Below are 47,080 nucleotides of genomic sequence, written 5' to 3'. Positions count from 1 at the left end.
CGGGTGGGGGAGTCGGCGGAAATAATTGCAAATTATTCCATAATCTCGGCCAATATCAAAGGCTCATAAATCACACATTTACGCAGCCACGGAGACACTGTTATTGAATGACTCTCCGGAACTGTAAAAATTTCTTTGCCTGTCTCGTCGTAAAAGTCAGCTATCTCGTCATCCTGTGAGTCCTCGCTGTCATAAGGACATGCAAGCCAGGTTAATTTTGCCCCCGTCGGAGCTTTCTCGCTTAATTCGACGTTAAAATCAAATTGTCCTGATTCTAGTGATTTAACAGGCGCAATAACAGCCGCAATAATGTATTTCTTTCCGTCAATTTCTGCAAGATCTCCTGCGGTAAAGTCTTTATTGTTTCCTGCAAAATTTTCGAGAAATGATAATTTTTGCGCGTTACTTTCTTGATTATCTGGAAAAATTGAGCTTAATGACTCTGACTCAGACTCAAACTCTGACTCTGATAAAACTTTTTGCGCACTCTCGACTTCTGTAATTTGCGCAGCGTTTAATTTTATCTTGAAAGTTTTTGATTTTGTCCCGGCTGAATTCTTAGCAATGACTTTGACTCTATAAGTCCCCGGCGCGTTGAAATTCTTTCCTGAAGTCTCAGCGGGAGTCCCTGTTATTGACGCGTCAGAATTATCAAGAGTGAATCCGCCAATATTTTTGCCCGACCATGAAAGAGTAAAGCTCAAATTATCGCCCTTTGCTGCTCCTGTAGCCTGAATATTTGCCGAGTAAGACTGCCCGATAATTGCATCAGGTAAGCTCAAAGAAGTAAATGACGGCTTTATATTATTTATTACAAGATTGAACGTTCTTGATGTCGTATTAGTCTCGTTTGAGGCCGTTAATTTCACGCTGAAATTTCCGCATTCAGTCGGAGTTCCTGTAATTGTGCCTTGTCCTGTTTCAGAGTCATAGTTCAGTGAGAGTCCTTCAGGGAGTCCGCTGATTTCCAGATTCATGGGTGTAGATCCTGTAGTCTTGATTGCTGCTGAATAATCTTTATTAATCGTGCCTTTCTTGAGACTCGACGTATTAATTTTAGGAGCTATTCCCGTTATCTTTATCGTGTATGACTGCTCATCGTAAAGGGCGGGCGTTACATTCTCGACTTCAGCACGGACTGTAAAATTATATTCGCCTGAACTTGTCGGCTTCCCTGAAATTTTGCCGGTTGACTCGTTGAGCTTTAACCCTTCAGGCAATGAACCCGAGACGACTTGCCAAATTATATTAGACTTTGACCCCTGAACACTCAAAGCGGCACTATATGATTTATTGAATATTCCAGAGTTTAATTTGCTTGTGATTATAACGGGCGTTATTCTCAAAGTATAAGATTTCGTATCATTGCCGTATTTGTTAGCTGCTTTGATAGTAAAATCAAATTCGCCTGACTGTTTAGGAGTCCCGGCAAGCAAGCCCGATTTATTGAGCTTCAAACCTGAAGGAATTTGCCCCGCTATTTTCGTCCATGTGATAGGATTTATTCCGGCCGCTGTAAATTGATGAGAGTAATATTTGCCTGCTTCAGGATTTATTAACGAGTCATCGTTTATGACTGGGACGGCGTTATCAGGTAAAGAAATTTCTATAGTGAAAGACTTTGAGTCATTGCCTCCTGAGTTCTTAACTTTTGCAGTAAATGTAAATGTCCCTGCTTTTGTCGGAGTTCCTGTAATTTGCCCCGTGCTTGCGTTGAGTTTTAAGCCCTTAGGAAATTGTCCGCTGATTGACCACTTTAAAGGAGTCGAGCCTGTAGCCTGTAATTCAGAATTATAATACTCGCCGATTTTGCCGTCTGAAAGAGTCTCGCTTGTTATGACTGGTGCAGCTGCTTTTATTGTGAGTGTGAAATTTTGCGAGTCGCTCCCATAAGAGTTATTTACTTGAATTATAAAATTAAATTTGCCCGTTTGTGTCGGAATTCCTGAAATTATACCAGTTGAGTCAAGCTCTAAACCTTCAGGCAATGAACCGGATTTCAATTCCCACGTGAAAGACTCCGCGCCCGATGCCTTTAACTCATAATTATATGACTCGCCGTCTGTGCCGGGATCAAGTTTTGAGTTAGACTCTATAACTGGAGCAGCACTTGAGATTACGATCTTGAAATTTTTTGATACGCTTATATCATCGTCAAATAAGGCACTCACAGTAAAATTAAATTCTCCAGTTTCAGCCGGCCGTCCTGAAAGAATCCCATATTTATAGAAAGTCATTCCGTCGGGTATATTTCCGTCTGTATGAGTCCATGTCGCGCCCTCGTCAGCAGAAAAAGTGAAAGCATAATAGCTGCCTTGTGAATAAGTGCCTAAATCTGAATCCGTCAAAATTTCGTGATTCGCATAATTCGGGACATCGTTAATTTTTATAGTTAATAATTGAGAAGCAGAACCGGCCGAATTTTCCGCGTAAATATTGAATGTATAAGTGCCTGCCTGCGTGGGAATTCCTGAAATCAAATCGCCGTCTCCAGCCAGATAAAGTCCCGGCGGCAGCGAGTCATAATCACAAGTCCAGCTAATATCATGAGTGCCCGAATATTTAAGCCCGGTATTATAAATTAGTCCGTTAGTCCCGTCGGGTAAATTTTTGCTAGTTATTGAGGGCTTTTTTTCGTTATCTCGTATAGTGATCGTGAATGTCTTGATATCATAGAGTCCCCAGCCGCTATATTGACAAGTCCCGCGAATTGTAAATGTATAACTTCCTGATTTTGTCGGAGTCCCTGTTATGTAGCCTTCACTGTTCAAAATTAATCCGGGCGGTAATGTGCCTTCTTTCACGTCAAAATAAAATGGGCTGTAACCTATCATGTATAAATATTGATTGTATTCGCTGCCCTTTATGCCGTCGGGAAGAGACTCGCGCACGAACTCCTGAGGGGTCTGCAAAGCTGTATATCTCACTGTTAAATTTTTCGTGATTGAGCCTTTAGAGTTTGACGCTTGGACTTTAATTTCCGTGAAGCCCTCACCGTATGAGCCTAAACCCGTGAGTGTGCCGTCTGACTCTAAAGTTATTCCATCCGGTAAAGAGCCTTCTATGATTGACCATGTTATGGGCTTAGTTCCCGTTGCTTCGAGTTTTGCAGAATAGGGCTGATTATAGAACACATAGGGCAGAGTCTCCGTTTTTATATTTATTCCTGATTTAGTGCTCATATCATCGACATACATAGAGAATTCTACATAGTCATAGCCTTCTGCATTTGACGCGGTAATAACAAAATTGTAGCTTGAATCGCTTGATTCTCTAGGAGTGCCGCTGATTACTCCGGTTGAAGAGTTTAATTTTAACCCGTTCGGAAGACTCCCGCTGTAAAGATTCCATGTAACTGGGCCTGTTCCTATTGCCTCAAGTTTTTCGCTGTAATATTGTCCGAGTACTGCATTTCTTAGCGACATAAGAGTCAAAATTTGCGGCGCAATTCCCTCTATTGTGAGTGAATAATTTTTTGTGTCTGAGCCTGTATTATTGCTTGCTTTAACTGCGAATTCAAACGTACCTGCTTTTGACGGTGCACCGCTGATTATTCCCGTCGATGAGTCAAGATTTAACCCAGTTGGAAGACTCCCGCTTGAAATTTTCCATGTAATAGGACTCGTTCCTGAAGCATAAAGACTCGCGCTGTAGAATTCCTGAATAGATCCGTCCGGTAATTCGCTATTTTGAATAATAGGAGCTTTGTCAATATCCTTAACAGTAAGAGTTAATGTTTTCTTTGCGCTCCCGTATAAATTACTAGCTTTTACCGTAAAAGTATAAGTCCCTGCTGTTGTCGGAGTCCCTGAAATTATACCCATTGAAGAAAAGTTCATACCATCGGGCAAATCTTTATAGCTGCTTTCAAGAGACCATGTAATATATTTTGCTCCTGACGCAGAAAGAGTCGCGCTGTAATAATTATCGATTGTAGCGTCATCTAGTGAATCAGTCTCAATAACCGGCGCAAGACTTGAAGGTGTATTATTTTTTGAGAGAATATCAAACGCGGATTTTACATCAAGAAAGCCGTATTTTGTGTAACTTGTCGCGTAATTCTTATTAGCACCGTTAATAATTGCAGATTTTATCTCGCTCGCTGTAGTATTCGGGAAGATTGAACGCAGCAAGGCCGCCGCTCCTGTAACATGAGGTGTAGCCATTGAAGTCCCGCTGAGATTTCCATATGAATTATTCAGGAGTGAGCTATAAATCCCCCTGCCCGGTGCTGCAACGTCTACATATTGAGTGCTGTAATTGCTGAATGACGAGCGCGAATAACTCGAATTATTATCAGACGCAGCTACAACTATCATATTATCAATGTCAATTAATGACGCAGGATAACAATAACCTTTAGAAGTATTTGCGCCGACCTGAATCTTTTCATTTCCTGCAGCTACACAAATTACAGCTTTATTCTTATCGCTGATTGCCTTAAAAGCTACCCAAGTCGGATTATTAGAGCTTTTCATTTCCTGCGGAGAAGTGCTCATATAGCCGCCCAGTGATAAATTTATTGACGCTAGATTTATTTCCGGGTGATTGTCGAGAAGCTCACAAAGATAATTTAACCCGTTAAGAATCCAGCTGAAATAACCGTTTCCGTTATTGTCAAGAACTTTTACAGCGATTAATTTTGCCTTCCAGTTTACACCGGCGACTCCGATTGAATTATTGCCCACGCCTGCTATTGTGCCTGATACGTGAGTCCCGTGTCCGTCCCCGTCAGAATAATTTGATGTTGAACTAAAATTTTTGCTGAAACCTGAAGACTCAAAATTTGCCGCTAAATCTTCATGATTGTACGAAATTCCCGAGTCAAGGACTGCAACATAAATATCGCTTGCTCCTGTGTAGCCTTGATCCCATAATTTATCGGCTTTAATTGCGCTCATTCCCCAGAGCTGGCTATAATATTTATCGTTCGGAGTCGTTAAAGCATGAGTCTTATAATTCAGACTTACACCTAAGACATTTGGATTTGCCTGTAATTCTTCGAGCATTTCACTTTCTGATTTAGAATCCGCATGAACTAGCGCAAAAACTTGTCCGGCCTGTTTAGATAATGCGGGATAAGTGCTTATAATTTCGACTCCTAGTGCTTGAACAAAATTTTTAACTCGTGAGTCATGAGAGTCTCCGCTGCCCTCTAAAATATTCTCCCTGAACATTACAATAAATTCGCCCGGCTTGTGATCTGACTCTGCTGAAGATTTCACGTTTTCAATCTGAACAGGTAAATTAACTTGTACAGGCTCAAGCAGTGAAATTTTTTCGTCGCCCGATATTGCTTTCAGTTCACCGGCCAAGACAGGACAAGCAAACGAACAAAGAATCATGACAAGAATAAATATTTTCATTCTCATAGCCATAAACTTATTTAACATGAAAGATTTATACCTCCTTAAATATCAAAATATAAATACTTGTTAAATATTCAGTGAATATCATGTAATTTTCGGTTAAATTGTAGCACATAATAAGCAGGGCAAATTAATATAAAATATTACGTGATAAATTTTTGAATGATATATTATGATAGTCCATCATAAAAGAAAGATTGTATAAAGTTTATTTTTCCTGATTCACACAATAAAATAATCCCTCGTGAAAAATTATTCTTTGTATATAATAAAATTTGCAAAAAAATATATTCATGCTAAAATATCGCGCAAGTTAAGCAAAAAAATTCGTGAAAAAATTGCTTAATAGTGGGAGGTAATTTGCATAATGAGTGAAAAATATAAATCTATCCGCGAAATCTACGGGACATTAATATTTAACCGCCGGGTCATGAAGGAACGCCTAAACCCTGACATTTATGATCAAGTCATAGCAGCAATAGAAGGCCGAAGCAGACTCGACAGTCAGGCAGCTGACATCGTAGCAAACGCATTAAAGGACTGGGCAATCTCAAACGGGGCTACACACTGGGCGCACTGGTTCCAACCTATGAGCGAACTTACAGCAGAAAAGCATGCAGCTTTTACACTCGGAGATTCTGAAGGCCGGCCTATAGAAATTTTCAGAGGTCATAATCTTTCACAGGGCGAACCTGACGCGTCGAGCTTCCCAAGTGCCGGGACTCGTTCTACATTTGAGGCACGTGGATATTCTGCGTGGGATATTTCAAGCCCTGCATTTATCGTGAAAAGCGAAAAGGGCGGCACACTCTGCATTCCGTCTGTATTTCTCTCGTTTGATGGGACTCCTTTGGATTTAAAGACTCCATTATTGAGGGCATTAGACGCAGTTGAGTCAAGAGCCTTAAAACTTTTAAGAATGTTAGGCCAGCGCGGAGTCAAATCCGTTAAATTAACAGTCGGAGCTGAACAGGAATATTTCTTACTTGATAGGCCGCGAGCTCAGAAACGACCTGACATAAGATTTTGCGGGAGGACTCTAATCGGTGCACAGCCTGCCAAAGATCAGAAATTAGATCATCACTATATGGGAGCGATTCCCGGGCGCGTCCTGCGTTACATGGAAGACGTAGAACGTGATTTAGCGAGACTCGGAATCTCTCTTACTGCAAGACATAACGAGGTCGCGAGGTGTCAATTTGAATTCGCACATTTATTTAATGAAGCAAATATAGCATGTGATCAGAATCAAATTTTGATGGAGACTATGAGAAAATTAGCCCGCACTCATGAGTTAAGATTATTATTTCACGAGAAACCTTTTAACGGCATGAACGGATCAGGAAAGCACACGAATATATCATTAATGGACAGTGAGGGCAGAAACCTTTTAAAGCCTTCTCATAATAATAGACGTAATGTAATATTTCTTGCTTTCATGGCTGCTGCTGTGCTGGGACTTAGCAAATTTCACAGCTTATTACAGGCAAGTATCGCGACTTATGGAAATTTATTCAGGCTCGGAGGTCATGAGGCTCCACCTTCAATTATGAGCGTTTATTTAGGCTCGGCACTGACTGATTTAATAAATAAGGGCGATGCTGAATTACCTGATAAGGGCATAATTGATATAGGACTCACAAAATTGCCTGATATTATACCGTTCGACAGTGATAGAAATCGCACGAGTCCTATAGCTTTCACCGGTGATAAATTTGAGTTCAGGGCTCCGGGTTCGAGTCAAAGTATTGCGCTCCCTGTTACAATGTTCGCAAGCATATGGGCATGGGGTATCGAGCAATTAACGGGGAAGATCGCCGCGAAAAATTCAGATGATCCCATCGAGTCAGCATTAATAGCAAGCACTGAGGCATTCAAAGAGGGCAATAAAATTTTATTTGAGGGTGATGCTTATAGTTCGCAGTGGCAGGACGAGGCAAGAAAGCGCGGATTAATTGAGGCTGAAGACATGCCCGGACGTATAGATTTATTGCTTAAGCCTGAAAATAAAGAGATGTTATCAGAACTGGGAGTATTTAAGGCTCACGAACTTGAGAATCTGCACAGCGTTAGACTTGAAAATTTCTGCACCGGTCTTGAAGTTGAAGCAGCCGTGTTATATGACATGTTATTTGAAGGAGTTTTACCGGCTTTATCAAAACAATTAGTGCTTGAGAGAAATTCTCTTTATGCATTTGACGGTGTAGACTTCGGCGATGACAGGCCGTGGCGCGATTACATTAAGGGACTGGGAACTGCAAAGAATGCTTTAATAGCCGACGCTGAAATTTTGAGCGAGTACAAAGCCCATTTATCGGACTTGAACGCAAGAGAACGCGCGGATTTCTTGACACAAAAGATTTTGCCTTTGATGGATTCAATCAGGAGTAAATGCGACGCTGCCGAACTCGTTACAAGTGCAGAAATTTGGCCATATCCGATTTATAGAAATTTGCTTAGTTTGTCGGCATAAAAATATATCGTACTCATAAAAATTTTTGGTGAATAAATAAATCTCTCGGCTTGATAGCTTTATCGGTCGGGAGAATTTTTTTATAGCAATAAAATAAATAATTCAGGTTTATAATTTTGACGATAATATATATATATTACATAAAAGGGGACTCAAAAATTTATGGCATCACAAAATAATTTAGGCTATATCGTAATAGAAGGCTCAGAGGGACAAATGCGGGGTGCTGCTCTTGCTTGTGATACGCGGGGGATTCCTGTTGACTTCAGATATACGGATCTCGTAAAGCCTACCAGACTCGAAAGAATATTATACGGCTCTTCACTAGATACTTACTTGAAAGAAGAGTTAATGCTTGAAAGTTTGCTAGACTCTATAGAAGTTGACCCGTTATTATGGCTGTGCAGTGATAGCGATTTGCTTAACCCTTTAAAAATTGTCGGTCAAGTTAAAGCCGCGTTAATTTCCGAATCAAGTCATGCGCCTTTAGATGCTGCCGGACATGTTGAGACGACTTCAGAAAAAGGAGTCTTCTTATTGCAGGCGTCAGAGAACGGGGCACCGTTGAGACTCGAATTTCCTGATAATGTCAGACCTGAGGAGATAAAGCAGGCCGCAGAAATTTTGACAGAAGCAGCTAAATCTATGGACGTTCTTGAGCCGTTCACGAGAATCCAGAAGGCTTTATTATCACTGTCAACCGGAGCAAATTAATATAATGCTTGATTCAATAAGAAGGACTCTAGCAGAAAATTTTTTCAGGCGCGTTAACGTTCATAGGCTCGACGAGGGATTTTTTACGGAAATTCCCGAAATTCATTCATTGCGCAGGGTAATAGAGACTCATAAATTCGAATCTCACATAAAAATAAACGTGTTAAGAGTGCCCATTTTTGCGCGGAAAATACAGTGCAATATCAAAAAAGTTACTTTTACGGTTACTAAGCAAATCACAGTCAGGAAATTCAAGATTAAGCATTTCACAAAGCAGGATATACGAGTCAATAAATTAACAAAGCGGGGCATGAATAGTTATAAAGCGATCAAGTTAATTCAATCAATGCCGCAGGAACGCCCGAATCTGCTAAAATTTTTGAAGGTTAAGCCTGTACTTGCAAAAAATGAAATGCTGCTAGCTTTGTACTCTCCTATAGTTGATAGTGCCGTGATAAAATTAGCGTTAAACAAGAGCCGGGGGACATTGCTTGTCTGGTACAATACAACAAGCCGCCACTCTAAGGCAAAAAGCGTGTATTTAGTGCGCAGGCTGGGACTTGGCGAGAAACCCGAATGGCGTTGGGTATAATAAAATTTTTTCGAGGGAGAATTTTTCTAAATGGCCGATAATGCTTTAAACATTGGCGACATAGTTGACTGCACCGTTGAGCAAATCATGCCGTACGGAGCTTTTGTCAGGATCTCAAAATTAGGACGCAAAGGAATGGTACATATTTCTGAGCTCTCATATAATTTTGTGAAAGATATTAACGAGGTGTTAAAGCCTCAGCAGGAAGTAAAAGCAAAAGTTATCAGAATTGACGATAAAGGCCGCATAGACTTGTCAATCAAGCAAGCGACAGAACAGCCGCAAATTCAAGCAAGACCGCCGAGACAAAATCATCAATTTATGAATAATAATAATTTCGCAAATCACGAGTTAAGGCCGCCGCGTGAGACTCCGAGAATATTTCATGATTTTAGGGAGTTGGCAGGGGATGAGAATAATTCTTCACTTGATGATGTTGACAGTTTCGAGAAAAAAATGGCATCATTCCTTAAGACCAGCGAGGCAAAAATTACGGACTTAAACACTCGGAATTCAGCACGAACCGGCCGCAGTAAGAGAAGACCTGACAGACGCGAATATTAAAGCCGTGAATCATAAAATTTTTAAGGGGGGACTCCTGTCTCCCATTTTTGTGCGTGAAGTTAAAGCTATCGAGTCAAATTTTTCGGACAAAAAAAGAAAGTTTGACTCGTCTATTATCATGGGAGCTGCTAAGAAATGCAGATATAATCATGTTCAAGTTATAACATGTTCGCCGATTGCTAAAAATTTAAGGCCTTTTCCTACAAGTTTTTGGCTGACTTGTCCATATTTAATAAAGCTCGCCGGCAAAATTGAATCTAATGGCGGAGTCTTACAACTTGAGAAATTTTTACGAGACAATAATTTATTTCATGACTGGAATAATTATAATTTACTGCATCAATTAATACGCGTGAATTTGCTTGATAGGAATTTGCGGGATTTCATGCGAAAATATAAATCTTCACTCTATAAATCACTAATGCGGGGCGGAGTCGGAGGCACAAAATATCTTTTCAGCTCGATTAATATTAAGTGCCTTCACCTGCAAACGGCCTCGTTTCTTGCGTTAAATTATCACCCGGGCGGCGAGTGGCTCAAGAGTCAAGGACTTAACACAAATTGTAAAGGGAGCTGCAAATCATGTTTTACTCTGAATTAATTAATCAAGCTATAGACATTGCATATAAAGCACATCACGGACAAACTGACAAAGCAGGGCGGCCTTATTTCTTACATCCTGTGATAGTCGCTCAAAGTATGAACACCGAGTCAGAAATTTGCGCGGCACTTCTTCATGACGTTATAGAGGACTCAAATATAACTCTCTCGGAACTTGAAAAAATATTCCCCCCTGAAATCACACAAGCTGTGAATCTTTTGACTCATAAACAGGGAGTCGAATATGAAGACTATATACGCGCAATAAAATCTAATCCCATCGCAAAAAAAGTAAAACTCGCTGATATTGCCCATAATTTAGACAAAACTAGACTTACAACTCCCGAATTACTCGCAAATTATGAGAAAAGAAAAGCAAAATATAATCGAGCTCTTGAAATTCTTAATAATAACTCTTGAAATTAACGCACTCTATTTTACAATTAAGGCATAAATCATAAATTTTTATATTTTAACAGGAGGCAAATTTTTCAAAATGGATATTCGTTATTCATGCAGCCCGAATGATGTCAAGCGTTACACAACTGAAGAGCTGCGAAAAGAATTCTTAATTGAGAATCTCTACACGCCCGACAAAGTCAACGCAATTTACAGCCATGTTGATAGAATGGTAACACTCGGATGTATGCCGGTTAGTAAAAAACTTTCAATTGATGACGGCATTGACGTATGGAAAAATTTCGGGACTCATTATTTTCTTGAGAGACGCGAAATAGGCATATTCAATTTAGGCGGAGCAGGCAAGATTGAAGCTGACTCGAAAATTTACGAACTCGGCTATAAAGATTGCTTGTATATTACCAAAGGCACCGAAAAAGTTTACTTCTCAAGCGATGACGCAAATAACCCCGCAAAATTTTATATGGTCTCTGCTCCTGCTCATACAAGTTACGAGACTAAATTAATAAAGATTGCCGATGCCGCAAAACGTCCGCTCGGAGATTCTGCAACGTCAAATAAACGCGTTATTAATCAATTCATTCACCCCGATGTATTAAAAACTTGTCAGCTCTCAATGGGATTAACTCAGCTTGAGTCCGGCAGCGTTTGGAACACTATGCCCGCACATACCCACGAGCGCAGAATGGAAATTTACACATATTTTGAGATTCCCGATAATAACGTAGTATTTCACTTTATGGGACAAGGACAAGAGACTCGGCACATAGTCATGAAAAATTTTGACGCTGTAATTTCGCCTTCTTGGTCGATTCATTCAGGAGCAGGCACAGCAAGTTATACTTTCATATGGGCAATGGGCGGAGAAAATCAAGAATTTGACGATATGGACGTAATTCAGCCCGTCGACATGAAATAATTTATTTATGTAGGAGAAAAAATTATCATGACAAATTTATTTAATCTTGAGGGCAAAATCGCACTTGTAACAGGTGCAAGAACAGGAATCGGGCGCGGAATTGCTGAAGGTTTAGCAGAAGCAGGCTGCAATGTCGTGGGAGCCGGGCACGCCGAAATGCCCGAAACTAAGCAATATATCGAATCACTTGGCCGGAAATTTTTATATTATGATATCGACATGAGCAAGCAAGACAAGATTCAGGATTTAGTCGATACGACAATAAAAACTTTCGGGCGGCTTGATATTCTCGTGAATAATGCAGGCATAATCAGGCGCGAGGACGTTCTCGAATTCAGCGAGAAAAACTGGGACGACGTAATTAACACGAATCAGAAATCTTTATTTTTCCTGTCTCAGGCAGCAGCTAGAGTCATGAAAGCTCAGGGCGGCGGCAAAATTATTAATATAGCGTCAATGCTTTCATTTCAGGGCGGTATAAGAGTCGTGAGTTACACAGCCAGTAAAAGCGCAGTAGCAGGAATTACCAAATTAATGGCAAATGAACTCGCAAAATATAATATTCAGGTCAACGCAATAGCACCGGGCTATATAGCAACAAATAACACGGACGCACTCATTAAAGACCCTAAACGCAGCGTAGAAATTTTATCGAGAATTCCCGCAGACAGATGGGGGACTCCTGAAGATTTGAAGGGTGCTGCTGTATTTCTTGCGTCTCAAGCGTCAAATTACGTGAACGGCCATATTTTAGCAGTCGACGGAGGCTGGCTCGCTAGATAATTATAAAAATTTTCTCCTGATTAACTGATACAATATAAGCGTGTTTATATAATTTGTATAAAGTGTATAAAGGAGGAATTTATTTTGACGAGTATATTAATTATTTGTGCGTTAATAATATTATTTGCGGGCGTGAGTGCAAAGAAGGCTTTTGCTGATGAAGATTATTCACAGGAAATTGCGGCGGAAATTCGTGATTTCTTACTTGTTGATGAGTGGCATTTTAACTTTGACGATGAGAACGGAATATTTAGATTTGGCGTTAATATAGGCGGGAAACTCAAGAATATTAATTTTTTCGTGCAAGTTCATGAGAATGCTTATACAGTTTATGCTATATCGCCTATTAGTGCGGACTCTGACAGCAAACTCGCTATTGCAGCAATGGCCGAATTTATTTGCAGGGCTAATTACGGACTCAAGAATGGAAATTTTGAGCTTGACTGCAACGACGGAGAAATACGTTACAAAATTTACGTTAATTGCAGCGATATAACGCCATCCCGTGAGATTGTCCGAGCAAGTATGCTTATTCCCGCTATGATGTTCGAGAGATATTCACCGGGGATTCTTGATTTGATATTCACGGACGCACAGCCCATTGACGCAGTTAAAAAATGTGAAAGCGATTAAGTTTACAAGGCAGGACAGCGCGATAACTGCCCTGCTTTTATTATTATTACTCTTTAACGGCTCGAATTCTGAGTCTCACGTAATCAGCATACCAGACTCCGGACTTATATAATTTATTATTATTCCGCAAATTATTCACTGAATCTAATATAATTATTTCTCTGTCAGACTCATTAATTGACTTAAACGGGATATTTACGAACATTTTAATCCAGTTATATAAACCGTCATCGCCTTCTAATTTAGTGGGCCTGTCAAATAAAATCGCGTATCTAACAGTAAAACCGGCGTTCTCTAACAGTGAAGAATATTCGCCAATAGTCGGGAAGTAGAACGGCATAATATATTTATAGTCATGAGCAGCGAAATTTTTAGCAAGTTCGTCATGAATCATAGCGCAGCACCCATAACCGCCCATCTCAAAAACGAACTGCCCGCCCTGATTCAGTGAATTATATACGCACTTCATCATTAAAGGCTGCTTATATTTATCTATCCAGTGAAGCACAGCATTTGAAAATATAGCGTCAACTTTTTCACCGAGTTTGAAATTTGCCGCGTCGGCCTGTATAAATTTTATGTCGGGATTATTTGCCCGTGCCTGATTTAACATTTCTTCTGAAGCGTCGAGTCCGGTAACATTAAAGCCTTTTTCTGCGAGCTGTCTTGTTAATGCTCCAGTCCCGCAGCCTAAATCAATTACATTTTTGACTCCTTCAGGATCTATTAAATCTAATACATCAGAGCCGTATTTATACACGAACGAGAATTTTTGCGAGTAATTTTCCGAGTTCCAATTTTGATTCATAAATTAATACCTCCTGTTAAAATAATGCGTAAATTTTATCATCTCTCATGCTTGAGATTTATAATTGCGAATAATATCAATAATGCAAACGCAAAGAATATAGCAGACATCCCCCCGTCAAATCCGTAAATATCAGCTAGAAATCCCGTGATAAATGGCATTATAGTCCCTCCTGTGCAGCCTATAGTGAATAACATTCCCAGTGCTAGGGGATATTTATTTGTATATGGAGCTGATGACGCATAAATTATCGGACTTATTCCCGCCATACACAGGCCAAGACATATAACACTAAGAGCTATAAAAATTTCACCTTCTGATTTAAGCATGAAAGCAAAGAAAATAGCAGCACTTATTGATGAGATCAGGAAAATTTTTTTATTAGATATATATTTCGCGAGCCATACGCAGGACAACCGCCCTATCAACATAACGAGCCATAATAATGCCGCCATTGACTGGCTGAAATTCATAGTCATTGATTTATAATTCATGTAAGTAACAAGCCAGCCGCTTATTGACTGCTCACAGCATAAATACAGGAACATCGAGCAGCATAATATAACAAAGCCCGAATCCTTCATGAATTCTATACTTTTGCGCGATTTATTATTTTCTGAGTCAGAGTCAGAATCTGAATCTTTTAAAGTCTCAAGTGCTGAGTAATCTTTTATCGAGGCAAATAATATTAACTCAATCAACGCTATAATTATCACAAAAATTATTCCCGCCTGCCATGTAATGACCCTCAATAAAGAAAATATTAACGGTGCAAGAATAGCTCCGACAGCAAAGAAAGCATGTAACAGTCCTATTATTCGAGGATTCCCGCCCGATAAAATGCTGACTCCCCTTTGTGAAAATGTTATAGAACTTCCGCGCCCTAGACCTATTAATGCACACGCTAGAAATAATAAAATTTTCACATGACTAGTTATAAGCAAAAATAACCCGATAATAATTAACGAGACTGCGATAATAATAGACTTCTTTTGCCCGAAATACAGCCCAGCGAGTCCCATAATAACCCCTGCCGTTAAATTCCCGAATGAATATGACGACAATAAAGCCCCGCTCAAAGTGTCAGATAAATTATAAGCTGCTCTAATATCAGGCAATGAACAGCCTAGAGTTATCATAATAATACCGCCGTAAAAAAACGCGTAAAAGCACGTATAAAATAGTTTATTGCGCATTATAAAATTACTTCCTTGTCTGCTCCTGTGAAATTTTGCATATTATGAGAAATTATTATCACTGTTTTATTATTTATCAGGCGAGTTATTGCGGGCTTGTTTTCGGGCGATATTATTCTCTCGTCAAGTAACACAATCGGAGCGTCTTTCAGTATAGCACGGGCAATCGAAATTTTTTGTCTCTCAAGTCTTGAAAGTTTATAGCCTTCAGGGAGTCGCGATAAATTTAATTTTACGAGTTCAGCAGCTTTTAACACGTCTTTATCGCTCGCATTTTTCCGGCCAAGTCTGATATTTTCGATAACGGGAGAATTTATTAATTGCACGTCATCACTTATAATAGAGAATAACGACATTAATTTTTCAGGGTCAAATTGATTTATATTTTCGCCGCCGATTCTGATTTCACCCTGATTTATATCATAGAATTTAAGAAGTAATTTAGCCGCTGTGATATTTCCTGAACCCGTTAAAATAGTAATTTGCTTTTCTCGTGCAGTAAATGATATATCGCGTAAAATTTCTTGGCCGTCATTGTCAGTAAAATTAACGTGCTGAAATTCTATAGTAAAATTTTTATTCACGAGTTTATTTTTGCCGCGCGTAATATTTTCGTTGACTCGTTCATTATTAGCGAGTCTCCCTGAACTTGTTAGCAAATCTTGAGGCATAATCTCATTTACTTGTTCATTATTGCCCGTGAGTCGCACCGTATTCGCTTGCGAATTTTGAGTAATTATCCCGTTTATTGTGTCATTATTAGCGAGTCTGTCTTTATTTTGAGTCATAATCTCGTTTACTTGTTCATTATTACTCACATGAATTATAGCAGCAAAATTTTGTAAAGCTATCTCTAAAGGGTCATATATTCGTAATGCTATCATGATAAACAAAATAAAATCCGTAAATTGTAAAGAATTTCGTGAAAATAACACAGCACCCGTTAAAGCAGTCGATACAATGCCCAGCCTTAAAATTAAATACGAGCTTGCTGCAAAAATTGACGTGAATAAATGCGATTTGCTAGAAAACTTTTCAGCGAGATTAATTTTTTGAGTGAGATTATCAATATATTTATTGACTCGTGAGTCGCGGTTAAATTTTATGAACTCGTTAATGCCTTTATCTTGTAAATCTATATAATTTGACGAGTTACGGGAGAAAAATTTTTGAATCTTCCGCGAAAATCCTACAATAATAAACGCAGCAGGCACTACCCATAATAAAGCCAGAGCCATACGCCAATCTATATAAATTAACGGGAATGCCATAAATATTATAAATATAGCTGCTCCCCCGAATGGTGCTATAAAATGAGTCTCTGAAGTCTCAAAAGCTGCGCAGTCGTTCATAATTGAGGCCGCCAAACTCGTTAAATTTCTCCCGTCAAAGAATGAGAGTGATATTCTCCGCAATATTTCTGCCAAATTCAAACGCCTGAAACTTGACTCTTTATATGACGCTGAAAAAGTTGCATTATACTGAAGCCATGACGTTAGTAATATCAACATCGCACAAACAAAAGCTCCTCCGAGATAAAATACTGCTCTTGAATCGGGCATGTTTACCCCGCCTATACTTAACACGCTCATAAACATTATAAACGAGTATATTAACCCGGTCGGAAGCAGTAACGCGAAATCTTGAAACGCACTCGCAAGTATAGCAAGTACTAATTCTATAGTGCCTCTGTCTGAGAGTGTAAATTTATTCTTGAGCCATAACAATTTTTGCAGCCCCCTTTATGTATGCTTTAAATTTGCTGTCTTGATTCATTAATTCGCCGTAATTTCCTGACTCTATTAATTTGCCGTCGTCAAGTAATGCTATAAAATTTGTATGATTCAAGCTCGTTAATTTATGCGAAATTATTATAATTGTCTTGTCAGGTGAGAATTTTTTTAGTGCCTCCTGAAAATCTGAGTCGCTCATAAAATCAGAGTCGTTAATAATTATTATTTGCGAGTCATTATTCAAGCCGGAATCATAAAACGAAATTTTTTGAGTCAATTCGTCAATGTCCAAATCCCTTATATCAATTCCGCCTATAAAAATTTTGCCGTCGTTCACGTCAAAGAATCGCGCTATTAATTTTGCAAGAGTAATTTTCTCTGAGTCAGAATCTCCGACAAGTGCGAGAGTCTGCCCGGCCTTAATTGTTAAATTTATATCTGATAATATTTTTGCTTTGTTATACGAGAAAGAGACATTTTTTAATTCTATATCGGGATTTACAGGGAAGCTGATTCCCCCGTTGTCATAATTCAAAGGCTTTAACGATAATATTTCATTTATTCGTGAAATCGCGTTATTATCCTGTCTAGTTACCCGCATTAAATTTATTGAGATTATGGGCGCGGCAATGGCAGCAAGTATAAAATTTTGCACGAACTCACGAGAGACTCCGAATCTTGACGCGATAAATACTCCTGAAATTATCAAGAAAATAAATGCCCCGTTTACTGCTATAGTAAATGCCATAATCGGGAGTCTTATTTCACTGGTATACGCAGCTTTTGACGAGTCATAATTATCTAAAACGTGTCTAAATTTCTTGAATGAGTGCTCGCTTATCCCGAACATTTTTGTAACCGGCAAATTTTTTATATATTCTAGAGTCTCACTCGATAAGAGATTTAGTGCCTTGCTGTAAATTATTAATTTATTGCGGATTGATTCATTCGTCATCATGGCCATTAATACAAAGCCTATTACTAACGGAGCTAGACTCAATAACGCAAATCTCCAGTCAATATAAAACAGCAATCCCACGAGTCCCGCTGAAGACGCAAGAGCAGCGAATTTATTAGGAAGATTCAGCGAGAAATAATTTTCTGCTCCTGAACTTGATTCAAGTATGACCCACTGCAAATAATCCGAGTCAAGATTTTCAACTACACCGAGCGGCAATAAAGAAATATGCTTTAATAAATTAATCTTGATATTGCTGGAAATCTTAAATGCTGCCTTGTGAGAAAAAATGAGTCCGGCCAAGTAAAGAATTATAGCTGACAGTGCAAACTCAAGAGAAATAATGCCATAACGCGAAATATTATCAAGATTTTCACGAAATATAACGCAAATTATAATCTGCCATATATACCAAATCGGAATAACAGCAAGTAACGAGCTCAAACCTGCAAGAATAAACGAGATAAACGCGAAAATTTTATACTTACCTGCGAAATTAAGAAGCTGCAAAATTTAATCACCCTCAATAATAAATTTATATAAATAATTTATGCTTGATTATATAATATTGCTGCTAGAAATTTATTATCATGAAAGGAGAAATTTAATCATGAAATGTCCGAATTGCGGAGCTGACTATAACCCAGCAAAATATAAATGTGAGTATTGCGGAAGCTTTGTATTCCTGAATGAAGATAAACAATTTAACGTGCCTGATAATATTATTCGCGAAATCTCAACAAATAACGACTCGCCGGGCGTTTATGTATATGGGTCATTACTCGGAAAAGGTGAGATTCCTTTGAGGCTCGGACTTGCTAATTATTACACGAGCAAATTTATAGGAGTCGGCGGAAAATTATTCTTGACTAAGACAAATTTATATTTCTCATCACACAAAATTTTCCAGAATAAAGTCGACCTAAAAATTAACCTGCTTGATATTACTAAAATCGAATCAGGCATAAATTTATTAGTCAGTCAGCATATTTTAGTTCACGAGGGTGATAAAATTCATAGATTCGTAGTCTACGGCGGCAAGGAATGGATTCGCATGATTGAGTCAGCAAAAAATGATTTCACACCGGCTGCTAATGATAACAATTACACGGCCGAACTTGTGAGACTTAAGCAGCTTTTAGACAAGGGCATCATAACGGACGAGGAATTTGCGATAAAGAAACGCATGATACTGGGAATTTAATTATAATGCTCTCTTAATTTTTCCAGCACATAATCAGGCACGACTCCTTCAACACTTCCGCCGAAATGGAAAATTTCTCGAACGCTTGAACTTGAGACGTACGAATATTTAGGATCTGTAACGATAAAAAATGTCTCAATTTCAGGTGCTAGACGGCGATTCATTAATGCCATCTGGAATTCATATTCAAAATCTGACATAGCACGGAGTCCGCGAATTATTACACTTGCGCCCACCTGCCTGACATAATCAACGAGCAGGCCGTTAAAGCTGTCTATGCTGATATTTTCTATGTGATTTAGCGATTCTTTTGCCATCTCGCAGCGTTCTTTGACTGTGAAGGCGGCATTTTTGCGCTCATTAACTAATACACTTACTATTACTTGATCAAAAATTGCGGCGGCTCGTTCTGCTATATAAATATGTCCGTTAGTTATGGGATCAAATGAACCGGGATAAACCGCTTTTATTTTCATGTTTTAATTCTCCCTGCCAGAGTTTTATAGAGCTATTATACAAGAGAATTATATTATTTGTGTAACGAGCTTGATTACTTGAAAATTTTTCGCCCAAATTATCATAAAAGTTTATTCCCCGCCGCGTGCCTGATTCCTCCCACCCGCCCGCCCTAGTACGAGATTCCCCCGCACGAGCTATTTATTTAGCTTTCTAGGATCAAATATAATTCTGCCGTAAATTATATAAGTCTGCGCAAGTGAAATTATCTCAGTAACCGGCAATGCCCACACGAGTCCGTATGCTCCCCAGAAATAATTAAATATAATCATCATAGGAACATATATTAAAGCCTGTCTGCAAATGCTCAATATAAACGAGGCCCGCCCCGCTCCCATTGCCTGCAGCGCGTTAATAAATATAAAGAATATCCCGAATGCTAATACTGTAGTGAGTAAAATTCTCACAAAATCTACTGAATAATTAAATGCTTGAGGCTCATTCAAGAATATGCTTACAAGTTCAGGCGTAAACACAAAGCAGCCTACAGTCAATATTAGACTCATTATAATTGTGAACTTGAGCGCAAATTTTAACATGTCATTATATTTCTGCCACATCTCAGCTCCCACGCAATAGCCCAGTAAAGGCTGAACCCCTTGGCCTGATCCCATCGCAATCAAGCCCGCAATCTGATTTATTCTCATTGCTATACCAGTCGCAGCAAGTGCCATATCTCCATATGCCGACATCATGGAACTTAGAGTCATTTGCGAGAAACTCATTAATAACGGGTCAAGACACGCCGGAATCCCTATATAAAACACTCCTGAAGCAATGCCGTTTTTTGCGCGAAAATTTTTAACGTGAACTCTCAACGACGAACGCCCTAACACAAAATATCCCAGATAATATAACGTGCCGATTATAATGCTCGTAGTAGTTGCGATCGCTGCTCCTGTTATTCCCCAGCCTAAATATAAAATCATTATGGGATCGAGAATTACATTTAACATATTTCCGAAAATCTGCCCGATCATTGCTGCTGAAGGGTGATTCTCGGCGCGCATTATTCCCCCGCATGTCATGCTGAATATTACAAACGGGCCTGAAGCTATTACTATCGACAAATAATTATAGGCAAAATTAAATGTGTCGGGACTCGCTCCGATTAAGCGCAAAATTTTATCGATAAAGCACATAAATATAACCGCTAAAATTATCCCCGTCAAAATCCCCGCCCATACACAGAAAGACACGATATTATTTGCCCGTTCCTTGCCGCCTGCTCCCAGTGCACGAGAAATACATGACATTGAACCGGCCATGAAAATTATTCCCGCAGCTATCAACACAAAGAAAACCGGCCCGGCTATAGAGACTGCCGCAATTTGCAAGGGGTCATTTGTCTGAGCTATAAAAAATGTGTCAGCAAGATTATAAATTAATATCATTATCTCGACTACTATTGCGGGAATAATATTCGAGATTACTTCTTTAGCTAGTGATTTATTCTGCAAATTATATAAATTCCTTTCTCGTTTATATCAGCAGGCTATTATAACAGATTCATGAACGTTAAAGCGGTTTCGCCGTATTCACGAGTCGAAATTATTTGCAAGTTATAGGGATTTTCGCTGAATGTTAATTTTTCTCTGATTGAGTGTTCGATTATAAATATAGAGTCAGGCATAAAAATTTTTGTGAGATTGCTTAATGTCGGAAGAGTCCCGCACCAGTCAGAATTATACGGTGGATCAGCAAAAATAATATCAAATTTCATCCCCCGTTTTGTAAGCCACGATAAAGCCCGCCGAATTTCAAGAGATAAGACAAGAGAGTCAGTTTTTTGTTTGATTGAGTCAGCCCGTGCCCTCACACTCTCGACAAATACGCAGGACTCTGCGCCCCGTTTGAGTGATTCAAGTCCTATAGTGCCAGTTCCCGCAAATAAATCAAGAAATTTAGAGTCTCTAACTTTATCGCCTAAAATATTAAACAATGCGAGCATGACTTTATTTGAAGTCGGGCGAATTTCTTTCATGTTGTGAATTATATTTATTGTGATAATTTATTAGCTGCGTCGGTAATTGCTGCTCTAACTGCCGGAGTCAAAAACGCGTCCGCCGTCTTATCAAGCCTAACAAGTGAGAATCCGCCTTCTTTGTGAGAAATATTCATATAAAATTTTTGTTCGAACTCGTCATCACTTGTCAGAGTCTCAACTAGCCAGCTTGTATTATTGCTGTCTATGAAATTCCGGCCAAATTTCCAGAATGATTTTTTCTCGGAGTCCTTGCCTGTAATATTGCGCACTTTCTCTATATCTTGACTCGTGATTAATTTATTGATTTTAATGTGCATTTCCTGTGTGTTGACCTGCCTTATAGTTGTAAATGCCTTTGTCTTCATGAATTCGAGCCTGTAAATATTTTTGCCCTCTTCAAGCCATTTACGCTCGTATTTTGTCGTGATTTCGCGCGCGGGGTTGACTTCAAAGCTGATATTATTCAAAGCCTCGTGACTCCCTAAAACATTTTTTACTTCTTGTGAATATTCGCTGTCATCTGAAATAAATTCAAATATGCCGCCAATTTTAAGAACAGCCGCGAGTCCATCAGCAAAACATTTCGCAGTAACTCGTCTATGAGCGTTCGAACTCCCTGACCACGGACAAGGAAATTGCATAATAATTTTATTTAGTGACTCGTCGTCAAATAATTCTTTGAGCATATAACGGGCATCAGTGTTAATTATCCGCAAATTTTCGAGCCCATAAGCCCGCCTAGCACACCTAAGCACGCAGGATTGAGAAATTTCTATACCGTATAAAAAAATTTCAGGGTGATTCTTTGCGTATTGTACAGTAAATTCTCCGTTGCCGAAGCCGATTTCTAATTCAGTGTGAGATTTTACGGGCAATACAAAGCCGCCTTCAGGATAAATTATTACTCCATATTGCGGCCTCGCATTAGTTGTCGCGCTTAAAATGTCCATGTGAAATCGGGCAGTCCTTCAGCTAAGACTCTTGATTTTACGTCGTCTGCTATTCTCATGAGCGAGTCTTTATCTCGTCCCTCACATCTTACAACTATAACGGGCTGCGTGTTTGAGCCTCGAATCAAGCCCCAGCCGTCAGGATAAAGAATTCTAACGCCGTCAATTATGCTGCATTGATAATCTTTCTGCGCCTTCTCCTGAATTCTTGAGACAACTTGAAATTTTGTATTATCATCACAGGGGATTCTGATCTCTTCACTTGACGGGTAAAGCGGGAATTCCTGCATTAACTGTGATAAAGATTTCTGCTCGTCCGACATTATCCGCAATAAACGCCCGGCCGAATAAAACGCGTCATCATGCCCGAAAAACTCATCAGCAAAAAACATGTGTCCCGAATATTCGCCCGCAAATAATGCCCCTGTCTCGCGCATCTTAGCTTTTATGAGTGAATGCCCCGATTTCCAGTATAAAACTTGCCCGCCGTATTTCTCAGCTGATTCGGGTAAAATCATACTGCATTTAGGCTCAACTAAGACGACTGCGCCGGGATTAGTCCGTAAAATTTCCTTCCAGTAAAGACACATGAGTCTATCGCAAAAAATTATATTGCCCTCGTCATCGATTACTCCGATTCTATCTGCGTCGCCGTCAAAGCCGAATCCTATATCAGCATGTTCTGATTTAACACGGTTGATTAAGATTTGCAAGTTCTCACTTTTTTGCGGGTCAGGGTGATGATTCGGAAAATTCCCGTCCGGCTTATCAAATAATGAGATTACTTCACAGCCCAGTCCCTCGAAAAATTTTCTAGCTGTAGGCCCTGCTGCTCCGTTGCCAGAGTCAAGAACGACTTTAAATTTTTTGTTGAATGGCAGTATAAATTTTGACAACAACATTTTTATATAATCATTATCAATATTTACGTGATTCAATTTGCCCTGCCCTGACTCAAAAAATTCTGACTGCGCGATTTTGCCGATATTCTTGACATCTTCACCGTATAAAGTCCCGTGCTCAAAGCATAATTTTAGGCCGTTCATATCGGGGGGATTGTGTGAGCCTGTAATCATGACTCCGCCTTTGACTCCGAATTTAATCAAGCTCCAATAAAGCATAGGAGTCGTAACGAGTCCCACGTCAATAACATCGAGTCCGCAAGAAAGAATTCCCTTTATTAGCGCGTCTTTAATTCGTGGAGTAGATAATCTTGCGTCGCCTCCGACTGTTATAGCACCCTCAACGCCTGAACGAATCAGCCATGACCCATAAGCCCGCCCGATTGCGTTCACTGTCTGATCTGTTAAATCTTTGTCTGCTTGTCCGCGTATGTCATACTCGCGGAAAATATTTAATGGTATATTTGTCATAATGATAGAATTATAGAATAAAACTGTGAGTATTTCACTATTTAAGCAAAAAATTTATTATAATTATGTCCGTAAAATTATATAGCAAATATCGTGATTTAATTTATTATGTAAAGTGTAGTAAAATTACAGAGAAGTGTTACAAATTTCTACAATAGAAAGGATGATACCCAATGAATCATTTAAACGAGGTTATTTTATCCGGCCTTGTTCATCACTTGAGCGGTAAGAAGTCAGCAAAATACTTCCCGTTTGCAGTCAGACACGAGAATTTATGGAGCGACGGGACAACACGCAAAGATTTCTTGAATGCTCGGGCGTTTCCTTCAGAAGTTCAGGAAAAATTAAGAGCTATGGCCGAGAATACCCCCGTGAAAGTTAAGGGCGTTCTGCGTTCGTCAAAGGGCAGCGGTGAATTATATCTTGCTGTCTTAGAAGTTGAAGAGCTTAAAGAATTAGGCACACTCGAAAACAGCGTAAAAATTTCGGGATTTGTGCATACTATCAAGGCTCAGGCAGAAGGCGAAACAGGCACGGGCAAATATACACGTTTTGCAGTAAGACAGGAAAATCAAGAATTAGACGGACATGCAAGGCGTGATTTTCTTGTTGTGAGAGTTTACGACGAAAATTTACGAAAAATTTTAACGGGCATGAATGACTCCGACCCCGTAAGCGTTACAGGCACTTTGCGCTCATCGAGGGGCAGCGGAGTAAATTACGTGAGGTGCGCGAGTATTGACAATGGACATTAAACGACTCGAAGAAAGAATCAGAAGCCGATTAAATCACTTCCCGGCAAAAACAAGACGCGTGGCTGAGTATCTACTTGCAAATCCCTCTGAAGCAGCCTTCCAATCTATAAGCGAGACAGCAGATAAATTATCAGTCTCAAGGGCGCAGCTTGTGAGGGTTTCGAGAATGCTCGGCTTTGAAGGTTATGCGGATCTCAAGAATACACTTAAGCAGAAATTATTAAAGCAAATTAACCCGACTTCAGAAATATATTCAGATTTGGGCGACGAGAGTCCGGAAGAATTAGCGAAACTTGAACAAGCTAATATTCATGAAACTTGCAGAAATCTTGTAGTCAATCATGAAGGAGTAACTAATTTTTGCGAGTCAGTCATCAAATCCGATGTAATTTACTGTATGGGCTGGGGTATTTCTTCAATGCCTGCAGAGTGGCTTTATACGAGATTCGCGGAACTTGGACTCAAGAGTGTTTTAATGCGCAGGGGGTCTCTATCTTTATTAGAACAAGCAAGAGGAATCAGAAAAAATGACATGTTAATTGTGTGTGAGCTGCCGAGTTACGTAATAGAAGTAGCCGAGTCAGTTAAAGAAATTTCTTCACGCACTAATTGCAAAATCGCCGTAATAACTGACAGCCCCGCCGCTCCTGTGTGTTCATATGCGGACATGCAGTTTTTTGTGAGTGATAGAGCGCCTTTATTTGGAAGCAGCCTTATAGGCTCAATGTTTGCAGTACATGTATTGACGACTGTATTAGCGCGAAAGATGGGCACTGAAGGAGAGAAAGCACTCGCCGCACAAAAAGAGAATTTAAGCGACGAACGAATTTACTTCCCTGCTTATAGATTGCGTTACTAGAATATAATATTATTCCCCGATGGGAGCGAATCTCACCGGGGAATTTTTTTATTGCTTAAATCAAATTATTTTTTCCGTCTGAACATAGCAAGAGCCATTAACGAAATCAACCCGAACGCAGAATTACAACCTCCGCCGCTTGTAAATTGATTATCAGGTGTCGGAGTCGGAGTCGGTGCCGGGTCTTCTCCTGTAATTTGCAATGTAACGTCCATATCTATATTTTCAAAGCCTGTAATGTAATAATATTTTATGCTTGCCGGCTGTTGAGACGACTCAAATATTCCCGTTTTAGAGTCATAATTTATTATAATTTCTTCACCGGCATTATTATAGGCTTTCACGTTATAAATTTTGTCTGGCATTATCGCGCTCGTTGAAGGATTCGCCGAGATTTCTATATCACTGTTAGAGACATTGCCGAGAGTATTAATATTTATGCGGTAAACATCGCCGTCTAACTCTGCATTTACTCCGGAAATTTCTTGACCGTTGCAAATTAAGTTATTCAAGAGTGTAAAGAAACTTTCTGCAATATCAAGCGCGGGCAAATTATTATAGCTGCAATCTATCTCTATCAATAAATTATTTGACTCGATATTGAGCTCTGAAAGATTGTTAGCTTGGCAGTCAAGAACTTCAAGATTTGGGCATGTGCTTAAGTCAAGAGTTTCTATTAAGTTATTACCGCAAATTAACTCGCGTAAAGATTCGCAGCCGTCAACTAATAAAATTTCTATATCGCACGAAGATACATCAAGATATTCCAGTTTGTTGCAGCCTCTTACGTCTACTTCTTTGAGAGATTCACAGCCTCCCGCATTGAGTGAACTTAAATTCTTGAATTCAGTAATACCCGCTAAATCTTTAATAGTAGTGTTATTATTCAAGTCGATTTCTGTGATTAACTCTTTCTCAGCTTGAGATAATTTATTTGTTATATCAGCAAGAGACTCTACAGGATTCCCTGAATTATTATTAATTGTGAGAGTAACAGACTCGCCGTCGCCTCCTACATCAATTATAAAATCTTTGCTTTGTGCGCCTGATTTAGACTCTATGACAACATTAAAATATTTGCTTGCCGACGCTGTAAGATTATTCACAGAAATATTTATAGTTGCTGCGATATTATATTTGTCGGCCGGGGTGTTTTCGCTGATTGTGAGAGTCCCATTATTGAAGCTCATTCTGTAAATTGTCAGGAAATTTTCATTAATTGTCCATGTGTATGAGTATTCGCCGGGCGTTAAGAGTCTTTCTGAGCCGTCGCTGTAATGAGCACTTACAACGGGCGTAAATGTCAAACTCCCTCCCGTGCCTTCAGTTAGGGTGATTTCGTTATTTCCTGATAAAGTTACTTCACACGAGACAATTTGAATATTAAAATCTTCACTTGCTATTATCGACAAAATAAATTCTTTATCAGCCGAGATAATTATATTATGATTGTCAACCGTTGTAACATCTGCAGAAACTTTTATATTAATGTCAAATGAGCCGCTTTGTGTCGGAGTCCCTGAAATCGTGCCTTCAGAATTTAACACAAGCCCCGCCGGTAATGTGCCATTTTCGAGAATCCATGTCGGAGTTATTGACGCGTCAGAATTATTTACAATTGCACTTGCTGTGAAAGTTTGAGAATAATTCTCGCCGATTTTGCCCGCTGCTATTTCACTTGTATTAATTGTTATAGTCGGGTATGAATAAAGACTAACGCTTATATTTTTAGTGCCTGATGATGTTATGCCGTTGTTATTAGCCGTTGCAGTTATGGAAATATCATAAGATCCCGCCGCCGCAGACTCTGAAATTTGCAATATAGAGCCGTCTATAGTGAATTCGTCCGGAAGTGAAGAACTAGAAAATGTAATAGTGCTTGAATTCTTGATACTTTGACTCGTTCCATCGCTGAAATTTCCGGTTACGTCAGATACTACGCCGCTTAAATCCATAGAAGGCGCAAATTTTTCTGTGAATACGCCTTCAATTGCTGAATCATTAACGCTCAAAGTTGAACTTGTGAGAATTCCGGCCGCAATGTTGATTGATATATTGTGATCTGCTGAAGTTATTAAAACTGGGTTATCGCCTGATACTACAACGGAGGCAGAAATTATTATATTATCTTGCGTAAAACTCGAATTCGTGAGTCCCTTGATATAAATCGTGAAGTCATGCGAATCAAACGAAATATTATTAAATTCTTTGTCGCCGCTGACCTCAAAGCCGTCGGGAAGATTCGATATATCAACAGAAAGATCATAATTTGTATAATTATACTCTGAATCTTGCGAGATATTCACGTAAAATTTTACAGGTTCTGCAAAATCATAGCCGGCAACCCCGCTTAATTCGTTGGCCTTAGTGATAATCTTTATGTCGACTGAAGCAATAATATATCCTGTCGCCGTTTGAGTCCCGCCCGAATCTGAGTCAACCTCGTTAAATGTCGAGAAAGTTTCAGAATATGCCTCGCCCGTTGTTGAATCGGTCTGATTATGAGATTCTGTTCTTTTTCCTGTTTGAGGGTATGAATAGCTCGGACTGCCTGAAGAACTTATCTCAAGCGTATAATTTGCTGTTCCAGTTCCGCCGGGTGAAGTCGCTATAACTGTTATAGGATAGCTTCCTGATTTCGTAGGAGTTCCTGATAATTCGCCTGTGTTCTCATTGAGCGTTAACTCTCTGGGAAGTCCTGACGCGCTCCATGTGTAAGTAAGAGTGTTAGGCGTTGCACTGAATGTGCAGAAAAATTTATATTCCCCGACTGTGCCGGAGTCCCTGAAATAGTAACCGTTGCAGCTGATATATTTAGCGTGAGAGTTTTCTCACTTGAAATAATAATATCATGGCTGTCAATTGTAGTAACGTCCGCAGAAACTTTTATAGTAATTTCATAATCGCCGCTTTGTGTCGGAGTTCCTACAAATTTATCATTGCTGAGTCTAATTCCCTCCGGCAAATTTCCTGAATAACTCCATACGGGCGTTACTGTATAGTCTGCGCTGTTGACTGTTATATTTGCTGTTAATGTTTGAGTAAATGCGCTCCCTGCTGTTCCTGACGCTGAGGCCTGCGAAATTACTATAACAGGATACGGATATACACTCACTGTGATTGTTTTATTGTCCGAATAAGACTCGTCCCCACTCGTTATAGCCGCAATAATATCAACGCTGTAAACTCCCACTGCGACACTTTCGCCCACTGTCAAAACGCCGTCATTTGATATTGTAATGCCGCTGACATCAGGAGAAATACTCCAGCTGATTGGCCATTCTTTATAATCATCTTCCAAGTCCGCACTAAGAGTAATATCTCGTGAATAACCTTTTGTAATTTCCAGTGTATCGACATCGCATGAAATTGTAATAACAGATATACTAGCTCCCTCAATAGCTCCAATTGTCGGCTTACTTGCGCGGAGAGTTCCGATCTGGTCTGTTGCCGGAGTCTGGTCGCCGCTTTGTATGCCCTTGCCCACGAGTCCTTGTAATTCCGTGTTATTCTCAATCGTAAAAACTGTATGAGTCACGCCGTTTACTTCTACGCTTGATGATACAGGATTAGACCATGAAGTTAATGTAACGGGATTAGTGCCGATTCCGCTGGGCGTTGCGCAATTTGTTAGATTGACAGTACCATATATAACATCATTCTCATTCAATACAGAATTCCATATTAGCGTATTTAGTGCTGAGATATTAGTACTAGTATAAATGTCTTGGCCGTCGTTGTTTGCCGTATTTTCTGTAATAGTGCAGTTCGTGATAGTTGCCGTGCTTTCGTTAAAAATCCCGCCGCCGCCGTTGTTTGCATTGTTGTCTGTTATAGTGGAATTCGTGATAGTTACAATGCCGCCGCTATAAATTCCGCCGCCGGAGTAGCTACTACCGACAGCATTGTTGGTTATAATGCAGTTATCAATACTGAGAGTACCATTACTCACATTATAATAAATTCCACCGCCGTCAGCATTAGAACTAGCATTCTGAATTGTCAAGTTTTGAAGTATAACAGCACTTCCTGATATATTTATATTTCTAAATTTGCTGGTTGCACTGCTCGAACGCTGTATTATTGTGTCGCTTGAAGTATTGCCCCTAAGAGTGATTGATTTATTGATTGTGAGTGTGCTGTCTAAATCATAATCACCTGAAGCAAGGATAATTATATCTCCATCATTTGCACTACTCAGCGTGTTGGTGAGTCCATTTATATTATTGACAGTATAAGTCTGACTCCACGCAGGAAAAGCTCCCAGCAAGATAATCAAACATAGAAGCAAAAACTTTTTTATTATTGCTATGAAAAAATATCTCCTAAAAATTTCAGTTATTTTACGGGGGGGGGGGGTCATAAGTAACATTATAAAAATTTTTCTCCTTTCATAATATTTTAAAGTTTAGTAATTATATTCACAGAAATTATAATATTCAAGATAGATTTTTCGCAAAAAAAATAGCGATGCCATTAACGACACCGCTAAAAATTGAATCCTTCATAACATAGCAAGCGAAATTAACACAGAGCCGACCGCATGAACGAGCCAGAATCTTAGAGTTACCGCCGTCTCGTCAAGTCCCTTTTTCTGATAGTGATGATGTAACGGAGCCATTAAGAAAACTTTTTTGTTGAGTTTGCGAATCGTGAAAATCTGAATCGCCGATGATAACATTTCGAGAATAAATATAAATCCCGCCGGGATTATCGCAAGAGTTCGGCCATTCATTACGCATAAAGCAGCCAAAGCCCCTCCGAGAAAATGCGAGCCAGTATCACCCATGAAAGTTTTTGCGGGCCGGGTGTTAAAGAATAAGAATCCGGCACTCATAAAGAATAATTCAATCAAAATTTTTGCGTTGAACTCATTAACAGGAATTAATATAAGCATTACAGCCAGCGAAATAAGAAAACTCCCAGTCGCAAGCCCGTCAAGTCCGTCCGTGATATTTACTGCGTTAATTGTCCCCGCAGTCATTAAGAAAGCTACAGGAATCGCAAGCCAGCCCCCTAAATCATAAACTCCCGGCCATAGTGCCAAATTTCCGCGCAAAAATATAATTATTACCCATACAGCGCATAAAATTAATTGAGCCTTCAATTTTGAAAGACTCCGAAATCCCTCGCTCGTGTGAGTCCTGAATTTCAGCCAGTCATCTATAAAGCCTATAACGCCGCTCAAGACAGGCAATGACCAGAATATTAACGAGTCAACGGAAAAATCAAGAATTAATGCGATTATTGCCAAGCATAAAAAAACTACTCCCCCCATTGAAGGAGTAGCTGATTTTATTTCGACTTCTATATTTACGCCGTAGGATTTTTGCTGTTGAGTCAAGTGTATATGCCTCTGAATCTTTATCCAGATATATTGAAGCGCAAGACTCATTACTAGAAAAATTAACGCGTATAAAAATTTCATGCTGTGATTTCCTTTACTATATTGCTAAGTCCGACACTTTGAGAGGCCTTTATTAATATTCCGTGCCAATCAAGATTATTCATGAGATTTCTTAATTCATTTAAGCCCCCCTGCCAGTCAGGTACAAAAATATATCTCTCATTATCCTGCAAAGCCTCACGCCATAAACTTCCGACAAGAATAACTTTATCAAGCCCATCTAATAACGGCTCTAGTTCCTTGTGAAAATAAATTTTATCTTCGCCGAGTTCTAACATGTCGCCTAACACTGCTATTTTTCCGGAAGTCTGGACTCGTGAAAAAGTTTCAAGTGATGCCTTCATTGATGCCGGGTTCGCGTTATATGCGTCGTCGACTATAAATTTATTCTCTTCAGGGAATATTATTCTGCCCCGCCCTGATAAAGCCTCAAAATCTTTTAACGCGTCCGATGAGTCCTGTAATCTTATGCCTAACTCATGACCCACTGAAGCGGCCAAAGCTAAAGGCATTACGTTATGACGGCCCCATACATTTGCAGTAAAGCGCGCGACTTCCTGAGTCGGTCTGTGAGCTAAGACAAATGACATAGCAGGCAAATTATATTCTGAATTATCGAGGCTGATTACAAAATCCGAGTCCTTCCATTCGCCGACTCCCATTGATTTAACGACATATTTAAAATGTTCGCTGAGTAATGCATTATCGTTATTATAAACAATGCTTTCAATTAATGGCGAGTTAGTTATTTCGAGCTTTTCACGCAATACACCGCTAAGAGTCTTGAATCCTTCAAGATGGACGGGCTCAATAGCTGTCAATACTGCCAAAGTGGGCGGGAAGTAGTCAGTAAGTTCGCGAATTTCTCCGGGCTTGTTTGCTCCGAACTCAAGAATTAATATTTCAGTATCGAGCGGCATTCACATAATTGTAGCAGTACAGACGATTAAAGTATTAAAGCTCCTGACAGGTGCATGAACTTTAAAGCGTGAACTCAAAACTTTTTGTAATGCTGCTCTTGTTGTAGTCTTGCCCACGCTGCCTGTAACTCCTATAACTTCCTGTAATTCATGAGCTGCTAATTTCTTTGCTGCAACACCCGCTAAATCTTTTTCCGGATTATCAAGTTCAATAACAGGAATATTTAAATTTTCCGGAGCCTTCCCAGTTCGTGCGATAATTAATGCTGCCCCGTTCTCGATTGCTTGGGGGATATAATTATGTCCGTCAACTTTTTCGCCTTCAATTGCAATAAACGCGCTGCCCTGTTTAACGTCTCTGCTGTCGGTGGCCAAGTGTGAAGGAAATTCAAGATCTGCGAAATTTTTTGCTTTATCCCCGAATAATTTGCCTAGTGTCATATTCATTTTAGTGTGAGTCCCTCCATTTTATGATTTCTTGTGTGTCATTATAGGGAATTTTCTTATCCTTGATTAACAAAAATTTTTCCGGCCCCTTACCCGTTATTACGAGTATATCGCCCTTCTTTGAGTTATCAAGCGCAAATTTTACGGCTTCGGCTCGGTCAAGAATAATTTTATATGGTATAGTTGCGCCCTCTGCGATTGAGTTTGCTATTAACTGCGGGTCTTCGTCGCGTGCATTGTCTGACGTGATAATAATTTCGTCCGCAAATTCTGAAGCTGCCCTTGCTAGTTCCGGCCGGTTTTTCTCGTAACGTCCGCCCCCGTGTCCAAATATAGAAATAATTTTAGCGTCTTTGCCTGATAATTTACGAATTACGCTCAAGACACTTTTTAAAGCTGAAGGAGTATGAGCGAAATCTACAAAGCAGCAAGCACCGTTTTGTAAATCAATTCTTTCAAGACGGCCGGGAATCTGCGGAACATTTGCGACTCCGTCAATAATTGCGGAGTCATCAATTCGTCCGCGCATTGCAGTTACAGCACAAAGGGTGTTCATAATATTAAAATCGCCGACTAATGGAGAATGAAGCCTGATAGGGCCGTATTTATTGCAGTTAACAGCTAAATCAGTGCCGTTAATAGCGCCATGTGAGACAACAACTCTTGAGTCAGCGTCTTCACTCAGTCCGAACCCGCGAATCTTCCCGTAAAATTCAGCTAATAATCTCTTCCCGTATAAATCATCAAAATTTGCCGCTCCTGTAAAATTCGGCTTTGTATAATCAGTAAATAATAATTTTTTCGCCGCGAAATAATTATCCATGTTCAAATGAAAATCTAAGTGTTCAGGATATAAATTTGTGAAGATTGCTACGTCGTATAAAGCTCCCTTAATGCGCCCTAAATACAGCCCGTGTGATGAAGTCTCCATTACGCAAGCACCGCATTTATTATTTACCATGTTAAATAATTGTCTCTGAATTATGCAGCTTTCAGGAGTCGTCCTGTCTGCATCTTTCTCGATATTGCCGTCGCTCTCTATAATCGTTCCGAGTAAGCCCGTTTTAATTCCTGCGGCCTGTAAAATACTTCTTATTATATATGTCGTTGTAGTTTTGCCGTTTGTGCCTGTAACTCCGACCATTAATAATTTACTTGAAGGGTGATCATAGACAAGTGAAGCTACTTCACCGAGAAAATCGCGGACTCTGGGTACGATAATTTGCGGCAATTTAGAATCTACTTCGCGTTCACACAAAACAGCGCACGCACCTTTTGACTCAGCGTTATTAATATAGTCATGTCCGTCTGAAGTATCGCCTTTGATTGCAGCAAATAAAGTCCCTGCTTTAACGTCTCTGCTGTCTGATATTACGTCAAAAATTTCGGGATTAAAATTGTCCTGATTAATAATGCGAACAGAATTATTTTTGTCATTTGCCCGTATTAGTCTCAGGACATTATCAAATTTTGCGCTCAAATTTTATAACCTGCTTTCATGCTTTATTTATTATTTATGAATAATATTCGAGTTCTGCCATTTCTTCAACAATTGCCTTAAATGACGGTGCAGCGAGTTCACCGCCGTAAATTCTCCCGCTCGTGGGTTCGCCTATTACTACAAGCATTAAATATTTAGGGTCTTCATACGGCCAGAATCCTATAAACGAAGCAACATAACGAGTCGCCGAATATTTGCCTTTTTCCGGAACTTGTGCCGTTCCTGTTTTGCCTGCTAATTCCGTAATATCAGTAGCTGCTCTTCTGCCTGTGCCTTCAAGAACGACTCTGCGCATTGCCCCTCTTATCCATTCGGCTGTCTCAGGAGTAATAACCTCGCGCATTACTTTAGGTTCGCCCTTGTAAACTATTTCGCCGCGTGAATTCATTGCTTCCTTAACTATATAAGGACTCATTAACTTCCCGCCGTTCACGATTGGAGCCATCGCAGTAATTAATTGCAAAGGAGTAACGGCCAAGCCCTGACCGATCGCAATATTTGCGGGAGTAACTCCGCGCCAGTTTTCAGGATAAGGCAAAATTCCGCGAGCGACTCCGGGTAATTCTATATCGGGCTCTTGACCGAATCCGAGTGCCTGAAGACATTCATACATTTTAGTGCGTTCTGCTCTGATTCCGATTTGAGCCATGCCCACGTTTGAAGATTTTATTAATAATTGAGCCGTGTCGATATTGCCCATTGCTACAGGATAAGACTCTTTTATGTAACCGTCAGCAACTTTTAATCTTGCCGGGCAAAAAAATATTTCGTCTTTCTGAGCCCAGCCCCGTTCAAGTGCAATACTTAAATATATCGGCTTAAAAGTAGATCCCGGTTCATAGCCTCGACTGACAGCCCCGTTTGATAATGACTCAGTCGTTAAAAGAGTCTTCCTATTAGAAGCGTCATAAGTAGGCCAGCTTGCCATTGATAAAATTTCGCCGGTGTTAGGATTCATACAAATTGCGGCCGCCCATTTTGCCCCGTTGTCTTCTGCCGCCTTAAATAAATGTTTCTCGACGACATATTGAATTCTGCTGTCAACTGTAAGAGTTACAATCGGAGTTACTGTTCTATGTTCTGATTCTTCTTCTAAGAGTGAAGCGGGCTGACTTCCCGGACGGCGAACTACAATTTTTTGACCGGGCGGAGTGTATAGAGTCGTGTCCCATGCCTGTTCGATTCCTGCGAGTCCCCTGTTGTCGACGTTGCAGAATCCTAAAATATGCGACATTAAACGCTGATTTGTATATTTTCTATACGGCTCATCGATTTGAATAAGTGCTCTAATTTTTGGCATTAACTCTTGAAAGATTTCGGCCTGTGATTCAGAAATTTTGTGATTAAGCCACATGAATCGCGAGCGTGTACCCATTGCATTACGGACTCGATTAAGAATATCGGGCGATAAAACTTGAGCGAGTTCGGGAATATCGTTCGAAATATCAATAATTGACGGATCTATAGCAAATGACGGCAGAGTTTCAGAAATGACTAATGCGTTACCTTTTGAGTCTTGAATTATTCCGCGTGCTGCATCAAGGGGGACTCGTTTCCAATATTGATGCTGTGATTGCTGAACGATTCGGGGATTTGGCCAGCAATGTCGAGCCGTTAAAGTTCCTCCGGTAATAATGAACGCAAGAATAAATAATATCCAGGGATTTCCAGCCCTGTTAAGACGTGATTTTGACGGCATATTTTATAGTTTATTGTCCCAGCAGCCAAGCAAGTGTCGAACGCCAGCCGCCTTTATTTGCTGATTTATTATCGCGAGACGCTGTTAATTCTCCGTTCCTTGACCTCACAGAAATAGTCTCAGCCCTCAAAACTTTTTGCATTCCCAGATTCTCTTTGCAGTACGAATAAACCCTAATGGGCGCAACTAGTGCAGAGAGTTCTTGACGCAAAACAACTTCCTCATCTGAATATTTCTGTATTGATTGATTAATTGACTCAAGATAATATGCAAGACGAGCGGCGTGAAATCTCAATATGCCAAGCCCTACAACTAACCCAGCTACGAGACTCAATGCTAGCACGAATCTTACTGTAACTTTGACTCTATTATTACCTTGTTTACTTTTACGCATTGTCATTCGCCCCCGAATTATTTATAAATTTGTTAATCGTGTGAAAGATAATAACACATTTTGCGTAAATTGCCTAGTTTGAAATAATACAAAATGCCCTTAATTTTGCACTGCGGGATTTATAATTTAATTCGATCTCATTTTCTGAAGGTGTCAAAGGATGCCGAGTCAAAATCTTCCCGTGATTATCAATTTGCCATTGTCTAAAATTTTTCTTGATTAACCTGTCTTCAAGTGAATGATACGAGACAAATATTATAATTGCGTCATTATTTATTTTGCGTAAAGATTTCAGCAAGTTTTCAAGTTCTCCGGACTCGTTATTTATGTAAATTCTCAGAGCCTGAAAGATTCTGCGTGCGGGATGAGTTCCCATTTTTCGTTGAATGGGCTGCGGCAATGTCGAGCGAATCAGATTCACGAGTTCAAATGTAGTATTAATCGGCGATTTAGTGCGTTTTATGGCTGAAGCTATTTGACGTGAAAATCTCTCTTCTCCGTAGTCCCAGAAAATTTTTGCAAGAGTCTTAGAGTCGTAGTCCCGCAAAATCTCCCGTGCAGTCAATGAGTCGCCGTCCGGATTCATTCGCATATCAAGAGGGCCGTCAATGTTGAACGAGAAGCCGCGTTCAGGTGAAGAAATTTGCATGTTCGACACTCCTAAATCAAAGACAAATACATCGAACGGATCAAAATTTTTTATTATTGAGTCAAGATCCCCGAAATTTGCGTGAAGTGCCTCGAAATTGTTAAAATCCTTGAGTCTCTCGCGTGAAAAATTTATAGCTGACTCGTCCCTGTCAATTCCGAGAATATAAGGATTACTAAAATTTTTTAACAGTGCCTCAGAATAACCGCCGAGTCCAAGTGTCCCGTCAAGGATTCGCAAGTTTGATTTATTATTTGAGTGAGTGCGTATTAATTCTATAACTTCATTTAACATTACTGGCTCATGATACATAAAAAATTTCTCCTTTTTTGATATTATATAAGCAGCAAAATTTTTGTGAAAGAGTGCAAGTTTTACAGCTACATTTACAGCTACAAGAATGTGATTTAATTCAAGTAATAGCAATAACTCATAGAGCTAAAAAATTTTCTTATGTTGCAAAAAATTATCGTGAAAATTTTTCGTGAATCTTTGCGCGTTTATTTATGATGTGCAATAAAAATTTTCGAGCATTCCCGTTATTAATTATTCGCAAGCCAGTTAAAAATTTTTGTGAATCTTTACGTGTTTATTTATGACGTGCAATAAAAATTTTTGTATAATATTCACGGCCGCATTAAAGAAATTGCCCATAAAAAAATATCCGCCGTGTACATGGCAGAAACTCAAGCGAGTATACCATCACAGCAAGATATTATTTGTAAAAGTATACTAATATGTTTACAAATTCACAAAGTCCGCAAAAAATCTCGTCATTTTTTCGTGTATATGCTATAAAATTTCTATAAATAATTATCAAAAAATTTTTTCGTGAAAGAGTGATTTAATGCCGAAAACTGGAATCGAATATTTTATGACAATCACAAGAGATAAAGACGGCTATTATATCGGGAGCATTCCATCATTGCCCGGGTGTCATACTCAGGCGAGGACTCTTGAAGAACTTGACTCAAACATGAAGGAAGCTATACAACTTTATGATTATAATGATGATATTGAGTTTATAGGACTTCAAAAAATTGCTATGTAATGAGTCCTAAATTACCGTCATTGACAGCCCGTGAAAATATAAAACTTGCAGAATCGCAGGGATTTCACAAAGTCAGACAAAAATGGAGTCACGCAGGAAAAAAATAAGTTCAGGACTTCTGCTTCAAATTTTATCTGACATAGGAATAATCCGGCTGATTTGAGAAATTAATTATACAGAAGGGAGAAATTTTCATAAATGAATAATCAAAGCGTTTCAGGAATTATTCAAGAAATATTAGACGATAACAAACGCCCATTTATGACGGTCAGTAAGCTGTCTATAACAATGGGAGCAGAAATCAGGCGGCTAATCGGTATTGAAGACTGTCACACAGCTTCAGCCATCCGCAAAGTAATAGAGCCTCAAGTGAAGGACAAATTTATTTTTCACAAGAAAGGCCCGATAACTTATATTCTCGTACCCTGTCAGCCTGAAGATTTAGTAATTGCCGAAATGGACAGCGTTAAGGGTAAGAGTGCGAAATTAATAGCCCGTTCTCTGCCGTTCTCAAAAGCTGATGTCGCTAAAATATTAAATAGTTTAGTCGAGTCAGGCCGAGTTAAAAGCAGACTGGATGAAAATTTAGATACTAAATTTTATTTGATTGATAATTCGGGGAAGATACAGACTCAAAAATTTGAACATATCCACGAACCTGAACGAACTAATACACACCCGAGCGATTACAGCCGGGAAGAATTCATGAAAGCATTTGACGAACTCGATAACGGCCGAATCTTTGTGAGAATTTGTGATTTACGCAAAAAATTAAACTGGCCCCGCGATTTATTTGACTCAATGTTGACTATGTTACGCGACAGGGAATTAATACAAATGCACATTGCAGACGAGTCAACGATGACTCCGGATGAGATAAAAGATTGCTTTATGGACGAGAATAATTACAGAATGGGGACTGTTACAAGAAATGTCAGATAATGATTTGATTCTTAAGCAGCTCCGAGAAAATAACCCATTTGAGTCTTCAGCGTCGCCGGTGCCGTGGGAGAATATGAATCCTGATTTACAGCAATTAAATAGATCAGCGTCTGAAGAAATTGAGCAATTAATCAGACATAAACGCCGGGAGCCTTCTATGCCTCTTGCCGGGTTAATACTAGGTGAATCAGGCTCAGGGAAGACTCACATGCTGACAAGAATCTTGCGCAGACTCAGGACTAATTCAAGGCCTGCAATTTTCGTAACTGTCAGGGCATTCCGCGATCCTGAAAGCGTAACACAGGATTTATTATCAGAAATTTTTATAAGTTTACTGCAAATTCACAGCTCGAATAAATCTCAATTTGATATGCTTGTAAATGAAGTACTAAGCTCATACAGGGAACGCAGAATCAATGACGGTTTTGCGAGTATTGACAAGATTGACATGCGAATTTATTTAGCTCGTGATATGCCGGGACTCGATAAAAACGTGCTTAAATGTATTTTGCTATATGCCGGGACAACTGATGAAAATATGCGCGCTTTAATTATTGACTGGCTCAGAGAAGGACTCGACGAGGAGGACTCTTTAAAACTTGGCCTGCCTTCACGTGATATTAACTCAATGACTGACGCAAAAAAAGAGAGTGCCGCCGAAAAAATTTTAATTTCACTGGGATTATTGCTTGCTTATGCTCATGTGCCTATGATTGTATGCTTTGACCAGTTAGACTCAATGAATGGGAATCAGGAATTAATTTTTGCATTTGGTAATATCATTCATTTATTGAGTGATAATCTAGTAGGAATTTTGCCGCTGTGTTTCATGAAGCCTGATATATGGAACGTGAAAATAAAACCGTGTTTAAATTCGTCAGTGTATCAGAGACTCGAACATCATAAAATCACAATGGGAGAATGTTCAATTAGTCAAGCACAGCAATTAATAAGAGAGAGAATAGCATTTGCCTTCTGTGATAAAGACAGCGAGACTCAAGAAAAATTTTACCAGTTTTTAATCGATCGCGTAAAATTAAAAAATGGATTCTCGCCCCGCATGGTAATAGAACTTGCTAACCGGGCAATTTTTAGGGACGAAGCACCAAATCAAGACTCGACTCAAACTCAGACTCAGAATCAGACTCAAACTCAATCACAAACGCAAGAATCACAGCAAGATACGCAAATTTTATTAGATTTACCCGGCAATAATAAATACGAGAAAGAAATTTTTATGACTCTTAAAGGCGTATTCAATGACGAATGCAATAAAATAAAACGTGATGTAAAATCTTGGCCTCCAAATGCTGATTTATTAGCGTTATCTCTTAGAGTCTGGCTGTCTTCACATGAAAATTTCAAGGTCTCGCGCGGGTCAAGCAAACATTTAAAGGTTTTCGCTGAATTCAACAATAAAAAATTTGCTTTCTTTATAGTAACCGGCAATAATAATCTTTCACACTCCAACGCACTTAAGCAGGGAATAAATTTTTTAAACGAGTATATTTGCTATTATATTTCTGAAGCTCAATTACATAAATCGACTTGGAAGCAGGTAGCTAAACTTTTACAGGAATTTCAAGACGCGGGCGGGAAAGTTTTATTAATTAATAAATTTACTCGTGTTGAATGGTACGGGCTGGCAGCTTTAATCAACCGGGTCGATAACGGCGATGTAAATATTTACCCGTCAACAGGCGCAAGGGCAGCAACTAGAGACGATATAAAAATTTTTGTCAGGAGCTTGAATCTATTAAATATTAATTTGCCTAAGAGTCAGAGTCAGACTCAGACTCCGGAGAAAACAGAATCACAAGTCCCGGCAAGTTTTGAGAGTGTCCTGATAGAAATAGTAAACGCGTCGCCCATGAAATTAATCAGCATAAATAAATCACTTGAATTCTTAGCAGCCCGGGATCATGTAATTTCACGCCCCGAATTCATGAATTTTTTGCAGAGTAATAATAAATTCAGGCTGTTTAACTCAAGAGACGATATTTTAATCACTATGGCTGATAGAAAGTAAGTATATTTATATAATGAAGACTTGTTATATTACAGTTAGCGATATTGCTTTGTGTCAAAGATGTCCGGCCCTGCTCGCTTATAAATTGCACAGGAGGCAAAAATCAGCGTGGACTGTCGGAATTAACGGAAGTGAGTATTACGGCTCAATTTTTCACAAGAATATAGCGCAGGTATTTTTTGAGGCAGCTTATAATGATATGAGTCCTTTACACGATGAGATTATTGACGCAGTTAAAAGCAGTCCGGAAAATGGAAAACTTGAGAATTTGATTCGTGAAAAAATTTTCTTGCCGTTTGCCGCTATGAACTCAGAAAAATTTACGGCGAATCAATTATTAGCGGTCGCTTCAGGCATAAAAATATGGGTTAAAGCAATGTCTGAATTTTTCAGCGGGATTAATTCACACGATAAAATTTTTATTAAACCTGAGCAGGATTTACAAGGCATTTATACTCTTGAATACGGCTATTTGTCGATTAAGGGACGCTATGACGCACTATTATTTAATCCCGATAAAGGTGAAGTCCGATTATTCGAGTTCAAAGCATATAACAAGAGTGATATAACTGTGCCGCTTGCTCAAAGTCTCGTTTATGCTTGGCTGATTGCTAAGAAGACAGGTATAACGCCCTCAATTGAGATAATTTATCTTGATGAGAAATCGCCCGATATTTTTGACTCTGTGAGCGTTGCTGCTATGATAAAATCAAATTTGCCGGATTTATTTAATACAGTCTGGCAAGTTATTTCGCTAAAATCTAAAAAATTTCCTGAAATCAGAGGCGATAAAAAATTGTGTGCTAAATGCAAATATAAATATTCATGCGATAAAGACAGAGCGATAAATTTTAGGAGTCGGCGCGGGGCTTCACTTGTGAGTCTGTTAGTTTTCTTTCTGACAGCAGCATTAATAATGACTCAAGTTTTCTTTTTCTCCGTGCAGTCATTTGAGTCCCTCACTGAAGACCGCGAAATCATGGGAGTTAGACTCGCCCTTGAGAATTTAATTTCACAAGCAAAAAAATCCATAACTCAAATTAATAATTTAAACGATGTCTATTATTACGAAATAACAAATAAAGCTAAGTCATTTTATTCTGATGAGGGGACAAGAATATTATCAAAATCTGCATCAGACGGCAAAATGACAGTGAATATACATAATCTGGATTATAAATTATATGATACGTCTTTGAAAGATGAAGGAAAATATATCTTGCAAAAACCGTATGAACAGCTATTCCCAGCCATGCCCGGAAAATTTTTAATCAGGGCTTATGCTCCAATTGATAATAATAATAATTGTTTAATGATTGAGGAAGTTGTAAGCAATGATGTAGACAAGACTACAATTTTCCATCAGGAAGTGTGGTTCAGAGAATAATGCGGCTATTTCATCCTGTTAAATCAAGTATAAATGCGGGAATTGCTATAAGAAATGACGGACTCGGTTATATAGAAATTGACGAGAACGGCGAAGATATTAGACATATTAGAATTCCCTTAGAAGAAGGCTGCATGAGTAATAACTCAATGAAAAATTTTAAAATGTTAGAGCGCGGATTTAAGCAGCTAATAAAAGAAACCGGCAAAATTTCCGTCCCAGTAGTTATAGGCATTCCTTCAGGCGATGTAATAATAAGGCCCCTGAACTTCCCGACAATGAGCCTAGATGACATAAAAAGCTCGTTAGCACTAAATCTTGAAGAGAGTTTCCCATTTCCGAGTTCTGAAGCAATTTTTGACACGATTATAATAGAGACTCCTACATCAAATAGAACTGTCGATACTGTTAGCGTTCTTGCTGCAGCTGTCAGAAGAAATTATATAGATCAATTAATAGAAATCGCCAACAAATTAGGAATTATTGTTAAAGCAATAGAGCCCGCAAATTTTGCCATGTTACGCGCAATTCCTGAAGACCGCGAGGGACTTTGTATTTTTGCAGATCGACACAATATAGTAACGACTTGGGAAGGGCACGGGATTTTTTTCAGGACTGCAGATAATTCTAATAGTTTCGGGGACATTCGCAACACTCTGCAATTTGTTGAGACTCAATATAAGCGCGTCAAACTCAGTAAATTAATTCTTGCAGACGTAAACGTAAATATAACTTCCGGGACTGATATAGAAATCGTAAATTTTTCCAGCCAGTTCTACAAAGCACGCGGACTAGCAATGAGAGACCCCGATGACGAATATATAATGGACTTGCGCCCGGCCGAATATATAGCATTCGAGAAACGCAAAAACTCAATGAATCCAAATAGAATCGCGTTAATTTTATTGATGTCGGGATTCGGGATTCTATCACTGGGAACTATTTTATTTGCAAACTCACGAGCTAGAATTTTAACACGTGCTATAGATCATAACCGCGAACTTATCAGCGAGCTTCAAGAACATAGAATGGAACTCATGAAAAATAATACTTCACTCTCTCAAAATAAATCACAAACTGAGCAGGTATTAAATTTTTTGCGCGGTGATATTCCCATTTTAGAAGTCTTAAACTCAATCGAGGCAAATGCAGGCACGGGAATCAAATTAAATAATGCAGATTTTACAGCAGGAGGCACGGGATTTGTCGTAAATATAACCGGTACGGCTTCAGATGCTGAGTCTTTGGAATCTTTGAGCGAGGGACTCAAACAAAGCGGACTATTTGAGAGTGTAGTAATTCCCGGGACTTCTCAAGTCAAGAATCTCGTAAATTTCAGCCTTATTCTTAACATAAAAGGAGATTTCTATAATGCAAAATAATAAGCGGCTTGCTTTCACTCTAACAGAATTAATCACAGCTTGTGCAATCTTAACGGGTATAGCAGTATTTCTCATTAATACTAAAATGGCAAATCAGACGGCCGAACGCGAGGCAGCAAGAGTCCTAGAATGGATTAATAAATTAACTCAGACGGCAAATAGGACTCATCAAGCGTTTTCTTTTGAATTTAATGATGATAATATCACAATGCAATGGAATAATGAGTCATATGATATAAATCCTGATGAAAGTTTAAATGCTACTTCAGGCTGCAAATATTCACCTAATAAAAAATTTGTATATACACTCTCTAATATTTACAGACCATCGGGAACTATCACAATAACAGGCACAGACGAAAGCAAGTATTATATAATCTTCAGTACAAGAGGCCGTGCAAGAATTTCCGCTGATCCTGCTAATAATGACGATGACGAATAAAGAATAAAATTTTTATGTTAATTGCTATAATAAACGCAAAATAATAACAGGATGTGCTAAGAACTTGCAGACAAAATATAATAATTCACGTGAACGAGTCAGACCTCACAAATTAACCCGGAGAAAGCCTAAATTATACGGGATATTTATTATATTCTTTATGTTATCATGGGCAGCAATTGCGGGAATGGCTTTCTCATATTACACAAAGACTCCGCTGAAATTCTGGGACGGTTTACTGCCTATTCCTGATGGCAATACAATAAGTGTTACTATTTCAAGCGGCATGACAGCTTTACAGGCAGCACGTGCTTTTGAGATTCAGGGAGCACTTGAAAGCGGTTCACCTTCACAATTAGCGCGTTGGCTCGCAAAATTCGGCATTGACAAGAAAATTAGAGCCGGTAATTATTCCGTTGTGCCTTCAGATCCGTGGAACTTAGCAAGACAGTTAAAGACGGCCAAGCCAGCACTACTGAAATTACAAATTTTGCCGGGACTTGATATTTTTGCGCTTGCTGAAAATTTAGAGACTCAAGACAGCAGATTTAATATAGCAGCTTTCACACGGGCATTACTTAACGACTCAAATTATCCGGACGAAATGCAGGACTTAATAAAATCTATCACCGATGACGAATACACGAGAATAGCATTTCTTGAGCCTGAGACTTATTTATTAGTCGAACGAACACCCGACGAAGCTGTTCAGGCGGCATCACTTGCATGGTGGAAATTACGCGGCGATTTAATCAAAGCAAAAAAATTAGATTCAAGCCATTTAGTTGACGCTGCTATAATTGCCTCAATGATTGAGCGTGAAGTCTTGCATGACTCAGAATGTCCTACAGTTGCCGGAGTAATTAATAACAGAATAAAATCAAATATGGCCCTGCAAATTGACGCTACAGTTGTGTATGCATGGAGACTCGCTGGCCGTAAACTAACGCGCGTATTGAATAAAGATTTAGAGATTGACTCGCCGTATAATACTTATAAGATTTCAGGATTACCCCCTAAGCCCATTTGTATACCCGGCACAGCAGCATGGGGAGCAGCCCTCGAACCTGAAGTAAACGATTATTATTATTATGTAGCGAATAAGAACGGCTATCACTATTTTTCTAAATCTTTCCGTGAACATCAGCAAAATATCAGGCTGGTACGCTCGGAAAAATAATTAATTAAATCAGGAGGGGAATTTTTTGCCGCGAAGAAGAAAGACTAACAAGAATAAAGGCGATTTACGAGAATTATTATTATTTGGAATCATATTATTTTGCTTTTATTGTATATTGGCATTATTCGACAGTTCATTTACAGGCGACGGCGGGCGCGAATGGGGCAGATATTTACGTTCAACATGGGGAGGCGCGTTCATTGTCCCGTTATTTTTCGTGATATATTTATGTGCCGCTAAATTATTTAGATTTCGAGTCCCTCGTGTACCTCGTCAAGTTTTAGGCACTCTTCAGCTTTATATTTCGTTCTCGTTTATGCTGGGATTTTTGCGTGAAACAGGCTGGGATTCTGACTGGACTCTATTTCAACCGGGGGGACTAGGCAGCGGACTCGCTAAATTTTTTGTCTTGAATATAGGAACGTTTATAACACTTTTACTCGTTATAGCGTCATTTATTTTGTCGGCTTATCTGTTCGGCTCTAGGATTCTGAAAATTTCTATACCAGTTATGAATTTTTCTGATTCAGATTCAGACTCGGACTCTGATTCTGATTTAGACTCTGAATCTAAAACTAGACCCAGATCAAGACGAAAACCGCGCGAAAATTATAGCGGAGATCCATATACAGAAGACAAGCCCGAAAATATTTTATTTCCGCAGAAGATTCCCGCCCCTAAATTCAGAGTTTATGACGATGCTATACAATTTTCTGATCCAATGCCGTTATTGTCGGCTCTTAATGCTAAGGCAGAAATTGAGTCAATGCGAATCCCCGACCCTAATTTAAAGCAGGATGATACACAGCAGCCAGAACCCGAAAAAGATCCCATGAAAGCCGCAATTAATATGTTCAGCACTCTTATTACTTCACTTGACGAAAGCAAAATATCAGCTCCTGAGAAAAGAGAGCCCGCTAAACGTATGAAAAAATTTCGCCGCCCCCTTCCTTCTATTGATGCTATTGACGAGTTACAAGCAAACAAGCCCGAACAAGTCAACGACTCCCAGCAATCACAGCATGAAGATATAGCAAATTTTCCGCCTCCTATTGATATTTACGGAGCTAAACAAGTTATTGAGTTCGACAAGGATTTAATAAAATCTTCAGAGAGACAAGGCAAGCAAATAATTTCATCATTAAAGAATTTCGGAGTCAATGCCAGTGTCGCAAAAATTATAAACGGTGCTTCAGTTACTCAATATCAATTAGAACTCGCCCCCGGCACAAAAGTGAGCCGCATTCTTGAACTTGCTGACGACTTGGCCATGTCCCTCGCTGTAATGCCGGTAAGAATCGAGGCTCCTATATGGGGGACTCATTATGCTGGAGTTGAAGTTCCTGCGCTCGAACGTAAAATTATTCCATTGAGAAATATTATAGATTCTGAAGAGTTCATTAATTCACGAGCAAAATTAATTATGCCGCTTGGCTGTAAAATCGACGGAGAAATTTTTATACAGGGACTCGAGTCAATGCCTCATATTTTAATCGCCGGGAGTTCAGGAGCGGGCAAAAGTGTATTCATTAATTCCTGCATTCTCGGAATGTGCGCAAATTGCCGTCCCGATGAGCTTAAATTATTAATGATTGACACAAGACAGACAGATTTTGCGATTTATGAAAATCTTTCACATTTAATAGCGACTCCTGTTTATGACGTGAAGACGGCTTTAAAGGCTCTTAACTGGGCTTTACACGAAATGCAGGAACGCACGGAAAAATTTTCAGCCGCTAAAGTAAGAAATTTATCAGCCTACAATCGCAAAAATGAGAAATTGCCCCGTATAGTGATTATAATAAACGAACTAGCTGATTTAATGTATTCGGCCGGAAATGAGACAGAAAGTTTAATAGCAAGATTAGCACAGAAGGCCGGAGCTTCAGGAATTTATATGATTTTAGCGACTCAGACTCCTTCAAATGATGTAATAACGAGCCTGATTAAATCAAATATTCCGGCAAGGGCAGCTTTTACGCTTCAGACACTTGAAGACTCAAAAAATATAATTGACTCTTCAGGAGCAGAGAGACTCACAAGTAAAGGCGATATGTTATTCAGGAGTTCGGGCTATCCTTTGCCGATAAGATTGCAAGCTCCATTTATAGAAGACGAGAAAATTTCTGATTTTGTAGAGTACTTAAGCAATAACGTAGGATTTCCTGACCTGCTAAATTTTTAGTTCCGCCGCCTCCTCCCACCCGCCCACCCCGTCGGCGGCGGAAAAAACACGCTATTACT

General features: G+C 39.3%; 39 protein-coding genes. 20 read left to right on the top strand and 19 right to left on the bottom strand.

Features of this window, described 5'->3' with window-relative positions:
* Nucleotides 1–32: 32 nt before the first annotated feature.
* Entirely contained in the window at nt 33–5,393 is a 5,361-nt protein-coding gene (locus tag IJS99_03750; protein MBQ7560937.1) for a putative Ig domain-containing protein, read from the bottom strand.
* Between the two features lie 343 nt (nt 5,394–5,736).
* Between IJS99_03750 and IJS99_03745 the strand changes: the two genes are divergently transcribed.
* The 9 genes from IJS99_03745 to IJS99_03705 all read left to right on the top strand — a co-directional run bounded on the left by IJS99_03745 (nt 5,737) and on the right by IJS99_03705 (nt 13,067).
* The gene (locus IJS99_03745) at nt 5,737–7,842 is read left to right on the top strand and encodes a glutamine synthetase III (protein ID MBQ7560936.1); all 2,106 of its coding nucleotides are present in this window, start codon (nt 5,737–5,739) and stop codon (nt 7,840–7,842) included.
* 162 nt (nt 7,843–8,004) lie between these two features.
* The gene (locus IJS99_03740) at nt 8,005–8,556 is read left to right on the top strand and encodes a hypothetical protein (GenBank protein MBQ7560935.1); all 552 of its coding nucleotides are present in this window, start codon (nt 8,005–8,007) and stop codon (nt 8,554–8,556) included.
* A gap of 4 nt (nt 8,557–8,560) precedes the next feature.
* Entirely contained in the window at nt 8,561–9,148 is a 588-nt protein-coding gene (locus IJS99_03735) for a hypothetical protein (protein ID MBQ7560934.1), read from the top strand.
* Nucleotides 9,149–9,178: 30 nt separating this feature from the next.
* Nucleotides 9,179–9,712, top strand: a complete 534-nt coding sequence (locus IJS99_03730) for a S1 RNA-binding domain-containing protein (protein ID MBQ7560933.1) — start codon at nt 9,179–9,181, stop codon at nt 9,710–9,712.
* A gap of 4 nt (nt 9,713–9,716) precedes the next feature.
* Nucleotides 9,717–10,313, top strand: a complete 597-nt coding sequence (locus IJS99_03725; GenBank protein MBQ7560932.1) for a DUF501 domain-containing protein — start codon at nt 9,717–9,719, stop codon at nt 10,311–10,313.
* Nucleotides 10,295–10,732 (top strand): HD domain-containing protein, encoded by a 438-nt coding sequence (locus IJS99_03720; protein ID MBQ7560931.1) that lies wholly within the window; start codon nt 10,295–10,297, stop codon nt 10,730–10,732. Before IJS99_03725 ends, IJS99_03720 begins: the two co-directional genes overlap by 19 nt.
* A gap of 76 nt (nt 10,733–10,808) precedes the next feature.
* Complete coding sequence (gene kduI, locus IJS99_03715; protein MBQ7560930.1) at nt 10,809–11,651, top strand: 5-dehydro-4-deoxy-D-glucuronate isomerase; 843 nt, start codon at nt 10,809–10,811, stop codon at nt 11,649–11,651.
* 24 nt (nt 11,652–11,675) lie between these two features.
* Nucleotides 11,676–12,434: a 2-dehydro-3-deoxy-D-gluconate 5-dehydrogenase KduD gene (gene kduD, locus IJS99_03710; GenBank protein ID MBQ7560929.1), complete on the top strand. Its 759-nt coding sequence runs from the start codon at nt 11,676–11,678 to the stop codon at nt 12,432–12,434.
* A gap of 84 nt (nt 12,435–12,518) precedes the next feature.
* Entirely contained in the window at nt 12,519–13,067 is a 549-nt protein-coding gene (locus IJS99_03705; protein ID MBQ7560928.1) for a hypothetical protein, read from the top strand.
* A 46-nt stretch (nt 13,068–13,113) separates the two neighbouring features.
* On the opposite strand, the gene IJS99_03700 is transcribed toward IJS99_03705, so the two are convergent.
* Genes IJS99_03700 through IJS99_03685 form a run of 4 tightly spaced genes read right to left on the bottom strand, consistent with a single transcriptional unit; the run spans nt 13,114 to nt 18,272 of the window.
* Nucleotides 13,114–13,875 (bottom strand): class I SAM-dependent methyltransferase, encoded by a 762-nt coding sequence (locus tag IJS99_03700; protein MBQ7560927.1) that lies wholly within the window; start codon nt 13,873–13,875, stop codon nt 13,114–13,116.
* 38 nt (nt 13,876–13,913) lie between these two features.
* Nucleotides 13,914–15,071 (bottom strand): MFS transporter, encoded by a 1,158-nt coding sequence (locus tag IJS99_03695; GenBank protein ID MBQ7560926.1) that lies wholly within the window; start codon nt 15,069–15,071, stop codon nt 13,914–13,916.
* Nucleotides 15,071–16,798, bottom strand: a complete 1,728-nt coding sequence (locus tag IJS99_03690; protein ID MBQ7560925.1) for an ABC transporter ATP-binding protein — start codon at nt 16,796–16,798, stop codon at nt 15,071–15,073. Before IJS99_03690 ends, IJS99_03695 begins: the two co-directional genes overlap by 1 nt.
* A complete protein-coding gene (locus tag IJS99_03685) occupies nt 16,779–18,272 on the bottom strand; it encodes an ABC transporter ATP-binding protein (GenBank protein MBQ7560924.1) in 1,494 nt (497 codons plus the stop codon). The genes IJS99_03690 and IJS99_03685 overlap by 20 nt, the downstream gene beginning before the upstream one ends.
* A gap of 100 nt (nt 18,273–18,372) precedes the next feature.
* Between IJS99_03685 and IJS99_03680 the strand changes: the two genes are divergently transcribed.
* Nucleotides 18,373–18,966, top strand: a complete 594-nt coding sequence (locus IJS99_03680; GenBank protein ID MBQ7560923.1) for an SHOCT domain-containing protein — start codon at nt 18,373–18,375, stop codon at nt 18,964–18,966.
* On the opposite strand, the gene coaD is transcribed toward IJS99_03680, so the two are convergent.
* From coaD to IJS99_03655, 5 genes are all read right to left on the bottom strand, one after another.
* A complete protein-coding gene (gene coaD / locus IJS99_03675) occupies nt 18,963–19,442 on the bottom strand; it encodes a pantetheine-phosphate adenylyltransferase (GenBank protein ID MBQ7560922.1) in 480 nt (159 codons plus the stop codon). The two genes, IJS99_03680 and coaD, sit on opposite strands and share 4 nt — an antisense overlap.
* Before the next feature lie 177 nt (nt 19,443–19,619).
* Nucleotides 19,620–20,942: an MATE family efflux transporter gene (locus IJS99_03670; protein ID MBQ7560921.1), complete on the bottom strand. Its 1,323-nt coding sequence runs from the start codon at nt 20,940–20,942 to the stop codon at nt 19,620–19,622.
* A 38-nt stretch (nt 20,943–20,980) separates the two neighbouring features.
* Nucleotides 20,981–21,466, bottom strand: coding sequence for an RsmD family RNA methyltransferase (locus IJS99_03665; GenBank protein ID MBQ7560920.1), 486 nt, complete (start codon nt 21,464–21,466; stop codon nt 20,981–20,983).
* Between the two features lie 14 nt (nt 21,467–21,480).
* Complete coding sequence (gene trmB / locus IJS99_03660; GenBank protein ID MBQ7560919.1) at nt 21,481–22,419, bottom strand: tRNA (guanosine(46)-N7)-methyltransferase TrmB; 939 nt, start codon at nt 22,417–22,419, stop codon at nt 21,481–21,483.
* Entirely contained in the window at nt 22,407–23,792 is a 1,386-nt protein-coding gene (locus IJS99_03655) for a phosphomannomutase/phosphoglucomutase (protein ID MBQ7560918.1), read from the bottom strand. Before IJS99_03655 ends, trmB begins: the two co-directional genes overlap by 13 nt.
* Nucleotides 23,793–23,965: 173 nt before the next feature.
* Here IJS99_03655 and IJS99_03650 point away from each other — a divergent pair, with 173 nt between their 5' ends.
* Together IJS99_03650 and IJS99_03645 are read left to right on the top strand one after the other, a co-directional pair.
* Nucleotides 23,966–24,547: a hypothetical protein gene (locus tag IJS99_03650; GenBank protein MBQ7560917.1), complete on the top strand. Its 582-nt coding sequence runs from the start codon at nt 23,966–23,968 to the stop codon at nt 24,545–24,547.
* On the top strand, nt 24,537–25,406 hold the full coding sequence (locus IJS99_03645) for a MurR/RpiR family transcriptional regulator (GenBank protein ID MBQ7560916.1): 870 nt from the start codon (nt 24,537–24,539) through the stop codon (nt 25,404–25,406). The genes IJS99_03650 and IJS99_03645 overlap by 11 nt, the downstream gene beginning before the upstream one ends.
* A gap of 65 nt (nt 25,407–25,471) precedes the next feature.
* Here IJS99_03645 and IJS99_03640 read toward each other — a convergent pair whose 3' ends face one another.
* From IJS99_03640 to rsmH, 9 genes are all read right to left on the bottom strand, one after another.
* Nucleotides 25,472–27,712 carry a putative Ig domain-containing protein gene (locus IJS99_03640; GenBank protein MBQ7560915.1) on the bottom strand — a complete coding sequence of 747 codons (2,241 nt, stop codon included), beginning with the start codon at nt 27,710–27,712 and terminating at the stop codon, nt 25,472–25,474.
* 374 nt (nt 27,713–28,086) lie between these two features.
* Nucleotides 28,087–29,697 carry a DUF4957 domain-containing protein gene (locus IJS99_03635; protein ID MBQ7560914.1) on the bottom strand — a complete coding sequence of 537 codons (1,611 nt, stop codon included), beginning with the start codon at nt 29,695–29,697 and terminating at the stop codon, nt 28,087–28,089.
* A gap of 213 nt (nt 29,698–29,910) precedes the next feature.
* Nucleotides 29,911–30,834 (bottom strand): phospho-N-acetylmuramoyl-pentapeptide-transferase, encoded by a 924-nt coding sequence (locus IJS99_03630; GenBank protein ID MBQ7560913.1) that lies wholly within the window; start codon nt 30,832–30,834, stop codon nt 29,911–29,913.
* Entirely contained in the window at nt 30,831–31,733 is a 903-nt protein-coding gene (locus IJS99_03625) for a UDP-N-acetylmuramoyl-tripeptide--D-alanyl-D-alanine ligase (GenBank protein MBQ7560912.1), read from the bottom strand. Before IJS99_03625 ends, IJS99_03630 begins: the two co-directional genes overlap by 4 nt.
* A complete protein-coding gene (locus IJS99_03620; protein ID MBQ7560911.1) occupies nt 31,734–32,180 on the bottom strand; it encodes a hypothetical protein in 447 nt (148 codons plus the stop codon).
* 1 nt (nt 32,181) lies between these two features.
* Nucleotides 32,182–33,660: a UDP-N-acetylmuramoyl-L-alanyl-D-glutamate--2,6-diaminopimelate ligase gene (locus IJS99_03615; GenBank protein ID MBQ7560910.1), complete on the bottom strand. Its 1,479-nt coding sequence runs from the start codon at nt 33,658–33,660 to the stop codon at nt 32,182–32,184.
* Nucleotides 33,661–33,694: 34 nt separating this feature from the next.
* Nucleotides 33,695–35,380, bottom strand: coding sequence for a penicillin-binding protein 2 (locus tag IJS99_03610; GenBank protein MBQ7560909.1), 1,686 nt, complete (start codon nt 35,378–35,380; stop codon nt 33,695–33,697).
* Nucleotides 35,381–35,390: 10 nt separating this feature from the next.
* The gene (locus tag IJS99_03605; GenBank protein ID MBQ7560908.1) at nt 35,391–35,774 is read right to left on the bottom strand and encodes a hypothetical protein; all 384 of its coding nucleotides are present in this window, start codon (nt 35,772–35,774) and stop codon (nt 35,391–35,393) included.
* A gap of 73 nt (nt 35,775–35,847) precedes the next feature.
* The gene (gene rsmH, locus IJS99_03600) at nt 35,848–36,735 is read right to left on the bottom strand and encodes a 16S rRNA (cytosine(1402)-N(4))-methyltransferase RsmH (protein MBQ7560907.1); all 888 of its coding nucleotides are present in this window, start codon (nt 36,733–36,735) and stop codon (nt 35,848–35,850) included.
* Nucleotides 36,736–37,297: 562 nt separating this feature from the next.
* On the opposite strand from rsmH, the gene IJS99_03595 reads away from it, so the two are divergent.
* The 8 genes from IJS99_03595 to IJS99_03560 all read left to right on the top strand — a co-directional run bounded on the left by IJS99_03595 (nt 37,298) and on the right by IJS99_03560 (nt 47,021).
* Nucleotides 37,298–37,474, top strand: coding sequence for a type II toxin-antitoxin system HicB family antitoxin (locus IJS99_03595; GenBank protein ID MBQ7560906.1), 177 nt, complete (start codon nt 37,298–37,300; stop codon nt 37,472–37,474).
* A 198-nt stretch (nt 37,475–37,672) separates the two neighbouring features.
* On the top strand, nt 37,673–38,416 hold the full coding sequence (locus tag IJS99_03590; GenBank protein ID MBQ7560905.1) for a hypothetical protein: 744 nt from the start codon (nt 37,673–37,675) through the stop codon (nt 38,414–38,416).
* Nucleotides 38,406–40,445, top strand: coding sequence for a hypothetical protein (locus IJS99_03585; GenBank protein ID MBQ7560904.1), 2,040 nt, complete (start codon nt 38,406–38,408; stop codon nt 40,443–40,445). The genes IJS99_03590 and IJS99_03585 overlap by 11 nt, the downstream gene beginning before the upstream one ends.
* A 13-nt stretch (nt 40,446–40,458) precedes the next feature.
* Nucleotides 40,459–41,832 (top strand): PD-(D/E)XK nuclease family protein, encoded by a 1,374-nt coding sequence (locus IJS99_03580; GenBank protein MBQ7560903.1) that lies wholly within the window; start codon nt 40,459–40,461, stop codon nt 41,830–41,832.
* The gene (pilM, locus tag IJS99_03575; protein ID MBQ7560902.1) at nt 41,832–43,214 is read left to right on the top strand and encodes a pilus assembly protein PilM; all 1,383 of its coding nucleotides are present in this window, start codon (nt 41,832–41,834) and stop codon (nt 43,212–43,214) included. The genes IJS99_03580 and pilM overlap by 1 nt, the downstream gene beginning before the upstream one ends.
* Complete coding sequence (locus IJS99_03570; GenBank protein MBQ7560901.1) at nt 43,204–43,656, top strand: hypothetical protein; 453 nt, start codon at nt 43,204–43,206, stop codon at nt 43,654–43,656. Before pilM ends, IJS99_03570 begins: the two co-directional genes overlap by 11 nt.
* Nucleotides 43,657–43,720: 64 nt before the next feature.
* Nucleotides 43,721–44,836: an endolytic transglycosylase MltG gene (gene mltG, locus IJS99_03565; protein ID MBQ7560900.1), complete on the top strand. Its 1,116-nt coding sequence runs from the start codon at nt 43,721–43,723 to the stop codon at nt 44,834–44,836.
* Between the two features lie 25 nt (nt 44,837–44,861).
* On the top strand, nt 44,862–47,021 hold the full coding sequence (locus IJS99_03560; protein ID MBQ7560899.1) for a hypothetical protein: 2,160 nt from the start codon (nt 44,862–44,864) through the stop codon (nt 47,019–47,021).
* Nucleotides 47,022–47,080: the final 59 nt, after the last annotated feature.

It is taken from the genome of Synergistaceae bacterium, assembly GCA_017444345.1.
In the GTDB taxonomy this organism is placed as follows: domain Bacteria; phylum Synergistota; class Synergistia; order Synergistales; family Aminobacteriaceae; genus JAFUXM01.
The sequence above is the reverse complement of the archived record's forward strand: the minus strand, read 5'-3'. Positions and strand labels throughout refer to the sequence as shown.

What these genes read in the sequence shown, in the direction of transcription:
- IJS99_03750 (MBQ7560937.1), bottom strand. Translation starts at nt 5,393, where the DNA reads ATGTTAAATAAGTTTATGGCTATGAGAATGAAAATATTTATTCTTGTC.
- IJS99_03745 (MBQ7560936.1), top strand. Translation starts at nt 5,737, where the DNA reads ATGAGTGAAAAATATAAATCTATCCGCGAAATCTACGGGACATTAATA.
- IJS99_03740 (MBQ7560935.1), top strand. Translation starts at nt 8,005, where the DNA reads ATGGCATCACAAAATAATTTAGGCTATATCGTAATAGAAGGCTCAGAG.
- IJS99_03735 (MBQ7560934.1), top strand. Translation starts at nt 8,561, where the DNA reads ATGCTTGATTCAATAAGAAGGACTCTAGCAGAAAATTTTTTCAGGCGC.
- IJS99_03730 (MBQ7560933.1), top strand. Translation starts at nt 9,179, where the DNA reads ATGGCCGATAATGCTTTAAACATTGGCGACATAGTTGACTGCACCGTT.
- IJS99_03720 (MBQ7560931.1), top strand. Translation starts at nt 10,295, where the DNA reads ATGTTTTACTCTGAATTAATTAATCAAGCTATAGACATTGCATATAAA.
- kduI (MBQ7560930.1), top strand. Translation starts at nt 10,809, where the DNA reads ATGGATATTCGTTATTCATGCAGCCCGAATGATGTCAAGCGTTACACA.
- IJS99_03700 (MBQ7560927.1), bottom strand. Translation starts at nt 13,875, where the DNA reads ATGAATCAAAATTGGAACTCGGAAAATTACTCGCAAAAATTCTCGTTC.
- IJS99_03695 (MBQ7560926.1), bottom strand. Translation starts at nt 15,071, where the DNA reads ATGCGCAATAAACTATTTTATACGTGCTTTTACGCGTTTTTTTACGGC.
- IJS99_03680 (MBQ7560923.1), top strand. Translation starts at nt 18,373, where the DNA reads ATGAAATGTCCGAATTGCGGAGCTGACTATAACCCAGCAAAATATAAA.
- coaD (MBQ7560922.1), bottom strand. Translation starts at nt 19,442, where the DNA reads ATGAAAATAAAAGCGGTTTATCCCGGTTCATTTGATCCCATAACTAAC.
- IJS99_03665 (MBQ7560920.1), bottom strand. Translation starts at nt 21,466, where the DNA reads ATGAAAGAAATTCGCCCGACTTCAAATAAAGTCATGCTCGCATTGTTT.
- trmB (MBQ7560919.1), bottom strand. Translation starts at nt 22,419, where the DNA reads ATGGACATTTTAAGCGCGACAACTAATGCGAGGCCGCAATATGGAGTA.
- IJS99_03655 (MBQ7560918.1), bottom strand. Translation starts at nt 23,792, where the DNA reads ATGACAAATATACCATTAAATATTTTCCGCGAGTATGACATACGCGGA.
- IJS99_03650 (MBQ7560917.1), top strand. Translation starts at nt 23,966, where the DNA reads ATGAATCATTTAAACGAGGTTATTTTATCCGGCCTTGTTCATCACTTG.
- IJS99_03645 (MBQ7560916.1), top strand. Translation starts at nt 24,537, where the DNA reads ATGGACATTAAACGACTCGAAGAAAGAATCAGAAGCCGATTAAATCAC.
- IJS99_03630 (MBQ7560913.1), bottom strand. Translation starts at nt 30,834, where the DNA reads ATGAAATTTTTATACGCGTTAATTTTTCTAGTAATGAGTCTTGCGCTT.
- IJS99_03625 (MBQ7560912.1), bottom strand. Translation starts at nt 31,733, where the DNA reads ATGCCGCTCGATACTGAAATATTAATTCTTGAGTTCGGAGCAAACAAG.
- IJS99_03620 (MBQ7560911.1), bottom strand. Translation starts at nt 32,180, where the DNA reads ATGAATATGACACTAGGCAAATTATTCGGGGATAAAGCAAAAAATTTC.
- IJS99_03610 (MBQ7560909.1), bottom strand. Translation starts at nt 35,380, where the DNA reads ATGCCGTCAAAATCACGTCTTAACAGGGCTGGAAATCCCTGGATATTA.
- IJS99_03605 (MBQ7560908.1), bottom strand. Translation starts at nt 35,774, where the DNA reads ATGCGTAAAAGTAAACAAGGTAATAATAGAGTCAAAGTTACAGTAAGA.
- rsmH (MBQ7560907.1), bottom strand. Translation starts at nt 36,735, where the DNA reads ATGTATCATGAGCCAGTAATGTTAAATGAAGTTATAGAATTAATACGC.
- IJS99_03595 (MBQ7560906.1), top strand. Translation starts at nt 37,298, where the DNA reads ATGACAATCACAAGAGATAAAGACGGCTATTATATCGGGAGCATTCCA.
- IJS99_03590 (MBQ7560905.1), top strand. Translation starts at nt 37,673, where the DNA reads ATGAATAATCAAAGCGTTTCAGGAATTATTCAAGAAATATTAGACGAT.
- IJS99_03585 (MBQ7560904.1), top strand. Translation starts at nt 38,406, where the DNA reads ATGTCAGATAATGATTTGATTCTTAAGCAGCTCCGAGAAAATAACCCA.
- IJS99_03580 (MBQ7560903.1), top strand. Translation starts at nt 40,459, where the DNA reads ATGAAGACTTGTTATATTACAGTTAGCGATATTGCTTTGTGTCAAAGA.
- pilM (MBQ7560902.1), top strand. Translation starts at nt 41,832, where the DNA reads ATGCGGCTATTTCATCCTGTTAAATCAAGTATAAATGCGGGAATTGCT.
- IJS99_03570 (MBQ7560901.1), top strand. Translation starts at nt 43,204, where the DNA reads ATGCAAAATAATAAGCGGCTTGCTTTCACTCTAACAGAATTAATCACA.